Source organism: Prevotella pallens (genome assembly GCF_900454935.1).
Lineage (GTDB): Bacteria > Bacteroidota > Bacteroidia > Bacteroidales > Bacteroidaceae > Prevotella > Prevotella pallens.
Genome location: NZ_UGTP01000001.1, coordinates 1,499,457 through 1,557,127 on the forward strand (window position 1 = coordinate 1,499,457; position 57,671 = coordinate 1,557,127).

44 protein-coding genes (2 of these 44 cut by a window edge) are annotated in these 57,671 nt (G+C 39.1%); 16 read left to right on the forward strand and 28 right to left on the reverse strand.

Annotated features, from left to right (window positions below):
- The 7 genes from DX009_RS06380 to lepA form a co-directional block, all read right to left on the reverse strand.
- Window positions 1-102, reverse strand: partial view of a thiamine-phosphate kinase gene (locus DX009_RS06380; RefSeq protein ID WP_115083411.1) — the start only. Its footprint begins 996 nt before the window's first position; the window shows 102 of its 1,098 coding nt (coding positions 1-102); its start codon is at window positions 100-102; its stop codon lies off the left edge, out of view.
- Between the two features lie 21 nt (window positions 103-123).
- Window positions 124-933 carry a purine-nucleoside phosphorylase gene (locus tag DX009_RS06385; protein WP_115083412.1) on the reverse strand — a complete coding sequence of 270 codons (810 nt, stop codon included), beginning with the start codon at window positions 931-933 and terminating at the stop codon, window positions 124-126.
- Window positions 815-2,005, reverse strand: a complete 1,191-nt coding sequence (gene lpxK / locus DX009_RS06390) for a tetraacyldisaccharide 4'-kinase (protein WP_115083413.1) — start codon at window positions 2,003-2,005, stop codon at window positions 815-817. Before lpxK ends, DX009_RS06385 begins: the two co-directional genes overlap by 119 nt.
- A gap of 45 nt (window positions 2,006-2,050) precedes the next feature.
- On the reverse strand, window positions 2,051-3,820 hold the full coding sequence (sppA, locus tag DX009_RS06395; RefSeq protein WP_115083414.1) for a signal peptide peptidase SppA: 1,770 nt from the start codon (window positions 3,818-3,820) through the stop codon (window positions 2,051-2,053).
- Between the two features lie 533 nt (window positions 3,821-4,353).
- A complete protein-coding gene (locus DX009_RS06400; protein ID WP_115083415.1) occupies window positions 4,354-5,667 on the reverse strand; it encodes a DUF3078 domain-containing protein in 1,314 nt (437 codons plus the stop codon).
- A 32-nt stretch (window positions 5,668-5,699) separates the two neighbouring features.
- Window positions 5,700-6,293, reverse strand: coding sequence for a Crp/Fnr family transcriptional regulator (locus tag DX009_RS06405; RefSeq protein ID WP_006044673.1), 594 nt, complete (start codon window positions 6,291-6,293; stop codon window positions 5,700-5,702).
- Window positions 6,294-6,314: 21 nt separating this feature from the next.
- Window positions 6,315-8,096, reverse strand: a complete 1,782-nt coding sequence (lepA, locus tag DX009_RS06410; RefSeq protein ID WP_040595569.1) for a translation elongation factor 4 — start codon at window positions 8,094-8,096, stop codon at window positions 6,315-6,317.
- Between the two features lie 124 nt (window positions 8,097-8,220).
- Here lepA and DX009_RS06415 point away from each other — a divergent pair, with 124 nt between their 5' ends.
- Window positions 8,221-8,619 (forward strand): hypothetical protein, encoded by a 399-nt coding sequence (locus tag DX009_RS06415; protein WP_115083416.1) that lies wholly within the window; start codon window positions 8,221-8,223, stop codon window positions 8,617-8,619.
- 77 nt (window positions 8,620-8,696) lie between these two features.
- On the opposite strand, the gene DX009_RS06420 is transcribed toward DX009_RS06415, so the two are convergent.
- The 8 genes from DX009_RS06420 to DX009_RS06460 form a co-directional block, all read right to left on the reverse strand.
- Window positions 8,697-9,161, reverse strand: a complete 465-nt coding sequence (locus tag DX009_RS06420) for an HU family DNA-binding protein (RefSeq protein WP_006044422.1) — start codon at window positions 9,159-9,161, stop codon at window positions 8,697-8,699.
- A gap of 1,135 nt (window positions 9,162-10,296) precedes the next feature.
- Window positions 10,297-12,996: a hypothetical protein gene (locus tag DX009_RS06425; RefSeq protein WP_115083417.1), complete on the reverse strand. Its 2,700-nt coding sequence runs from the start codon at window positions 12,994-12,996 to the stop codon at window positions 10,297-10,299.
- A gap of 105 nt (window positions 12,997-13,101) precedes the next feature.
- Window positions 13,102-13,302 (reverse strand): hypothetical protein, encoded by a 201-nt coding sequence (locus tag DX009_RS06430; RefSeq protein ID WP_115083418.1) that lies wholly within the window; start codon window positions 13,300-13,302, stop codon window positions 13,102-13,104.
- Between the two features lie 842 nt (window positions 13,303-14,144).
- On the reverse strand, window positions 14,145-14,627 hold the full coding sequence (locus DX009_RS06440; protein WP_115083420.1) for an ExbD/TolR family protein: 483 nt from the start codon (window positions 14,625-14,627) through the stop codon (window positions 14,145-14,147).
- Complete coding sequence (locus tag DX009_RS06445; RefSeq protein WP_115083421.1) at window positions 14,624-15,163, reverse strand: ExbD/TolR family protein; 540 nt, start codon at window positions 15,161-15,163, stop codon at window positions 14,624-14,626. Before DX009_RS06445 ends, DX009_RS06440 begins: the two co-directional genes overlap by 4 nt.
- On the reverse strand, window positions 15,156-15,680 hold the full coding sequence (locus DX009_RS06450; protein WP_115083422.1) for a hypothetical protein: 525 nt from the start codon (window positions 15,678-15,680) through the stop codon (window positions 15,156-15,158). Before DX009_RS06450 ends, DX009_RS06445 begins: the two co-directional genes overlap by 8 nt.
- Before the next feature lie 3 nt (window positions 15,681-15,683).
- The gene (locus DX009_RS06455; RefSeq protein ID WP_115083423.1) at window positions 15,684-16,526 is read right to left on the reverse strand and encodes a MotA/TolQ/ExbB proton channel family protein; all 843 of its coding nucleotides are present in this window, start codon (window positions 16,524-16,526) and stop codon (window positions 15,684-15,686) included.
- A gap of 207 nt (window positions 16,527-16,733) precedes the next feature.
- Complete coding sequence (locus tag DX009_RS06460; protein ID WP_115083424.1) at window positions 16,734-17,606, reverse strand: ATPase; 873 nt, start codon at window positions 17,604-17,606, stop codon at window positions 16,734-16,736.
- A 485-nt stretch (window positions 17,607-18,091) separates the two neighbouring features.
- Here DX009_RS06460 and kdsA point away from each other — a divergent pair, with 485 nt between their 5' ends.
- From kdsA to cls, 3 genes are all read left to right on the forward strand, one after another.
- On the forward strand, window positions 18,092-18,850 hold the full coding sequence (gene kdsA, locus DX009_RS06465) for a 3-deoxy-8-phosphooctulonate synthase (RefSeq protein WP_115083425.1): 759 nt from the start codon (window positions 18,092-18,094) through the stop codon (window positions 18,848-18,850).
- Between the two features lie 21 nt (window positions 18,851-18,871).
- Window positions 18,872-19,822: a KpsF/GutQ family sugar-phosphate isomerase gene (locus DX009_RS06470; RefSeq protein WP_115083426.1), complete on the forward strand. Its 951-nt coding sequence runs from the start codon at window positions 18,872-18,874 to the stop codon at window positions 19,820-19,822.
- A gap of 80 nt (window positions 19,823-19,902) precedes the next feature.
- Entirely contained in the window at window positions 19,903-21,222 is a 1,320-nt protein-coding gene (gene cls, locus DX009_RS06475) for a cardiolipin synthase (protein ID WP_115083826.1), read from the forward strand.
- A 10-nt stretch (window positions 21,223-21,232) separates the two neighbouring features.
- On the opposite strand, the gene DX009_RS06480 is transcribed toward cls, so the two are convergent.
- From DX009_RS06480 to DX009_RS06495, 4 genes are all read right to left on the reverse strand, one after another.
- Window positions 21,233-21,844 carry a helix-turn-helix transcriptional regulator gene (locus tag DX009_RS06480; protein WP_115083427.1) on the reverse strand — a complete coding sequence of 204 codons (612 nt, stop codon included), beginning with the start codon at window positions 21,842-21,844 and terminating at the stop codon, window positions 21,233-21,235.
- A gap of 65 nt (window positions 21,845-21,909) precedes the next feature.
- Window positions 21,910-22,866: a helix-turn-helix transcriptional regulator gene (locus DX009_RS06485; RefSeq protein ID WP_006044656.1), complete on the reverse strand. Its 957-nt coding sequence runs from the start codon at window positions 22,864-22,866 to the stop codon at window positions 21,910-21,912.
- A 478-nt stretch (window positions 22,867-23,344) separates the two neighbouring features.
- Window positions 23,345-24,190, reverse strand: coding sequence for a hypothetical protein (locus DX009_RS06490; RefSeq protein ID WP_115083428.1), 846 nt, complete (start codon window positions 24,188-24,190; stop codon window positions 23,345-23,347).
- A 70-nt stretch (window positions 24,191-24,260) separates the two neighbouring features.
- Entirely contained in the window at window positions 24,261-25,217 is a 957-nt protein-coding gene (locus DX009_RS06495; protein ID WP_115083429.1) for an aldose epimerase family protein, read from the reverse strand.
- Between the two features lie 1,082 nt (window positions 25,218-26,299).
- Here DX009_RS06495 and ftcD point away from each other — a divergent pair.
- From ftcD to DX009_RS06535, 8 genes are all read left to right on the forward strand, one after another.
- Entirely contained in the window at window positions 26,300-28,003 is a 1,704-nt protein-coding gene (ftcD, locus tag DX009_RS06500) for a glutamate formimidoyltransferase (RefSeq protein ID WP_025000819.1), read from the forward strand.
- A gap of 13 nt (window positions 28,004-28,016) precedes the next feature.
- Window positions 28,017-30,014, forward strand: coding sequence for a urocanate hydratase (locus tag DX009_RS06505; RefSeq protein ID WP_115083430.1), 1,998 nt, complete (start codon window positions 28,017-28,019; stop codon window positions 30,012-30,014).
- Between the two features lie 82 nt (window positions 30,015-30,096).
- Window positions 30,097-31,572: a histidine ammonia-lyase gene (gene hutH, locus DX009_RS06510; RefSeq protein WP_115083431.1), complete on the forward strand. Its 1,476-nt coding sequence runs from the start codon at window positions 30,097-30,099 to the stop codon at window positions 31,570-31,572.
- Window positions 31,569-32,813, forward strand: coding sequence for an imidazolonepropionase (gene hutI, locus DX009_RS06515; RefSeq protein ID WP_115083432.1), 1,245 nt, complete (start codon window positions 31,569-31,571; stop codon window positions 32,811-32,813). The genes hutH and hutI overlap by 4 nt, the downstream gene beginning before the upstream one ends.
- An 809-nt stretch (window positions 32,814-33,622) precedes the next feature.
- Window positions 33,623-34,063: a DUF1648 domain-containing protein gene (locus tag DX009_RS06520; protein WP_115083433.1), complete on the forward strand. Its 441-nt coding sequence runs from the start codon at window positions 33,623-33,625 to the stop codon at window positions 34,061-34,063.
- A gap of 109 nt (window positions 34,064-34,172) precedes the next feature.
- On the forward strand, window positions 34,173-35,039 hold the full coding sequence (locus DX009_RS06525) for a tetratricopeptide repeat protein (protein ID WP_115083434.1): 867 nt from the start codon (window positions 34,173-34,175) through the stop codon (window positions 35,037-35,039).
- Window positions 35,040-35,071: 32 nt separating this feature from the next.
- On the forward strand, window positions 35,072-36,136 hold the full coding sequence (locus DX009_RS06530) for a bifunctional 3-deoxy-7-phosphoheptulonate synthase/chorismate mutase type II (protein WP_115083435.1): 1,065 nt from the start codon (window positions 35,072-35,074) through the stop codon (window positions 36,134-36,136).
- A gap of 17 nt (window positions 36,137-36,153) precedes the next feature.
- On the forward strand, window positions 36,154-37,128 hold the full coding sequence (locus tag DX009_RS06535) for an endonuclease/exonuclease/phosphatase family protein (protein ID WP_115083436.1): 975 nt from the start codon (window positions 36,154-36,156) through the stop codon (window positions 37,126-37,128).
- Window positions 37,129-37,301: 173 nt separating this feature from the next.
- On the opposite strand, the gene clpB is transcribed toward DX009_RS06535, so the two are convergent.
- Window positions 37,302-39,890 carry an ATP-dependent chaperone ClpB gene (clpB, locus tag DX009_RS06540; protein WP_115083827.1) on the reverse strand — a complete coding sequence of 863 codons (2,589 nt, stop codon included), beginning with the start codon at window positions 39,888-39,890 and terminating at the stop codon, window positions 37,302-37,304.
- Between the two features lie 205 nt (window positions 39,891-40,095).
- Here clpB and DX009_RS06545 point away from each other — a divergent pair, with 205 nt between their 5' ends.
- Both DX009_RS06545 and DX009_RS06550 read left to right on the forward strand, forming a co-directional pair.
- Window positions 40,096-40,803 carry a carboxypeptidase-like regulatory domain-containing protein gene (locus DX009_RS06545; RefSeq protein WP_115083437.1) on the forward strand — a complete coding sequence of 236 codons (708 nt, stop codon included), beginning with the start codon at window positions 40,096-40,098 and terminating at the stop codon, window positions 40,801-40,803.
- Complete coding sequence (locus DX009_RS06550) at window positions 40,791-41,447, forward strand: radical SAM protein (RefSeq protein ID WP_115083438.1); 657 nt, start codon at window positions 40,791-40,793, stop codon at window positions 41,445-41,447. The genes DX009_RS06545 and DX009_RS06550 overlap by 13 nt, the downstream gene beginning before the upstream one ends.
- Before the next feature lie 746 nt (window positions 41,448-42,193).
- Here the strand turns inward: DX009_RS06550 and DX009_RS06555 are convergent.
- Window positions 42,194-42,637 carry a hypothetical protein gene (locus DX009_RS06555; RefSeq protein ID WP_115083828.1) on the reverse strand — a complete coding sequence of 148 codons (444 nt, stop codon included), beginning with the start codon at window positions 42,635-42,637 and terminating at the stop codon, window positions 42,194-42,196.
- 340 nt (window positions 42,638-42,977) lie between these two features.
- On the opposite strand from DX009_RS06555, the gene DX009_RS06560 reads away from it, so the two are divergent.
- Both DX009_RS06560 and DX009_RS06565 read left to right on the forward strand, forming a co-directional pair.
- Entirely contained in the window at window positions 42,978-48,617 is a 5,640-nt protein-coding gene (locus DX009_RS06560) for an alpha-2-macroglobulin family protein (protein ID WP_115083439.1), read from the forward strand.
- The gene (locus DX009_RS06565) at window positions 48,604-49,539 is read left to right on the forward strand and encodes a 4-hydroxy-3-methylbut-2-enyl diphosphate reductase (protein WP_115083440.1); all 936 of its coding nucleotides are present in this window, start codon (window positions 48,604-48,606) and stop codon (window positions 49,537-49,539) included. Before DX009_RS06560 ends, DX009_RS06565 begins: the two co-directional genes overlap by 14 nt.
- 590 nt (window positions 49,540-50,129) lie before the next feature.
- On the opposite strand, the gene DX009_RS06570 is transcribed toward DX009_RS06565, so the two are convergent.
- The 7 genes from DX009_RS06570 to DX009_RS06600 form a co-directional block, all read right to left on the reverse strand.
- A complete protein-coding gene (locus tag DX009_RS06570) occupies window positions 50,130-51,437 on the reverse strand; it encodes an IS5 family transposase (protein WP_115082696.1) in 1,308 nt (435 codons plus the stop codon).
- 332 nt (window positions 51,438-51,769) lie between these two features.
- On the reverse strand, window positions 51,770-52,117 hold the full coding sequence (locus DX009_RS06575) for a DUF2023 family protein (RefSeq protein WP_006044635.1): 348 nt from the start codon (window positions 52,115-52,117) through the stop codon (window positions 51,770-51,772).
- Between the two features lie 47 nt (window positions 52,118-52,164).
- Window positions 52,165-52,653 (reverse strand): flavodoxin FldA, encoded by a 489-nt coding sequence (gene fldA, locus DX009_RS06580; protein ID WP_115083441.1) that lies wholly within the window; start codon window positions 52,651-52,653, stop codon window positions 52,165-52,167.
- Window positions 52,654-52,991: 338 nt separating this feature from the next.
- The gene (gene nadC / locus DX009_RS06585) at window positions 52,992-53,867 is read right to left on the reverse strand and encodes a carboxylating nicotinate-nucleotide diphosphorylase (RefSeq protein WP_115083442.1); all 876 of its coding nucleotides are present in this window, start codon (window positions 53,865-53,867) and stop codon (window positions 52,992-52,994) included.
- 47 nt (window positions 53,868-53,914) lie between these two features.
- Window positions 53,915-54,907 carry a quinolinate synthase NadA gene (gene nadA / locus DX009_RS06590; protein ID WP_115083443.1) on the reverse strand — a complete coding sequence of 331 codons (993 nt, stop codon included), beginning with the start codon at window positions 54,905-54,907 and terminating at the stop codon, window positions 53,915-53,917.
- 31 nt (window positions 54,908-54,938) lie between these two features.
- Window positions 54,939-56,537: an L-aspartate oxidase gene (nadB, locus tag DX009_RS06595; protein ID WP_115083444.1), complete on the reverse strand. Its 1,599-nt coding sequence runs from the start codon at window positions 56,535-56,537 to the stop codon at window positions 54,939-54,941.
- Window positions 56,538-56,843: 306 nt separating this feature from the next.
- Window positions 56,844-57,671 carry the 3' end of a S8 family serine peptidase gene (locus DX009_RS06600; protein ID WP_115083445.1) on the reverse strand. Its footprint extends 1,272 nt past the window's final position, so 828 of the gene's 2,100 nt are visible here — the last part of the coding sequence; its start codon lies off the right edge, out of view; the stop codon is at window positions 56,844-56,846.

Sequence of the window (57,671 nt, forward strand, 5' to 3'; positions counted from 1 at the left end):
TGCATCGTCGCCTACCCCTTTAATAGTAGATGGGTTAGTTGGTTTTATATCTTTCGTTAGCCGCTCTATTAGTTTAAATTCGCCTAATTCCTTTATTTCCATATCAATATAGGTTCCTATTATTTAGGCTTGTCTTATTATCTCACGCATAATCTCAGTCATTAAAGGCTGTGCTTTATTAGCTGCCTCTTGAACCTCTTCATGGCTTACTTCTACGGGAGTATCAAATCCACCTAAGTCGGTAATAACACTTATACCAAACACCTTTATATTTGAATGTCGTGCGACTATAACTTCTGGAACAGTACTCATACCAACAGCATCGCCACCCAATATTCTATACATTTTATATTCTGCAGGGGTTTCAAATGTAGGTCCTTGTACACCAACATAAACTCCTGACCTTATTTTAATATTCTTTTCCTTTGCTATTTCTTTAGCTTTGTTTATTAGTTTATGGTCGTATGCTTCGTGCATATCTGGGAAACGAGGTCCAGTGGGGAAATTAGGCCCATGTAAAGGATGTTCAGGAAAGAAATTAATATGATCAGTTATAATCATTAAATCTCCTATCTTGAATTCTGGATTCATACCACCAGAAGCATTAGAAACAAACAACGTTTCAATTCCTAGTTCATACATTACACGTATAGGAAAGGTTACTTCTTGCATATTATATCCTTCGTAATAATGGAAGCGACCTTTCATTGCCAGTATATCTTTGCCACCAAGTTTACCAAAAATTAAGCAACCTGCATGTCCTTCTACAGTAGAAACAGGGAAATTAGGTATATCTTGATAAGAGAACTCGTAGCTATCTGTTATCTCTGAAGCTAATTGTCCGAGACCTGTTCCGAGAATGATTGCGGTTTTCGGACTTGTCTGCATTCTTTCTTTTAGCCAAGATACTGTTTCTTGAATTTTTTTGTACATAGGATAATATTTTTTCATTGAATTTATCTTCTTCGTTAAGCATAAACTTAACTTGTATTGGCAATGCGTATATGTTTTCTCTTACATCATTGTTTAATCCCTCTAAGTTCAAAAGTCGTGCCTTGTCTTTCTCCGTTGTGATAATTATTTTTGGAGGTTTCATCATAGCAAAAGTATCATTAATAACAGCAATGTCTTTGGTATTAAAGGAATGATGGTCAGGGAATATTAATGTTTTCATACGAGATGTATCTGCATATAAACCCATATCAACTTCTAATTGTCGTGGTAAAGCTATACCTGTAAGCAATAATATATTCTTCTTATTTATATCTGCCAATAGAATTTCCCGTTCTTTTGCTACATCTTTAAACACTGGTATAAGATTGCAATACTCGAATGTTGTAAAGAATAGTTCTTGGAAAGGATATAGATTCATTGTTTTACTTAACACTCGATAATCTATAGGGTTTAATTCTTTAGGACATTTTGTTACTATCACAATATCTGCACGATTCTTACCCGAAAGAGGTTCACGTAAACGTCCAGCAGGCAACAACTTATCATAAATAATAAGTCGATGATAGTCTATTAACAGAATATTTATTCCTGGTTTTACATATCGATGCTGAAAAGCATCGTCAAGCAACACTACATCGGTATCTTGGGTCTGCTTATCTTTTATTAGATGGTCTATACCATCACAACGTTTTTTATCTACAGCAACATAAATATTAGGGAATTTATGCTTCATCTGAAAAGGTTCATCTCCTATCATTTCGACAGGTGTATCAATGTTTGCAAGCACATAACCTTTACTCTTTCGCTTATAACCTCTAGATAGAACTGCAACTTGTGCTACATCTTTCAATAATCCTACAAGATATTCTACATGTGGAGTTTTCCCAGCACCACCAACAGTGATATTACCAACAGAAATAACTGGAACATCGAAGCTACGACTTTTCAACACACCGAGGTCAAAAAGTTCATTGCGAATCATTACTCCTAAGCCATAAAGCCAACTTAAAGGTAACAACACTCTGTGTATCTTGATAAAATCGCCTTCCATTCTATTTGCAATATATGTGTTAATGGTTCTATTCCATCTTATTTACTAGTTTATATTAATAATATAAGGTAGTCGCGCCTGAATTGCCGATTGCTGGTTGATTGTGCGCAAGATAGAGAATGGCTGGTAGAATATTCCTAACGATGTATATAATTGTTCGTTAAGATAGTTATCTTGCACACTTTCTCCAAATATTTGGTCAAACCAATTAACTGGTGATGGATAACTAACCTTATAATAGTTATCTATTTTTGCTAATTGTGCAGCCTTCTTCACAGCCTTATCTAATCCACCGAGCTCATCTACCAACTTTATCTTTAATGCATCTTCACCTGTATAAACGTGTCCTTGAGCTATTGCTTCTACTTGAGCCATTGTAAGATTTCTGCCTTGCGCAACTCTATTCTTAAAGGTTGTGTAACCACGGTCTATATACACTTGTAACATTCGCATTTCATCTGGAGTAAGAGGGCGCATTGTTGAACCAAAAGTTCCATTCTTATTAGTTTTCACTTCATCGAACTTAATACCTAACTTCTCTGATGCTAACCCACTAAAATCGGGGAACATTCCAAAGATACCTATTGAGCCTGTAATGGTTGTAGGTTCAGCAACTATCCAGTTTGCAGGAACCGACATATAATAACCTCCTGATGCAGCATAACCTCCCATACTAACAACAACTGGTTTTACCTTCTTTAGTTCCATTATTTGATGCCACATTTGTTCTGATGCAAAGGCTGAGCCTCCGCCTGAATTTACTCTGATAACAACTGCTTTTACATCATCGTCGTCCATTAATTCTTTAAGATCATTACAAACATCTTTTCCTACAATGGAATGCTGATTAAAAGATGTATTCGAAACTGGACTATCAACAATATCTCCATACGCATAGTACACTGCCACTTCGCTACCACCTTTAGCAGGTTCTACCGCTTTTAAATCCGTAAGTGATATTTGGTGAATTTCGTCATCTGAATTAATACCTAACCGCTTCTTTACTTCGTTTCTTACTTGGTCTGTATAAAGAAGCTTGTCTATTAGTTTCATCTTCAGATAGCTGGTGGGATTAGCAAATGTTATTACACTATCTGCATATTCGTTAAGTTTTGCTATAGGAATATTCCTACTCTCGCTAACTCCTTTTAAAAGATATTTCCATATTCCATTTAGATATGTTGAGGTTTGCTGTCTATCGGCATCGCTCATTTTTTCTTCTGTAAACATTTCTGTAGCACTCTTGTATGTACCAACCTTAGACACCTGCATTTTTACTCCAAACTTAGCTAACATATCTTTTAGATAGATACGTTGAGAGGATAAACCATGCCAATCTAACATTCCTTGTGGATTTAAATACACATCATTTGCAACCGAAGCTAAATAATAAGCGCTTTGTGTATAGCTATCGCCATAGGCTACAATCCATTTATGGCTCTTCTTAAAATCTATTAGGGCTTCTCTTATTTCTTGCAACGATGCATAAGAGTTTGGTGCAAAAGCTCCAGCTTCAATATAAATACCTTTTATGTTCTTATTGGTCTTTGCTTTCTCTATACCTGAAAGTACGTCCTCTAAGCTTACTCCGCTTGCAACGTTACCAATAAATTCTGCTATAACATTCTTATCTGAACGTTCGCTTAATGGCCCAGAAAGATTTATCACTAATACTGAATTATTCTCTATTTCGGTTGTACTTTCGCTCGACAGTACCATTCCAAAAATACACACGAAACCAAGAAGCAACGTTACTAACACAAAAAGGAATATGCCAACAAAAGTGGCGAAGACATTCTTAAAAAAGTCCTTCATAAAGGCAAATATTTTATACGTTTTGTTTTAAGTATTGTTGGTGTCAATTGCTAATATCCACCATTTTAATACGATTTGTATGCAAAGATAAACATAAATAGCCAACATTCCAAATTTCAATATAATTCTTTGCTCGTAATAGTCCTTCTACAGATAAATTAGTCAAAGCTTTGTGCTATAATATTCTTTTTTATCCATTTCATTCGTTAAGCGCTCTACATATTTTGTTTGGTTGTTGTGTTGCTTATATTCTTTGTTATTAATGTTTATGGTGTAGGAACAACTAGATATAATAGAAAGAAAATAGCTCACGAACTATCTGTTCAAAATATTAGATATCTGAAACGATTATGACAGATGTCTAAAACGTTTGCGACAGATATCTAAAACAAGCGTGATAGATATCTAATTTGTTCATAAATTGCTAATGGTTGGCTATCAGGATAAGTTCCCCTGTTAAAATACTGTGAAAATATAGTCAAAGCTATCTACTATAAACACAAGAGGTTTCTCGTAAAAAAGTTCTAATTAGATTAAAAGCTGTATTGGAAACCTATAGAAGCAAACTCTCTCATCTGTAAATAGCCATAACGACCATCGTGTGTTACACCATCATCAAATCGAGGATAAATAAACAATTGTGCACCTATAAATCTATTAAATTGCAATCTTATCGTATTTTCCCATTCCACTTCAGTGCGTTTGTAGGTTGTATACGAATATAGACGTGTCTTCCAAGAAAGAGCCTCCATCAGCTGCCACACAAACTCAACAGATAGTTCCGAACCAAAATCGTGGCGTGCATGCCTACCTTTTTCTATACCTAATCGGTCTGCCAAACTTTTTATACGTGTATACTTTGTATTATAAGCCAATGGAGCCAGATGCACATTTCCCTTTAGCTTATGTTCTAACCAATCGATGGTATAATCCATACCCAACGACACATTTATATTTAAAGGAGCTAAAAAGTCTGAATACAGCAAAGGATCATTGGAACGGTAAGAGTGCGTAAATTGTGTATTACCCACAAACTGTACCGAATAATACCATTTCTTAGAGGCTTGTAAACCAAATTTAGAAGTAAGGCGTATAAGGTCTTCGGTTGTTTTGAAACTATGCAAAGTGTCCGATTTAGTACTTTGAATACCAAACTTCAGCTCTAACCGATTATCCCATTTCACCTTCTGCTTATTATTGTAATTCGCTTCGAATATTGCAGAAGATAACACCGAATAGTTGCTTTCTCCTCCTTTATACCAATTACCCGAAACATAGTTCTGCAACAATTGCAGCGAATAATCGCCCTTATAAGTCCAAAAGTCTGGCTTTCTAATAAGTACTTCAACAGGTGAGAAAGTAGACTCTACTGGTGCTGGCGCAACCTTATCTACTATCTCAACTTCACGTTGTATAGGCGTTTCAACTTCTACAGTGGTTGTTTGTTTTCCTCTAAGCTCATTGGCTGTGGTGCTTACTAACGATGGTGAATATAAATAGATATCTAAAAGTTGTTTGTTATAAGCATCATTTTCTTTTAAAGAGAATGCATTGTCTACTATATTTCTATAATAGGTAACAGGTAGAAACAATTGAGCAGAACGAAAAACATTGCCTTTATAATTTGCTCCTTGCCTATTAGCTTGAGAAAATATCTTATTCTCGGTTAAAGTCAATGAATCCATATAAGCATTAAGCACAACATCTAAAGCTGTATGATTTACTTTCTTTATAGAAGCCGTACTACCACTAATTTGCTTAGTAGAGGAAACACTTGTATTCTCTTGTGCAGATACTGCCAAAGTGAAACACATAACAATTAAACAAGAGTAGATTTTATACGCCATCGTTTTTTACTATAATTCTTTAGAAGAATAAACTATTCTAACAATGTAGCTGCACGAACACGACTGAGAGTCTCTGGTGTCATTTGTAAATAGCTGGCAATATAAACTAATGGTGCACGCAATATAACTTGCGGACTTAGTTTACACATTTTCTTATATCGGTCTTGTGCTGTTTCAAAACGAACCAGGTCGGCGTGAACTTGTGAGATTATTAAACTTTCTTCTAATATCTTTCTATAAAGTATTTGTATATTCACGTTGTGTAATGCTACTTGTTCTAATCGTAGTTTTGGCAGTGCATATACTGTAGTTGGTTCTATTGCTTCCACTTGCAACTTTGTAGCTTCTTCGCGGAAAAGGCTTTCAATGCACATAAAGACGGTTCGGTCTTCGCCTAAATGCTCTGTTATCTGCTTTCCATTCTTAAAATAGAACTGACGAACAAGTCCATGTTCAATGTAATAGATGTTTTCGCACACCTCGCCTTCTTTCAATATCATTTCGCCTTTAGCGAACTTCATTGGCACAAGAATACTCTCGAGCGTATCGAGTTCCTCGTGTGTCATTGTGCTGTACTTTCGGGCTAGCTCGCGTGCAATATCTCTGGTTTCAAAGGTTTCTTTCATTTTTATACTCCTTTATTGGTTTTAATCTAACTTTAATACGGCTAAGAATGCTTTTTGGGGCACTTGCACATTGCCCACTTGCTTCATACGCTTCTTGCCTTTCTTTTGTTTTTCTAACAGTTTACGCTTACGGCTGACATCGCCACCGTAGCATTTTGCAGTAACATCTTTCCGAACCTGTTTCACCGTTTCGCGTGCAACTATTTTTCCACCGATAGCTGCTTGTATTGCTATGTCGAATTGTTGGCGTGGTATCAGCTCTTTTAACTTTTCGCACATTCGTCTACCAAATGTTACGGCATTGCTTTCGTGCGTAAGGGTAGATAGAGCATCTACAGGTTCACCATTCAAAAGTATATCGAGTTTTGCTAGTTTAGATGGACGGAACGAATCTATATGATAATCGAAAGATGCATATCCTTTGGAAATGCTCTTTAACTTATCGTAGAAATCGATAACTATTTCGCCTAATGGAATCATAAATATCAGTTCCAAGCGGTTACCACTAACGTAGTTCTGACTTACCAATTCGCCGCGCTTATCAAGACAAAGCGTCATTATTGGTCCGATATATTCGCTCGATGTTATAATAGAGGCTTTTATATAGGGTTCTTCTATATGGTCTATCATTGTTGGGTCTGGCAAACCTGATGGATTGTGCACTTCCTTGCTTTCGCCTAACTTGTCGTACACCATATAGCTTACGTTGGGCACAGTGGTTATAACGTCCATGTTGAACTCACGGTCCAATCGTTCTTGTATTATCTCCATGTGCAACAAACCTAAGAAACCGCAGCGAAATCCAAAGCCTAATGCTTGCGAGCTTTCTGGAGAAAATGTTAGCGAGGCATCGTTTAGTTGTAGTTTCTCGAGCGATGCGCGCAGGTTTTCGTAATCGTTAGGGTCTATAGGATAAACACCAGCAAACACCATTGGTTTTACTAACTGGAATCCTTCTATGGCTTTATCGCACGGACTGCTCACGTGTGTTACAGTATCGCCCACTTTTACTTCACGTGCATTTTTTATTCCCGATATAATGTATCCTACTTCGCCTGTTGTTAATTCGTTCTTAGGCTTCATTTCCATTTTCAGAACTCCCACCTCATCGGCGTCGTATTCCATTCCTGTCTGCACAAACTTCACCTTGTCGCCTTTACGAATAGTCCCATTCGTTACTTTGCATAAGGTTATAATGCCACGGAACGAATTAAAGATAGAATCGAAAATAAGTGCTTGCAAAGGTGCTTTTGTGTCGCCTTTGGGAGCTGGAATACGCTCTACTATGGCTCGCAATATTTCTGGCACGCCTTCGCCAGTTTTTCCACTCGCCCTAATAATGTCGCTACGTTCGCAACCTATAAGGTCTACTATTTCGTCTTCCACCTCTTCGGGCATTGCGTTGGGCATATCAATCTTGTTGATTACTGGTATAATCTCAAGATTATTGTCAATTGCCATATACAAATTTGATATGGTTTGTGCCTGAACACCTTGCGTAGAGTCTACTATAAGCAGTGCACCCTCGCATGCAGCAATACTTCTCGACACTTCGTAAGAAAAGTCTACGTGTCCCGGAGTATCTATAAGGTTTAAAACATATTTCTGTCCGTCTTGTTCATACTCCATCTGTATAGCATGGCTCTTAATGGTTATACCGCGTTCGCGCTCTAAATCCATATCGTCAAGCATCTGCCCTTCTGTTACTTTGATAGTTTTGGTGTATTCTAACAAACGGTCGGCAAGTGTAGACTTACCGTGGTCTATATGTGCTATAATGCAGAAATTTCTTATCTGATTCATTAAGATTGTTGTCTTTTGGTATGCAAATTTAAGAATAAAAGCGAGAAATACAAAAGAACCAATCATAAAATTGCTCAAAAACACCTACCTTTGCACACGTTAATACATATATCACAACAGAATTATGAAGTTTATTAAGATGCTTTTCATTGTTATTGGCTGCACTTCGCTTATGTGTTGCCAAGAGAGTTTAGAAGACAGAGCAGCGAAAGAATGTAAGGAATATACACAAAAGCACTGCCCCACTCCTATGGTTAATAACACACGAATGGACAGTATGACATACGAACCGCAAACTCGCACCATTCACTACTATTATTCTATCTACAACGAGGGCGATAACAAAGCTAATGTTGAGGCTAACAAACAATTACTGCAACAAATCCTGCTCAATGGTATTAAAACCGATACGGCATCGAAACTTTACAAAGAGGCTGGCTTTAATTTCCGTTTTACTTACCGCTCTGGTAAAAATCCTAAAACTATATTGTTAGACGAGACTTATAAAAAAGGTCAATACTAAGCCATAGCTAACAGTACTACTAACGCCCTTGTTCCTTTGCAAAACAAGGGCGCTACCGTTAATGCTAATATTGAGACTTACGGGTGTGGTTGTCCGCCACCGCCTTCGGGTTTCTTTGGGTCGGCTTCTTTTTCTTTGCCTTTCCATTCGTTCCACTCAATGTCTACGTCCGATAAACCTCGGGTAGACACCCTGCCCTTTCCTGCTCCACGATATCGGGTTTCGGGAATAAAGCGCACACGAACGCCACTAATTTGGTTCGCCGATACTTCTTTCTCCGTTGCCACACCGTTCTTGTTTGTAACAGCCGTAAAGTAGAACGAACCTACACCGTCCAGCTTCACCGAACGACCTTGTGCCATAAAATCGCCCATCACACCGCCCAATGCCGTCAGCACTGCACGCACATCGGCAGGACTTACCGTCGATTCTGCTGCCAGACGTTTTGCCACTTGGTCTGTTGTTGCCGGACTCGATACTAAAACGGCTTTAGGATACCATTTGCCGTTCACTTTCATTTTGGTCTTCTTATAAAATGCCATAATAAAAATTTGTTAAGCCGAAAGCCCCAATTGTTAATATCAACGAAATGTACTGCCGTGCCCCACGGGTCCTACTGCCGTGCCCCACGAGTCCTACACCCGTGCCTTACGGGTCCTACACCCGTCAGAATATAAAATTGTAGCCCTTCGGCTGAGTTATATAAATTGTTTGTTTATACTCGCATTCGAGATTTTCTCCAACACGAGTTTTATACCGTATGTTTGCGGACATCTCAAAGAATTGTGAGCGTATTTACATAATTCGTTACGGACGGGCGCGATGAATCGGACCCCTACGCCTACGGAATGTGCGCTGCGGATTGTTCACGTACACCAACATTTACCCACGTACACCAACGTTTACACCACGTGCACCCACTGTGATGCGTGATTGCATTTATACAATTCGGTGTGAACGGGCGCGATGAATCGGCCCCTACGCCTACGGAATGTACGCTGCAATTGTTTATGTACAATCAATGTTTATTCCACGTGTACACAATATTTGTCCCAACATCACGCTGCGGATTGTCCTCGTACACCAACGTTTACCCACGTGCACCCATTGTGATATGTGGTTGCATTTATACAATTCGGTGTGAACGGGCGCGATGAATCGGTCCCCTACGCCTACGGAATGTACTCTGCGACTGTTTATGCGCAACCAATGTTTATTCCACGAACACGTAATATTTACCCACGTACACCAACGTTTATACCACGTACACCCACTGTGATGCATGATTGCATTTATACAATTCGGTGCGGACGGGCGCGATAAATCGGTCCCCTACGCCTACGGAATGTGCGCTACAATTGTTTATGTACAATCTATGTTTACACCACGAACACGTAATATTTGTCCACGTACACCAAGTTTTACACCCACGTACACCCACTGTAGGGGCCGATTTATCGTGCCCGCATATCACGGAATACACGGTGTGGGTATTTATTTGTTTCATTAATTTTGTTTTTCATTTGTGCCATAGTATCTGTGCACTCATGATATTCTTATTTTAGAAGTGTGGCACCGACTCACGTCGCCGCCACACATTGAATTAAAATAGATTAACTGAAACTATTTATATTTCTAATACGGACATGCCGCCTGCAAATAAATCCAATGAATCAATTATTCTGAAACGGGACGTACCGCAAACGTATACGACCGACTGTCATTGTCTTGATACTTTATGGTGCTCCAGTAGAGGTGCAGGCTGCGACCATCGTATATGTTGTACGGGACTGCCGACCAATAGTAACCGGCGCCTTCAAAGAGCGTACAATAGATGTAGTGGCGACCACCCGAAGCAGGAAAGAAAATGGTAGCAGTCTTACTATTGTTGGTCCAGAAATTATGACCGTAAGCAGCATAATATTTCTGACTATCAGTAGTGTCGTCAGCGTTGGCAGGGCTATTATTCCCATTGCTGGCGAATCTAGTAAAGGCATTACTTGCAGGCATCTTGAAACCTATAGGGCAAGGATCGTAAACAGTCTTGACAACGGCATTGTCGTTCCAACCAGTAGTGATGTTATCGGCAGACCAAAGGTTGTAGTAAGAGTAACCAGCAGGAGGAGTATCATACCAAGAGCCACCGAATCTATAGAAGTTTTGTGGATTCTGAATGCTATTTGTTATAGACATATGATCCCCAGCATCCTTAGTGAATGAACCATTAGGAATTACGTCTGTACCTGGAAAAGCATCCTTACGCCCAAATTGGTAGAGTGTTGTATAACCTTTCCTTGTGTTACCTGGTTTCTGAACTATGGATATATCTGTGAACAACTTCATTCCATTGTTAGCAACAGAATGTTCGACACGGATCTTGACAGTACGAGGTTTTTGGTATATAGTGCCATTCCACTTAGTAGGCTTCCAACCGATAGTTTCAGTAGTGAAGTTATACTTTATACCTTGATAGTTTGTAACTTCAATCTTATCGAGCGCACTCTGTGGTGCAAACCATAAGTGCCAGGACCAAACGACTACACCACCTCTGGTAACAGCAACGACAGCGTTACCACTCTTGATGTCTGATGGTTTTACTTCAAAATCAAGATAAGCATTCCCTCCATCTTGCTTGATAGGAGAAGCTGATAAATGTACTAGATTTGCTTCATCAGCCCAAACAATCTTTGCACCATCTATGCCAGCATTGGCGCCGCCGTTGGTCTTTTCTATCCAAGGATTATCAATATTATTGCCAAGGTGATCTTTGAAATTAGTAAGAATATAAGTACCAGTATTGCTGGTTTTGTAAGAACTCGGGTTATCGCTACCATTCTTGATAGCATTACCATAAACAAGTGGTATGCGATAGTGACCAGGGGCAGAGATAACGTAACAGTTGGCAGTGTTCTCAACAGCAGCAGCACCTGTGCTGTTAGACAAATTGTAAGGGACAGAAGCAGAACCTAAAGGAGTGGCATTTTTTAATCCGTCGTTGCGAACCTTTAGCATGTCTATCATTTCTGCCTTTTTAAGAGTAGCCGTACCTGATTCTGCTGAGTAAGGAGCACCATCTCCGCTTTCCTTGCTAAGACTGGTTAGCCAATCTGGCTTGTTAGTTGTCCAAGTTGCACCGTTATCAACACTGTAGCCAATGACTTTCCAAGGCACTGCTTGGCGTGTGCCATTATTCTCTCGATAACTTGTGATGGTGTAGGGACCTGATGTCTCCTGGTCGTAAGCTAGTGCATTTGCCGGGTTAGTAGAAGTAAGCACGTAGTTCCAGTTGGAATTTGTCTGGCTAAGTTTATATGTGCGTGTTGTTCCTGCCTTCCATTCGCCTTTCAATACAACGTCGATTACAGTACCATCGGTGCAGTGAACATTCACCTTTACGTTCTTGCCCGTGAGCACCTGTGGTATCATGTAGAACGTGAAGTTGTCGCCCGTGTTGCCCATAATGGTTACGTTAGGGTTACGGCTCGTGCTCACGCTTACACCAGAAAGGGTCGCCGTACCACGAGTGTCGGCAGAGTGATCCCAGTCGGCACCTGTACCATTAAACTCGTTTGAGAGCTTGTACTTGCTCTTCATAATGGCATTGCGAATCTCAACCTTATCAATGGTTTTGTTCCATGAAAGGTTCTGACCCACAGCAAAGCGGATAGCGGTAAGTGCGTGGCGGAAGTCGAGGCTGGTTGTAGGCTGCTCAAACTGTGTTGCATAATGCACCTCGCCTGTACATGCCGTCATAAAGTCCTTCTGATCTCTGACGTTAGGCTCTACCGTGAAGTCAACACTGGGGGCATTGTCGGTAGAAGCCATATCGTTGATGGTAAGTTTTGAATAACTATCCTTAGAAGGATAAACAGCAAAGAAACGTGCCCAAGGCTGAGCAATAGACCAACGTATAGGGGTATAGAGTTCGCCGTTGCTCTTGGTTTTCGCAGCTTTGAACCACTCGGGTGTTGTCAATATGCTTGTTGCTGCAACACCACGGATACCAGTTGAAGAGAAGTCGCCACTGATAGCAGTTGCTATTTGGGCACGTGTGTGGGCGTCTGCCTTTACTGGGTTTACGCCTTCTACGGTGGTTTCAATTAAACACACGTCTATGTTGCGGTTGCTGTGTGCTGCGAGTTTGTGTCCGGCAAGGTCGGCAGTGGTAATGCCGTTGGCAATGGCTCCGCGTGTCATTTCCAGTCCACGATTTACGGCTTGTTCCTGCACGTCGTTTATGCTGAAACGCACAAGGGCGTCGCCGTCGTTTCCTTGATTGGGGTTTATATCATCGTCGGCACACGATGTTACCGATAGCGCAATTCCACCCACCAAGAGTGAAGAGAGCGCATAATGGAAAATACTTTTCTTCGTCATATTGTTTTCCTTTTTTAATCTTTTGTTAGTTACTTGTTTTGTTTGGTTTCTAGAGTTCCTAGGATTCCTAGGGCTCCCAGGAAAGCTAAAGCTACTTAGTTTTGCTTAACCCTCCAAGTCGTCGTCAGGGTTATTATCGTCTGGTGTATGTGGAACCACATTAATTGTTCCTGGCGTCTGGCTTCCTGAACCGCCACCACCTGGGCGTACTTGTGGACTTTGTACCAATAAGTGGCTTTCTTCGTCGATACTAAGTATCGATACATCGGGCTGTAAATAGTCCTTTCTTTTTTTGTTTTCTTTCATAATCTCATTCTTTTATGCAATTATTATATTTAAAAGGGTATGAGGCTATACAGTGGCATAAACCCCATAGATGTTTTTTATGTTTTTACGAGATAAAATTGTGCTTATTTCTCTCTTGAGTTGTAAACAGCAGGGCACAAAAAAAGAACAAAGGAAACTCCTGCGAGTCCTTTGTTTACTATGGTTTGCACGGCACGCTTCGCGCGCGCGTACGAAAAAGTGGAAAGTTTTGTTTACGCCTGCATTACTAGAGAGAGAGAGAGAGAGAGAGAGAGAGAGAGAGAGAGTATACAAATATTTGGAACTACCAAATATTTAGCAATCTTTTTTTCGTTTTTCTCCTCGTACTTTTGCAAGCCACATATAGATGCAACACTATTTACACCTTTATTATATAAGGTGTGAAACAACGTTATAATATGTAGATTTACTTGCATTCTTGTTAAATCTGGCTTAATTTGGTGGCAAAGGTAATAATAATATCTAAAAACTACAAACAATATGAGAAAAAATAATAAATATTGTGCATTCTCTCACCATAAATAGTTAGTATTGTTCTAAACACGTGGGTGCAATTACATAATTCGGTGCGGACGGGCGCGATGAATCGGACCCCTACGCCTACGGAATGTACGCTGCGATTGTTACGTACACCCAATGTGTATCCTCGTACACGTAATATTTACCCACGTACACCAATGTTTACACCCACGTACACCCATTGTAGGGAGCTGATTTATCGTGCCCCATATCACGGAACACACGCTGTGGATTGTCCACGCACACCAATGTTTATTTGCAAATGCCCTATATACTAAAGTGTGGCTCTCGTGCAATTTGCACTAATAAGATGTGGTGGTATTATGTTTCTTGAATGTGGCAGCAAAGTTTACTTTCAGCACATTGCTTTCGCGCAAACTCTGCTTAATATTGTTTATCATTCCCATTGGTGTGTTCTTGTCGGCACGCACGCTGGCACTCATTTGCTTTCTATCGACTGCCGACATAGTTTGTCGTTCTTTTGCAAGATAGCCTTTTATATCCTTCAAATCAACAATCTTGTCGTTCAGCTGCACACACATACTATCGCCTATAGCATTACCAGTAGCATTGGTGGGTGTACCTATATATATATAAGATATGGCAGACTTCTTTACCAGCTTTGTTAGCTCAGTTCCCTGCGGTACCTGATATTTCACTTTGACGGTGGTTTTACGCATGTGGGTAACAAGCATAAAGAAGAACAAGATGGTGAAAATAAGGTCGGGCAACGAAGCTGTGTTCAGTTCTGGAATATTGTGTTTACGACGTCGATAGATGCTCATTGGTTGCCTCCTTTCTGTGTTTTTGCATTCTCTGTAGTATAAACCTCTGATATGCGTTGCGGTATTTCGTCGGCAATCTGTTCCTGCTGTTCGGCAGAACAAAGTTGATAGAGTTTGCCATACAGCTGTTCGGCTCGCTTATTGCGCAAATCGTTATAGGCTGCAACTATTTCGTTCTGAAGTGAGAAGTAAGTATTATACGAAGCATGTGAATCTGCCTGAAGCTGAATAATGTGCTCTTTACCCTTAGGTGCAACAAAGTTGGCTACAGTTTTCCTTACAGTAGCCAATGCAATAGGCTTATTGTTTAGCAGCAACTTGTTGTTATCAAGTATCTGAAAGCGCAACACCAGTCGTTCGTCTACCATAGATTGGATTTCTTTCTGTTGCTTCTCTATCGGTGGAAGCGTGCGTTCCAATCCATTGTCTACCTCCATTGATGTAGTAACCAAGAATAGTATGAGCAACATAAACGATATGTCGGCTGTAGAAGAGGTGTTTAAGCCTGGAACTTTTCGTTTAGCACGTTTAAACATTGGCGTTTTTATTTTTCTTTCTATAATAGCGTGTCGCACCAAAAGCTGTTACAGCTATTGCAACAAGAAGCAACACTATTGATGATGTAACAAACATATCGGAAACCTTCAACCAGAATGTATCGGTATAGTTTGCGCCATTTATAAGCATAGGACGAGAAGAACCGAAGACAAACGACAACACAAGGCACAAAAGTGTTGTGCCAAACACGACTATGGATATTTTGTAAGTAGGAATACCATTCACCACACGTTGCTTAACAGACATTGTTCGTGCAGTACGAATTAACGACACGACCATTGTGAGAACTGCCAACCCGAAGAGAATCCACATAAATATAAGAAGCACATCGGTGAACAATGGAGCATTGAAAGAAGGGTCGCCAGCAAATGGAGTATAGAAGCCTACCGAGAAGAACAGCACGAACACAAGTGAAATAACGCCTATTAAGACGTACAGAATGCGTTGCGATATTCGCTCTTCTGCCCATTTAGAAAGTTTATTTCTCACGTTCATAGTCTATCGTTTCAGTTTATACACAACAATGGCATCTAACAACGATATGGCAGACTCTTCCATCTGAGCCGTAAGGTGTTCTATCTTAGAAAGTATGTAGTTGTAGAATATCTGTAGAACCAAAGCTACAATAATACCAAAGATGGTGGTTATAAGTGCCACTTTCATTCCCGAAGCTACAATGGTAGGACTAATATCGCCTGCAATTTGTATTTGGTCGAAAGCCATTACCATTCCAATCACCGTACCAAGGAAACCTAACGATGGTGCCATTGCTATAAAGAGTGTTACCCACGAACAACCTTTCTCTAAATTAGCACTCTGCACACTGCCGTATGAAGCTACGCTACGTTCTATATCCTCGATAGAACTATCTATACGCAACAATCCTTGATAGCAGATAGAAGCTACGGGACCACGCGTGTTTCGGCTAAGTTCTTTTGCTTGTTCTATATCGTTAGCAACAATCAGGTCGGTTAGTTTCCCCATAAAACGCTTGGCATCAATCTCCGAAAGACTTAGATAGATAATGCGCTCTATGCAAAAAGCTAAACCTAAAACCAAAGCCAAAGCCACAAGCGACATAAAGCCTGCATTACCATCAATAAACTTTTGCTTAAGCATTTGGTGAAACCCCATATTGTCTGCAGATGGCTTTTGTGTTTCAGTAGCCCCTGCATCTGCTTCAAGTTCATCGAGTGCATCGCTATTCTGTGCATCTTTGCTTACTGTGGTTGCTACATTTGTTTGCTGTTGAGTGGTGGTTTTGTTTTGTGCAACGCTACCCAACGGACAAGCTAACAGGGTGGTTGCGAAGATTGCAAAACAAGCAATTACTTTTTTCATATTGTTATTTGTTTCTAATGTTCTATACTATTAAATGTTGAATGAGCCTAATTGGTACATTTTCTCATAATCTTTAACCTACACTATGACTCTTATTATATTGGCGAGCCAAAAATACTAATTTTATGAATAATCACCAAACTATAGGCAGAATATATTTCAGAATGACGTATTAGCCTAACAAATGCGTTGAAAAACTTAGTACATTTATTGTTGTCTATTTTTATGATAAGCTAACATTCCGTGAATAGGCGACTGTTCTACCTTATTTACCACAAAGCCGTATTTTGCTGCTGCTACTTCGAATGCATTGCGAAAATAGTAGGCTATGCTACCTATAGCCGACACTTCTTTAACACCGTAACGAGCATATTTGCACACATTGTGCTTAAAAAAGTTGTCGAAATTATGCTGCACCAAGCTTGCTAATTCTGGCAAATCTAAATGTTTATAGACGAACTTTGAGGTAGAAGCGAGAAACCTATTGGCTAAAGGCTTACGATAAACCTTTTCTATTATTTCTGCATAGGTAATATTCTCTTCATTAAGATATAATTCCCGAATATGTGTAGGCAGGTCGCCTTTAAATATACCGTTTATAAAAAGCTTTCCTAATGCTGCTCCGCTACCCTCATCGCCTAAGATGTAACCTAATGGCGGAACATTCTCTACCATTTTTTCGCCATCGTAGAAACAGCTGTTCGACCCAGTTCCCAATATACAAGCTATGCCTGGCTTACTGCCACACAACGCCCGAGCAGCACCAAGCAAATCGCCAGCCACCTCAATATTGGCTTCTGCAAAGATACCAGACAAGCAACCTTGCATTTTGGGCAATACGCTTTCGGTACAACCCGCACCATAGAATGCAACATACTTAATTAGGTTTGCAGCCTCAACATTATCTAAAATAGATGCTAATAGAGGCAATACCTCGTTTTTCAATATAAGTTCTATTTCGATATCCGATTGATGAAAAGGATTTATTCCCTGCGTTGAAACCACTCTACTGTTACCATTGTTACCAGTATATACAATCCAATCCGTCTTTGTGCTACCGCTATCTGCTATCAATATCATACGTTCCGTTTTGGTTGCAAAAGTACAAAAAACTTCACTATTAAGCACTCCTACAGTATTATAAAGTCTTAATTAATATCTACTGAAGCTATGCTTTTTTGAGCAAGAATATAAACTGTTATATAGGAAACAAACAAGAATATTATAAGTATTGCCTACTGTTTAGATAGTAAGCAAAGAGAACATCTCAAATGTTTAGAGAAATTGGTTAAATATAGTAACGCTTGTTTTAGATATCTATCACGATCGTTACAGATATCTATCGCATTCGTCTCAGATATCTGTAAGTTGCAAATTAGATATCACAAAAAACAACACGCTTTATGAGGCTGTATAACAATACCTAAAACATATTTTCGTTAGTATACACTAATAAGTTAGGCAGATGGTTTGCATATTCACCTTATTATATATACCTTTGCATCAGTAAATGGCTTAACAAGCCCTCTTTCCATACATTCTTTACATTACATATTGCGTCTTAAATGAGTAATAAAAATATTTACATTGCAGGACCGTGCGTCATAGAGAGCCAAGAACTCTTAAACACCGTAGCCGAGGAACTAGTACGCCTGAACAAAAAATATGGTATCGACATAATATTCAAAGCCAGTTTCGATAAGGCAAATCGCACCAGCCTAAAATCTTTCCGCGGTCCAGGTATAACGAAAGGACTTGCAATGTTGCAAGAAATAAAAAATAAATACGGTTTACGACTACTCACCGACATCCATGAAAGCAATCAAGCAGAAGCTGTTGGCAAAGTAGTAGACGTCATTCAGATACCTGCTTTTTTATGTAGACAAACCGACTTACTTGTTGCAGCCGCTAAAACAGGAAAAATTGTGAATATTAAGAAAGCACAATTCCTAAGCGGAAGAGATATGAAATATCCAGTAGAGAAATGCGTAGACAGCGGAGCAAAAGAAGTATGGCTTACAGAACGTGGCAATAGCTTTGGCTACAACAATTTGGTTGTAGACTTTCGGAATATTCCAGATATGCAAGAATTTAGCGAAACAGTTATTATGGATTGTACACACAGCGTTCAACGTCCAAGTGCAGGCAACGGAAAAACTGTGGGCGATCGTAAATTTGTGCCTTCAATGGCATTAGCAGCCAAAGCTTTTGGAGCAAATGGATACTTCTTCGAAGTGCACCCCATTCCAGACCAAGGACTAAGCGATGCTGCAAATATGTTGGAATTAACGAAATTAGATGACCTAATCGGACAACTACAATAGAGCAAGGAAAAAATAATCAAGATGAAAAACGTTAGAGATTACGCTATACAGTGCATAAAAGACGAAGCAAATGCAACCCTCGCACTGATAAAACAATTAGATGAAAACTTTGACAAAGCAGTAGATTTAATGTATCATTGCAAAGGAAAAGTGATTGTTACAGGAGTAGGGAAAAGCGGAAATATTGGTGCTAAAATAGCAGCAACATTATCATCAACAGGAACTCCCGCTTTCTTTGCAAATCCATTAGACGTTTTCCATGGTGATTTAGGAGCTATGACAAAGGACGATGTTGTTTTAGCACTATCTAATTCAGGTCAGACAGACGAACTTCTACGCTTCATTCCAATGGTATTGCACATGAATATTCCTATTATTGGTATGAGCGCTAACCCAAATTCATTATTGGCAAAATATGCAACGACACACATAAAGGTATGGGTCGAGAAGGAGGCATGCCCACTAAATCTTGCTCCGACAAGCTCCACTACAGCCGCTTTGGTTATGGGCGATGCGCTTGCAATTGCCCTAATGGAAGTCAGAAAATTTCGTCCGAAAGATTTTGCACAGTTCCACCCAGGCGGAGAATTAGGCAAACGCTTGCTTACAACAGCTCAAGACGTTATGCGTTCAGAGGATTTACCCATCATTCCAAAAGAAATGCACTTAGGAGAAGCCATCATTCACGTTAGCAACGGTAAGTTAGGCTTAGGCGTTTCTGTGGAGAATAATAAGGTTATCGGACTAATTACCGATGGCGATATACGTCGTGCGATGGAGAAATGGCAAGCAAAATTCTTTGATCAAACAGTAGAAGACATAATGACAAGAACACCAAAGATGGTTCTCCCGAATACAAAAATAACCGAAATACAAAGCATTATGCACAAATATAAAATACACACAGTATTGGTTTGCGATAAGGAACGAAAACTATTAGGTGTTGTTGATCATTACAGTTGTATGCTTTAACTATCGTAGTAGTTAAACAAAGAAGAACACAATACATTGTAATAAATATAACTGATAAGAGAAAATACAATAACGAATACGTGAAGAAAATAGAGAGAACCCCACTTCTAGTTACTATCTTACTATTATGGTTTACCTTTGTCGAACAACCCATAATAGCAGTTTCTACTATACAGACACAACCTTCTCAAAGAATAAGTTCCGACTCTTCAATAGTCCAACAACTTAAAACGAAAGGAATACAATTCAGTAACAACAATTCAGTAACACTGTTGACAACTGGACAAGAGAAGTTCGACGACCTATTTAAAGCCATAGATCAGGCACGTTCAAGCATACATTTAGAGTATTTCAACTTCAGAAACGACTCTATAAATAAAGAACTTATTAACCATTTAGCAAGAAAAGCAAAAGAAGGAGTAGAAATTAGAGCTATATTCGATGGATTTGGTAATGCCAGTAATAACCGACCAATGCGTAAAAAGCATTTAAGAGAAATCAGGGAAAAAGGCATTGAGATATATGAATTCAAACCAATAGCCTTTCCATGGATACACGATATATTTAACAGAGATCATCGCAAGATTGCTGTTATTGATGGAAAAATTGGTTATACAGGTGGAATGAATGTAGCTGACTATTATATAAAAGGTACAAAAGTAGTTGGAGAATGGCACGATATGCACTGTAGAATAGAAGGAGATGCCGTAAACACATTGCAGAAGATATTTCTACAAATGTGGCAAAAAGTGTCTGGTCAGAATATTCATGGAGCCAAGTATTATCGTGGAATAAGCAACGCAGAATATATAAAAGGTTTAAAAGTAGACACTTGTAAATCGGCAGGCCATCAAATGGTAGGCATACTCAACCGTGAGCCACACATAACGAAAGATATAATTCGTTTCTTTTACGAAAAAGCAATCAACGATGCAAAAGACAGCATAAAAATTATTAATCCATATTTTACACTCAGTCCGAAGTTAAGAGCAGCTTTAAAGAATGCTGCTAAACGTGGAGTAAAAGTAGAAATAATGCTAAGTGTCAAAAGCGATATACCACTAACACCTGATTGTGGCTACTACAACGCACATAAACTTATGAAAGATGGTTGTACCATTTGGCTGTTCGAACCGGGATTTCATCATACAAAAATTATACTCGTAGACGGGAAGTTCTGTACAATAGGTTCGGCAAATCTAAATGCTAGAAGTTTAAGATGGGATAGAGAGGTTAATGCTGTAATCGTAGATAAAGAAGTTACAAAAGAATTAGATACTATTTTTGAAAGTCAAAAGAAGAGATGCTTTAAACTAACAGAAAAGAAATGGAATGAATGGAGAACTCCTTGGCAAAAGCTAAAAGGGAAGTTAGGCTTTCTACTATCACCATTCTTATAGTCTTGAGTGCCTAAATTTTATTTATATCTACATATCCATGCATAACAGCATAGATTGTTAATGCAGAAACACTCTTCATACCAAGTTTCTCCATAATATTTTTTCGATGTGTAATAACTGTGGTCAAACTAATATTGAGTTTGAGTGCTATCTCCTTATTAATATACCCTTGCACTACCAAAGAAAGAACTTCTATCTCTCTATTACTTAATATCTTGTTCTTTAAAGCTTGTGGTAATTCTGGTAAGTTCTTACCTCCAGCATGTCCATATTGCTCTACCATAAGCAGATTACGCACTAGCTCTTCTTCATCTACACTTACACATATACAGTGAAAACCGGACAACTGAGAATTAGAGTCTTTTGAAACAGTTAATAGAATTGTTTTCTGCCTACGCTCAGTAAAGAATATTCTGTTCTCCAAGACAATAGTTTGTGCAACAAAATAATGAAAGAACGAATCTGGATTAGCTGTATAGAAATCATCAAAAGAAGAAAAAGTTTCTACTTCCATTATAGGAAGTACGTTTTGTAGAATATTCTTCAATCCTAATACAGCTAGTGTATTAGGATCAATAACAGCAATACGTGGACGTCCACCCATCATTCTTTTCATATCCATAAGAGAACTGTTTTATTTTTAATTATGGCGAGTTAATGTTACTTGTGATATAAAAACAACATTTACTACAGATTTACAGTACCTATATCTACCAAATTATTTACAATGGCATATATAGTGAGACCTGCTGGAGAATGTATCTGCAATTTACGCGCAATATTCCTACGATGCGTAATCACAGTATTTGTTGAAATACACAAATGATTGGCTATCTCTTTGTTTGTCATTCCTTGAACTACACAAATAATCACATCTTTCTCACGATCGCTTAGGGTCTCGCCCATATCTGGTTGTTTGCTAAGCATACTAGATATTTTCACAGAAACATCATTCTGTTTACTCTTCATCTCCAGATGACGAATAGCAGGTATAAATATTTCATCTTCAACATTTGCATGTTGGTCGAGCCAATCCTCACAACGGTAGATATCATATAATGTTGCTGTAAGCTGACTGTTACGATGTGCATCAGATGGAAGATATTTAATTATGATATTCTTAAGTTCATGCAATTTTACATCTGTTTGCTTATGATGTTTAGAGAAGGTCTCTATATCGTAATTACTATTTGTTTGACCCGCTAATAATGAATCAACATAAGGGAAAACCGTTTTTTCTTCGTATTGCATGTGATTACGAATGTCGTGCGAATACTCATCATACAATTTTAGAATAAGTCGGGCTAAATTGTCATTCTCGTCTAACGAATCCACAAGCTTTTTACGAATGAATGGTAATTGGAAGTCTAAATAATAAGTATGAAAAGCCTTCAAATATTTCACTAAAGTAGGTATTGACAATCTATCGGCATCATCATAATCTTTATAACCATTCATTGTAAAATTCACGATAGACAGAAAAGTATAGGTATCAACATTCTGACTATCGCAGACTTCACGAACTGTTTTATCTCCAAAGCCCAAATTAATACCAAAACTGCCTAAGGCTTGAAGCAGGTCGTAGTTATCGCTGATAAGAGATATCATCTTATCATCAGCTTCATACATTTTATGATTCTTCATTTAGGTCGTTTTTTATTCATTATCTTTTTGTATAAGATAAACTTGCTTTTGAAAGAAACGACAGATGTTCGTTGTCTTCTTATTGCAATATCTTTGCAAAGTAAGAACATTTCTGTGAGTTACACAATAGCTAAAAGTAGGTATTTCAAAATACCAAAAATTTAGTATTGCAGCAAACAAATAATGGTTGTATCTTTGCAAACAAATGGGTGCAGGGATAATTGCAACTCCCGTACAGTAAGAAATGTAACGAGTAACAAGATACAAACTTCGTTTTCTTTACTTTCTTGCTGCGAGACAGCAATTAGGAATCTGCACTCTTTTTATTTTGCAAAAGTACTAATAATTAAACAAATAGAATAAGAAATTTAAAGAAATCAGCTATTTACCTATACGAAAAGCAATCATTGAACTCTTTTTTGTCTACTTCTTTAATATTATCACTACTTATTTTTTAATAGAAAAGAGAGTTTTTATCTCATCTTACTGGATAGCTGTATCGGTTAAAATCGTACAATCCTTTATTCTGATTAGGCAAACGGTCGTATTCTACACTTATAGATAGTGAGTTTTGTTTATGTTTACCCCATTGGTAAGAAACGCCACCACCTATTCTATCCATAAACTTATACATAGGCATTCCATAAGCACTACTCATATAAGGGAGGAATCCACTACCCCAATACATAGGCGAGAGTCCCATTGCATACCCATCAATGGCATAATTTCCAATTGCCCATGGAGCGAAGTTGCCAGAATTAAATGCTTTCTGAACAAAGAAATATGCACTCCAATGATCATTAAACCGATAATTAAACAACGCATTAACACCTGCTGTTGTATAATTAGAGCCACTATAGGTTACATTATTTATATAACCACCTATTGCCAATGTTGCCTTTGGCGATAAATCGGTTACATACATTAACGACACATCTTGTGTAAATCCTGCACTATGAGAATATCCACGTCCTAAGTTTGCAAATACAGATGCACTAAGATTTACATTCAAGCCTTTGTGCAAACGCCATAAATCAAATCCTTCACCATAATTCCAATAAGGATAGTAAACATCATTATTGTTTATAGTTCCACTATATTCATCGAAAGATTGTAAGTTTTGGGGCGTCTGGTGCTGATTGCGTTCTTCTGCTAACTGACGTGCGTATTCTTTCTCTACCTCTGTTGCTTTCCTAGCTCCTTGCAAATGTGGAGATACTATAGGTGCAACAACTATCGTATCTATATTACTTTTAGAAATATCTTGCGCATATATTTCTAAACCAATGAATAATGCTATCGTTATGACAAATATCTTCTTCATACGTTGCAAAATTACTTTTTTGGCATTTAATTACCAAGAAAATTAAAAGTATTTAATCTTTTCTACCTATCTATTTAACAATATGCTCTCTTCTCATTATCAATGGAGGGTCTGTAGAAAAAGCAAATACGGTTGTAGAATGGAACTCTTTTTCTGGCGATATTGCCGTATTTATTTCTTTTTTATTGCCATCATAACCTTCACGAATGGGTTGAAACGAGATGCCTGTACTTAGTTTCCCATAAGAGTTTATGTGTAAAGATGGTTCACATATATGAACTGTCATAACTCTCCCACTCTGTTCGTCAAAAAGAATTGCAGCTGGATTTTGTGTTTTAGATGGATGTCGTAATTGAAATGTGTGGTTATAGCCATTCTGGAAATTATTTATGCGCTCTCCCAACTCACGTGGCTGATTGAAGTCTAATGAGGTATAACGCATTTTCTTTTGCTTATGGGCTAATTTCTGGTTCGCATTCAAAGCATTCGTTTTATATGAATCTATCCACAAATATTGCTTTAAGATAGAACGGTTAGTATCGCCAGACAAATTGAAAACAATACCATTAGTAACTTGACAGTGTGTTGAAATTGTAGAACTTACATTATAATCAATATCAAGAGCATTCTGGTCGGATAGCGTATAGGTTACAGATACTTTTAATTTGCCTTTATGTTCACCATTAATAATATCGGTAATACAACAAAATGTAGCTGTCTGACTTTCAACACTCACTACTTCCCAAACTTTATCTGCTGATACAAGGGGAGCATTTTCAGCATTATTTATGAGCGTAGCGCCAAGTGTTATGTCGTCTTTATAGTTAGATATGTGTGCATAGCCTTTTATCACTGGTTCCAATCTACCATTCCAATTGCGTACTTCGAGTTTTATAACACGTGCACCATAGTTGCTTACTACGGCATTCATACCAGTGTTATTTCGTAATTCAAAAGTCTTTACTTCTTGGGCTAACAGCGCAAGAAAGAAAAAACAAGCTAGTAGCGTAGAAATTAGACGTTTCATATTTCTTAATTTTAGGTGTATCTACTTATGTAGTTCTATCTTATACGATTGTTGCAAAAGTAGTCTTTTTTTTCGAAAGAGAGATTATTTAGAAGAGAATTCTTTTATTTCACCTTATTTTATATTCACTCAAGTTTAATTGTCTGAATTATCTCGCATCATTCTTTAAGCTATTTTTGTTAGCATCAATATCGAAAACATTTTACTATTAAATATAGGTGTTGTAGAGGAGAGTGAATAATTGATAATACCTACGCTTTAAAAGTGCATTTTATTGATAATAGAAAATCTTTGCAAGTATCCTATGTCGTGCTATTGATGGCAACAACACAACGAAGAAAGCCTGTGGATACCTTAATTATTGGCTCACATTTAACAAAACATCTCCGCCCATCTTATTTCTCTCCGTCTTTACATATTTTGTGGTACGCCAACCTTGTAATCTGCAGCTATAAATTGTGTATAGAAGAAGTTGATAATACGAGTCTACAATAATTCTCTCATAACATACCATCGTTTCTTATATATATGCGCAGCTTTTTATATATGTAATGAACATTGTTTCTAACGCTAAACAGCGTTTTACTTACACGTAAATAAAGTTCTACTTACACGTAAGTAAAGTTTTACTTACATGTAAATAAAGTTTTACTTACACGTAAATAATACTGTATAATCAGTATATCGTTGATACAAAGTACATCAGAGAATGTTCCCAATGCATTGTGTTCGCCAGATAATTAATAAGACAACAAAGAATAAAACATAATGGGCTGCAAGCTGGAAACGAAAAAAACTTTCTTTCGTCCTTCATTCTCTACACCTTAAAGAACACTTAAACCCAAACCAGTTATTAGATTCTAAACATATTTTGTTTTATTATAGAGCAGCCTGCAAAATGACCTATACGCCTCAAAGGAATATATCATTTTCTATAATAAAACGCTATTTTCAATCAATCGTTGATGTAAAACTGCATTTTTTGAATAGTTTAAGCCTAAATATTTTGTAGATTCCAACCTTATTCTTAATTTTACACCGTAAAGAAATTACGCCTAAAAAATTTAATATACAAAATAAAAATGGTACAAGAAAAACAGATCATTGAATGTGTTCCTAACATTAGTGAGGGACGTAACAAAGCTATTATTAAACAAGTAACTGACGAAATTGAACGCGTTAAAGGTGTAAAACTACTCGACGTGGATCCAGGCGAAGCTACAAACCGCACAGTAATAACTTTTGTTGGGTCTCCTGACGCAGTATTAGAAGCCGCATTTCAATGTGTAAAGAAGGCTGCTCAGCTCATCGATATGCGCCAACATCACGGTGCTCACCCACGTATGGGTGCAACCGATGTTTGCCCATTAATTCCAGTTGCAGGTATCACACTCGAAGAATGTGCAAAGTTAGCACACAAGTTGGCAGAACGAATTGCTAACGAGCTTAAAGTACCTTGCTACTGCTACGAAGCTGCTGCAAGAACTCCAGAACGCCGTAATCTCGCTATTTGCCGTAAGGGTGAATACGAAGGTTTAGCAGAAAGAATGACGGTTGAAGCTGAAGCACCCGATTTTGGAGCTCGTGCGTGGGACGAAGGCGTTGCACGTACAGGCTGTACAGCTGTGGGAGCTCGCGACTTCCTTATTGCTACAAACTTCAACCTAAATACCACTTCTACTCGCCGCGCTAATGCAATTGCATTCGACGTACGCGAAAAGGGACGCCCACAACGTGAAGGTGGTTCACCTGTTGGTAAACCAATGAAAGATGAGAATGGAAAAACCATTATGATTCCAGGTACGTTGAAAGGCACAAAGGCAATCGGTTGGTTCATCGACGAATATGGCATTGCACAAGTTTCAATGAATATTACCGACATAAACGTTACTCCATTACACGTTGCATTCGACGAAGTTTGCCGTTGCGCACAAAACCGTGGTATTCGTGTAACTGGTACAGAAATAGTTGGTTTGATACCAAAACGTACATTAATAGAAGCTGGTAAATACTTCCTGAAAAAACAAAATCGGTCTACAGGTATTCCTGAAGAAGATATTCTGCAGATTGCAATTAAGTCTATGGGATTGGACGATTTGAAAGAATTTAACCCACGCGAAAAGGTTATCGAATATCTCTTGGAAGACGAGAACAAAACTGCAAAACTTATAGACCTTACAGTGAAAGGCTTCGCTGACGAAACATCACGCGAATCACCTGCTCCAGGTGGTGGCACCATCTCTGCTTATATGGGAGCCTTAGGAGCTGCATTGGGCACAATGGTTGCCAACCTCTCAAGCCATAAGGCTGGTTGGGACGACCGTTGGGAAGAATTCAGCAACTGGGCAGACAAAGGTCAGAAAATTCAAGCAGAATTAATGGTGCTCGTAGACGAAGATACCGAAGCTTTCAACCGCATTATGGAGGCATTTGGTCTTCCTAAAAAAACAGACGAAGAGAAAGCTGCTCGTTCTGCTGCAATCCAAGCTGCAACTTTGTTCGCAACACAAGTACCTTTGCACACAATGCAAGCATCATTCAAAGTATTTGAACTCTGCAAAGCTATGGCAGAAGAAGGCAATCCAAACAGTGTTTCTGATGCAGGTGTAGGTGTACTCGCAGCTCGTGCAGCCGTATTAGGTGCAGGTTTAAACGTTAAGATCAATGCATCGGGATTGAAAGACCGTGAAGCTGCTGATAAGCTCGTAGGCGAGGCTAATGAGCTGATTAAGAAGGCTAATGAGCTTGAAACTGAAATAATGAAGATTGTAGAAGACAAATTATAAAAGATATAATAAAATGACTAAAGAACAATTTATAGCAGATATTCGTGCTGGCATACCTGAGACACTTCCAGAGCCTCAAATATACGACACATCTATTAACCACGCTCCAAAGCGCAAGGATATTCTTACAGCAGAGGAAAAGAAGCTTGCACTTCGCAATGCATTGCGCTATTTCCCAAAGAAATTCCACGCAACTCTGGCACCAGAATTTGCCAATGAGTTAGAAACATACGGACGTATCTATATGTATCGTTTCCGCCCTACATACGAAATGTACGCTCGGCCTATTGACGAATATCCACACAAATCGCAACAGGCAGCTGCTATTATGATGATGATTCAGAACAACCTCGACAAGGCTGTAGCTCAACATCCTCACGAATTGATTACATACGGTGGTAATGGTGCTGTATTCCAAAACTGGGCACAATATCGTTTAGTTATGAAATACTTAAGCGAAATGACCGATGAGCAAACACTCGTTATGTATTCTGGTCACCCACTCGGTCTTTTCCCATCACACAAGAATGCGCCACGTGTAGTTGTTACCAATGGTATGGTAATTCCTAATTACTCTAAACCAGACGATTGGGAACGCGACAACGCACTAGGCGTAAGTCAGTATGGTCAGATGACAGCTGGTTCATATATGTATATTGGTCCACAGGGCATTGTTCACGGAACAACAATTACAGTATTGAATGCTGCACGCAAAGTTGGTGGCGACAATATGAAGTTGTTTGTTACAGCTGGTCTTGGCGGTATGTCAGGTGCACAGCCTAAAGCCGGTAATATTGCAGGCGTTGTTAGCGTAACAGCAGAAATCAATCCATTGGCTGCTCGCAAACGCCATGAGCAAGGTTGGGTAGATGAATTGCATGAAAACCTCGACGAGCTTATTCCTGCAATTTGCAAGGCTGTTGAAGAAAAACGTGTGGTTTCAATGGCATACGTAGGCAACGTGGTAGACCTTTGGGAACGTTTGGCAGAAGAAAATATCCACGTAGACCTTGGTTCTGACCAGACTTCGCTCCATAACCCTTGGGCTGGTGGCTACTATCCAGTAGGTGTTTCGTTAGAAGAAAGCAAGCGTATGATGGCTGAAGAACCTGAATTGTTCAAGAAAAAAGTACAAGAGTCTTTGCGCCGTCAAGTTGCTGCAATCAACAAACTTACTGCCAACGGTATGTACTTCTTCGATTACGGCAATGCCTTCCTATTGGAATCAAGCCGTGCAGGCGCTGATATTATGGGCGAGAACGGTAAATTCCGTTATCCTTCATACGTTCAAGACATCATGGGACCTATGTTCTTCGACTATGGTTTCGGTCCTTTCCGTTGGGTTTGCTCATCTGGCGATCCTAAAGACTTGGAGACAACCGACCGTATCGCAACAGAAGTTCTCGAAGAAATACGCAAGACTGCAACTCCCGACATTATCGGACAATTGGACGACAATATCCACTGGATTAAGGAAGCAGGCAAGAACAAGCTCGTTGTAGGTTCTCAGGCTCGTATTCTTTACGCTGACTCGGAAGGCCGCACAAAGATTGCCTTAGCATTCAACGAAGCTATTAAACGTGGTGAAATTAGCCGTCCTGTAGTTTTGGGTCGCGACCATCATGACGTATCAGGTACTGACTCTCCATTCCGCGAAACAAGCAACATCTACGACGGTTCACAGTTCTGCGCTGATATGGCTGTTCAGAACGTTATTGGTGATTCTTTCCGTGGCGCAACATGGGTTTCAATCCACAACGGTGGCGGCGTAGGCTGGGGCGAAGTTATCAATGGTGGCTTCGGTATGGTTATCGATGGTAGTGAAGATTCAGACCACCACATTCGTCAAATGCTCCTTTGGGACGTGAACAATGGTATTTCTCGTCGCAGCTGGGCACGCAACAAGGGTTCAATCGACGCTATCAAGCGCGAAATGGAACGTACACCGGGTTTGACCGTAACACTTCCAAACTTTGTTGATGACGATATTATCAACGAAGCATATAAGTAAAAACAAACGTATTCACAGATAAGGCATATCCTTATCTGTGAATATTCATTTTAAAGAAACAAGTTAACTTTTAAATACAATTATGACACATAAGATAAGTGCAGAACACCTCTCTATTGAAAGAATTGGTGAAATCATTGAAAACAACATTAAACTCGAACTTTCTGATGACGCACGCAACCGTATTGTTCGTTGCCGTGAATACTTAGACAAGAAAATTGAAACATCAGATAAACCTATCTATGGCGTTACAACCGGCTTTGGTTCGTTGTGCAAAATCTCTATCGACAAGCAACAACTCTCTGACCTTCAGAAGAACCTTATGATGTCGCACGCCTGTGGTGTTGGCGACCGCGTTCCCAACGAAATCGTAAAGATTATGTTGCTGCTCAAGATTCAGTCGCTAAGCTACGGCTTCTCAGCTTGCCAATTGGTAACTGTAGAGCGTTTGATTGATTTCTTCAACAACGATATTTACCCTGTTGTTTATATGCAAGGCTCACTCGGTGCATCGGGCGACCTCGTTCCATTGGCTCACCTATGCTTGCCACTCTTGGGTATCGGCAGTGTAGAAATGAACGGTGAAGTTATTTCTGGCGAGGAAATGCTGAAGAAGATGAATTGGCAGCCTATCCAGCTCGTTTCAAAAGAAGGTTTGGCATTGCTCAACGGTACACAGAACATGAACTCATTTGCTGTTTGGTGCTTGCTCCAAGCACAGCGATTGAGCGATTGGGCAGACAAGATTGGTACAATGTCGCTCGAAGCTTACGATGGTCGTATTGAACCATTCACTCATGCGGTACACGCTGTTCGTCCTCACCAAGGACAAATTGAAACAGCTGCTCGTATTCGTGAGTTGCTCGAAGGCAGTGAACTCATTAAACAACCAAAAGTAAACGTACAAGATCCTTACTCTTTCCGTTGTATGCCACAGGTTCACGGTGCATCAAAAGACACCATACGCTACGTGAAATCTGTAATCGACATTGAAGTAAATGCAGCTACCGACAACCCAACCGTTTGTCCAGACGAAGACCTCGTTATCTCTGCGGGCAACTTCCACGGCGAACCTATCGCACAACCAATGGACTTCCTTGCCATTGCACTTTGCGAACTCAGCAACATTTCAGAGCGTCGTATCTACAAACTCGTATCTGGCACACGCGACCTTCCAAGTTTCTTGGTAGCTAAACCAGGCGTGAACAGCGGTTTCATGATTCCACAATACACTGCTGCTTCTATCGTTAGCCAGAGCAAGATGTACTGTACACCTGCTTCTGCCGATAGCATTCCTTCTTCACAAGGACAGGAAGACCACGTCAGCATGGGTGCGAACGCAGCTACAAAACTCTATCAAGTAGTGCTGAACACTGAACGTGTACTTGCTATTGAGCTTTTTAATGCAGCACAGGCACTCGAATTCCGTCGCCCATTGAAGTCTTCTCCTGCCATCGAAGCTATCTTCGAGGCTTATCGTAAGGATGTGCCATTCGTTGAAAACGACCAATTTATGGCACCACACATTGCTAAGTCAGTAGATTTCCTCCGCAAATGAAACTCTTAGTAACAAATATCGGCATACTGGCAGGCATCGGACACGAAGGTAAACGATGCCTGCGAGGGGCTGAAATGTCCCAACTAAACACCATTGAAAATGCTTACCTTTATGTAGAAAACGGTCGCATCGTTTCTTACGGACCACGCATTGACACGCCGCAAGTAGGACGCAGCACATTGGTTGTAGATGCTGAAGGCGGAACCGTTATGCCTTCGTTCTGCGATTCTCACACTCATGTTGTTTATGCTGGCAGCCGAGAAGGCGAATTTGTTGATAAAATCCGTGGCTTAAGCTATGCAGAAATTGCAAAGCGTGGTGGCGGTATCCTCAATTCTGCCGACCGCCTGCACGAACTTTCAGAAGACGAACTCTACGAACAGGCGATGAAGCGAGTAGACGAGGTTATTCGAAAAGGTACGGGTGCGATGGAAATAAAGAGTGGCTACGGCTTGAATCTTAAAGACGAGCTGAAGATGCTGCGTGTTATTCGTCGCATAAAGGAGACTGCTCCTGTCAAGGTCGTTGCCAACTTCCTCGGTGCGCACGCTGTTGGTCGTGAATATGCTGGTCGCCAAGCCGAATATGTAGACCACATCATCAACGATATGTTGCCTGCCGTGGCAGAAGAAGGGCTTGCCGACTTCATTGACGTATTCTGCGACGAAGGTTTCTTCACTCCAGACGAAACGCGACGCTTGCTCCAAGCGGGTGCAAAATATGGTCTTCGTGGTAAAATTCACGGCGAAGAACTTGCTGTTTCAGGCGGTGTAGAAGTAGGTGTTGAATGCAACGCCCTCTCCGTAGACCACCTTGAAGCGATGGACGACCACGATATAGAACTGCTAAAAGACGCTGAAACTATGCCAACCGCTTTACCCGGAACATCGTTCTTCCTGAATATGCCATTCGCACCGGGCAGAAAGATGATTGATGCAGGACTCCCAATGGCAATTGCTTCCGACTACAACCCAGGTTCTACACCATCAGGCGATATGAAATTTGCTGTGTCATTAGCCTGCATCAAAATGCGTTTAATGCCAGCTGAAGCACTCAATGCTGCAACCATCAACTCAGCTTATGCTATGGGACTGAGCGAAGAGTACGGCTCTATCACCGTGGGTAAGGTAGCCAACTTCTACATTACCGACCCAATTCCATCAATCGACTTTATCCCTTACGCATACACCACACCTATTATTCGCCAAGTATTCCTTAATGGCGAAGAATATGCGTTATAAACTAATAAGAATCCCACTACTCACAAATTGAGTCAGTGGGATTTTCTTTTCTCTACTTTCCTACTTAAGAAAATAGAAAAACACAGATTTATAAAGCAACCTTAATTTTCATTTTCTATCTCACAACTATATGCTTTTATATTGAGCGTTAAATGTTATAAAAAGTGAATTTACTTTCTTAAAGTGTTAATTCTTAGAGCGTAAAAATGGGCAGGAAGGCCACTTTTTAAAATAAGTTTATTCTCTCTCTCAAAAAAGGCAACTATTTACGTGCAATATATAAAGTACAGATATTCAGCAAGTAACACGATAGTCATATTGTTAGTGTGCAACTTATAACACATTAAACAATCGCAAAAAGAGCATAAAACTTACAAATTTGAATAAAAGTAATAGAAGATTTAGGCAAAAGTGATTGAGCAAACTGCAAAAAGCTGGCGAACTTTTTATAAAAAGCTCGCCAGCTTTTTATAAAAAGGTATTGAGCAATCAATAAAAAGTAGTTGAGCTTTATATAAAAAGGTACTGAACAACGTAGAAATAGCTGGCGAGCTATTCTATTTATCCTCAATATCAAATGTTAACAGAATCGCGAATATTATATTTTTTTTACAATCAGAAAAGTAGACTCATACTGAACTTTCGCCCAATAATTATTCAGCTATCTTCCCACAAAATAAAACTTTCAGCATTATTATTCCATCGCTACAACTAAATTTCGTATCTTTGCAATACCCTATTTTAAGGGTAAAGACAATATTACTGCTGATAATAATCTTAGAAAAATATCTTTATAAAACCATAAACTTATGATATTGAATATTATTATAAAAAAGGTTCTTCCTATTTTAACTTTAGGCATTGGCTTTTCTTTTGCCATTATTGTTGGTTTTAGTAATGTAGAAATCATTCCGTTGCACATAAACATACACGGCGAAGTGGACAACTATGGCTCCAAATGGGAACTATTTATACTCCCTGCTATCGCTTTGCTCATCTATCTGTTGATGTGGTGGTTGGAGAGAAATCCTCAACTCTACAACTTTCCAAGCTCGAAGAAACACAGTCGGAAAGAGCAAGAGAAAATCGGAGTAGAACTCATCAGTTGGCTGAAAGTAATTACTGTTCTAATGTTTGTTCTAATAGAAATTTTGTTGATTGTAAAGCCCAACCTTGTACTTTGGACAACTTTATCCTTCACTGTTCTGTTGCTTTATGTCTGCATTAAATACACATTGAAAGTGCTGTAAACAGGTTGATATGTCGAAAAAAATATGTAAGTTTGCATATTATAAATAACGAACAACTTAAAGACGATGGTTAGTTCCTTCGTTGAACATAAATAAAAATAAAACACGTATGAACTTTTTTCAGAAGCTGTTTGGTGGCAAAGAAGAAACCAAAGAAGAAATAAAAGTACAAAACGAAGCAAAAAATTTCGATGTATTGAAATACGATGGCGTTAGAGCCATGAAAACTGGTGAAGTAGAATATGCAATAAGATGTTTCAAACATGCATTGGAGATAAAAGACGACTTGGAAATTCACGACCACCTTTCTATTGTTTATACATCGAAAGGTATGTTCTCGGAAGCTTACGAAGAACTGCAAACATTAAGTAAGGCGCAACCCGACAATGTCCAAATATTTATTCGCATGGCAAACATAGCCTTCATGATGGAAAACTATGGCGCAATGGCTACAGCGTGTGAAAAAGCTATTCTCTTAGATTCGGAAAATGCAACAGCTCACTACCTATATGCCGAAGCATGCAAAGGACAAGGCGACGACGTAAACACAATTGCGATGGCAACAAAAGCCATCTCTATAGATAACAAGCAAGGCAACGCCTATTTGCTACGCGGAGAAACCTATCTACGCACTCAGCAGCTTAGCGAAGCTGAAGCAGATGCTGATTGGTTGTTGGAACACACAGAAGATAACGAAGATGTACTACTATTAAAAGCAAGAATAGAACGAGCTGCCAATCGCAACAATGACGCAATAGAGTATTTCACAAAAGCCATTGATGCCAACCCATTTTCGTACACTGCATTTAAAGAACGCAGCGAAATGTATTCCTTAATAGGAAACGAGGTAAAAGCAAAAGAAGATGCTGAAAGAGCAGAAGAGCTGATGCCAACAGATGGTAAAGAAAATGCAGAAGAAAACATTGAGAAACAACTCAATGACAAGTATAAACAAATGAATCCCTATGGTTTTTAGTTCAAAAACATAACGGATAACATATTATTATAATGGAATTAGAACTACAACCGTTAGAACTTCCACATAAAGAAAACCAACCCATCATAATAGCAGGTCCTTGCTCTGCAGAAACCGAAGAGCAGGTAATGGATACTGCTCAACAACTTTCAGCTAATGGCTGCAAGATATTCCGAGCAGGTGTTTGGAAGCCACGCACCAAACCTGGGTGCTTTGAAGGCAACGGCGAAAAAGCTCTGCCTTGGCTAAAACGAGTGAAAGACGAAACAGGTATGCTTATCGCCACCGAAGTGGCAACACCAGAACACGTGGAGCTAGCTCTGAAATACGATATGGACATACTGTGGATTGGTGCACGAACAACAACCAATCCGTTTGCCATACAAGCCTTATCCGACCTACTATGCGTTGTAAAGAACATTCCAGTCTTGGTGAAAAACCCTGTAAATCCTGACCTTGAACTATGGATTGGTGCACTGCAACGTTTGAATCAGGCAGGTATAAAACGATTGGGCGTTATCCATCGTGGCTTTTCGAGTTACGAAAAGAAGATATACCGCAACTTACCTATGTGGCAAATTCCCATAGAGTTGCACCGCCGCATACCCGACTTGCCGATTATTTGCGACCCCAGCCACATTGGCGGACGTCGCGAACTCATAGCCCCACTTTGCCAACAAGGTCTTGATTTAGGAGCCGACGGACTTATAATAGAAACCCATTGTAATCCAACCAAAGCATGGAGCGATGCAGAACAACAAGTAACACCCGAACAATTAAACCTTATTCTTTCGCAACTCATCGTACGCGATAAACACACAACAAGCGAAGAACTGCATCAACTACGCTCACAAATAGACGAAATGGATAGTTCGTTGATAAACTTACTTGCCGAACGTTTTAAGCTTTGTCGCGAGATTGGCAAATTTAAGAAGGAGCACAATATGACGGTTTTACAATCGGAACGCTACAACGAAATGTTAGAAAAGTGTAAGCAACAGGCTAACGCATGCGGAATAGATGCTAAATTTGCATCTCGCATTCTCGAAATTATACACGAAGAAAGCGTGCGCCAACAGCTCACTATTCTCAACTAATAACTTACTAACCAACCATGAAACACATATATTTGCTTTTCCTTAGCCTTCTTCCTTGCACAATAATGGCGCAAGAACGTTTACGTATAGTAGAATGGAACGTAGAAAACTTATTTGACACGGAACACGATTCAGAGAAAAACGATTTGGAGTTTACTCCCAATTCGCCTCGCCATTGGACACGCACAAAGTATTGGGAGAAATTAAATAAAGTGGGCCAAGGCATCATTTCATGTGGAGAGGATTCAGCAATGACATATCTGCCTGACTTAATAGGTTTATGCGAAGTAGAAAACGACAGTACAATGATTTTCCTTACACAACGTTCACTATTACGTAAAGCACGCTACCAATACATTATGACTGCTTCCGACGATAGACGTGGCATAGATGTCGCCCTACTCTATTCGCCTTTCACCTTCCGAATAATAAAGGCCGACACCATTCGTATCCCACCATTAAAGAATATGAAACCTACTCGCGACATACTTCACGTAATGGGAGAACTCGTAAATGGCGATACATTGCACGTCATTCTTGTACACGCACCAAGCCGTTCAGGTGGTACTATTTATTCAGAACCTTTCAGAATACACGTTGCCACACAACTTTGTAATACTATTGACTCCATTAAATCAAGTGAAAGAAACGCCAAGATAATAGCAATGGGCGACTTCAATGACTATGCCGACGATAAATCGTTACAGAAGATATATGAACATGAAATGGAAAACATATCACGTTATGCAATAGGAAAGAACGGAGCAAAAGGAACTTATCGCTACCGAGGTGAATGGGGTAGCTTAGACCAAATACTTGTAAGTACGAATTTAGTGTCCAAAGTAAAGCAATGCAGAATAAATGATGCTCCTTTTCTACTTGAAGAAGATAAAAAATATGGAGGAGTAAAGCCGCACCGTTTCTATAATGGAATGCGATACAATGGTGGTTTTAGCGACCATCTTCCATTGGTTCTCGACCTATTATTCTAATTATATATAGTTCTTCAGATACCTAATAATACTTAAATCGAAACATTGTAAACAAAGAACTTCATAAATCATCTGTCGAATAAATATTTCTTATACATTATAATACAAAGAAGCCCTGCCAAAATTCCCAGTGGAATTATGGCAGGACTTTTAGTATTATTTATCGTTCCCTTTTAGTTGTGGAATACCAAACCTTCCCCAAAATCATCTATGATGACAGGCTTTTCCCGACTTACGGTTTCTGCAAGTATAGCCTTACTGAGGTCGTTCAGCACATAGCGTTGTATTGCTCTCTTAACAGGACGAGCACCAAACTCAGGGTCGTAACCCACTTTGGTAAGATATTCTACTGCGCTATCGGTCCATTTCAATGTAAATCCCTGCGGTGCGAGCATTGCTTCTACACGCTTAAGTTGCAAGGTTACTATTTGTGCTATCTCGCTTTGCGTGAGTGGGAGGAACATTATAGTCTCATCGATACGGTTCAGGAACTCTGGACGAATAGTCTGTTTCAACATATCCATCACAGTGTTGCGTACATTGTCTATCACCTCCTGACGGTTATTATCCGTAAGTTTGGCAAATTCTTGTTGGATATATTGCGACCCAAGGTTCGATGTCATAATGATGATGGTATTCTTAAAGTTTACCATACGCCCTTTGTTATCAGTTAGTCGCCCATCGTCAAGCACTTGCAGCAGGATGTTGAACACGTCGGGGTGTGCCTTTTCAATCTCATCGAATAGCACCACTGAATAGGGTTTGCGTCGAACAGCTTCAGTAAGTTGTCCACCTTCATCGTAACCTACATACCCCGGAGGCGCTCCGATGAGGCGCGATACGCTGAACTTCTCCTGATACTCGCTCATATCTATACGCGTCATCATCGTCTCGTCATTGAACAAGTATTCTGCTAATGCCTTTGCCAATTCGGTCTTACCAGTACCTGTTGTACCAAGGAAGATGAAAGATGCAATAGGCTTCTTTGGGTCTTGCAAGCCTGCACGAGAACGGCGAACAGCATTGGCAACGGCACTGATAGCCTCGTCTTGTCCGATGACACGCTTGTGCAGCTCTTCCTCGAGGTGTAGCAGCTTGTCGCGTTCGCTTTGCAGCATTCTTGTAACGGGAATACCCGTCCATCTACTTACTACTTCTGCAATATCTTCGGTAGTAACCTCTTCCCGAATCATCGCTTCACCGCCTTGCGTTGTCTGCAACTGTTTCTGAATATTTTTAATATCGTCTTCTAACGTTTTGAGACGTGAATAACGAATTTCAGCCACACGTTCGTAGTTGCCTTCGCGCTCTGCCTTGTCGGCTTCGAACTTCAAATGCTCAATCTCTTCCTTGTCTTGCTGTATTTTGTTCACCAAGTTTTTCTCACCTTCCCACTTTGCTTTGAAACTCGTTTCCTGATCTTTCAGTTCTGCGATCTCCTTGTCCAACTGTGCAATCTTGTCGGTATCGTTTTCGCGCTTGATGGCTTCGCGTTCTATTTCCAGCTGTTTGAGCCGGCGTGTAATCTCGTCTAACTCTTCAGGAACTGAGTCGCGCTCCATACGAAGCTTTGCTGCAGCTTCGTCCATCAGGTCTATAGCCTTGTCGGGCAGAAATCTGTCAGAGATGTAACGTTCGGATAGTTTGACGGCAGCAATGCAGGCATCGTCCTGAATACGCACTTTATGGTGGTTCTCGTAGCGTTCTTTCAATCCACGAAGTATTGAGATAGCATCTATTTCGCTCGGTTCGTCTACCATTACTGTTTGGAAACGACGTTCGAGAGCCTTATCTTTCTCGAAATACTTTTGATATTCATTGAGCGTTGTTGCACCTATAGCACGTAGTTCGCCTCGTGCAAGAGCTGGCTTCAGAATATTGGCAGCGTCCATTGCTCCCTCTCCACCACCTGCTCCAACAAGCGTATGAATTTCATCAATGAAGAGTATAATGTTTCCTTCAGCGTTAGTAACTTCTTTAACAACACCTTTCAGTCGTTCCTCGAACTCGCCTTTGTACTTCGCACCAGCTACCAATGCACCCATATCCAATGAATAGAGTTGCTTGTCTTTCAGGTTTTCTGGCACGTCGCCACGTACAATACGTTCTGCCAAACCTTCTACAATAGCAGTCTTACCTGTACCTGGTTCGCCTATTAGTATAGGATTGTTCTTCGTTCTTCGTGAAAGAATTTGCAACACGCGGCGTATTTCTTCGTCGCGACCAATTACAGGGTCGAGCTTTCCTGACCGAGCGTATTCAACCAGATTACGTGCATACTTTGATAAAGCCTGATAGTTCTCGTCGCCACTTTGGTTTTGTACCTTCGAACCTTGTCTTAAGTCTTTTATTGCTGCTTTCATAATCTCCTCTGTACAGCCTGCATCTTTTAAAATGCGACTTGCTGAAGAGTTAACTTTTAGCAAAGCAAGCAACAAAGGCTCTATGCTAACGAACTCGTCGCCCATTTTTTGCGACTCATCCATTGTTGTTTGTATCACTTTATTTGCATCGGGAGATAGATATGGTTCGCCTCCTGACACTTTGGGCAAATGAGAAATTTCGCTTTGCACTGCACTTTCTACTATTTGTAGATTAATGCCTGACTTGTGGAAAATGTAGTTCACTACATCTTTTCCTTTCTCCATTATACCAGCAAGTATATGCAATGGCTCAATTACTTGTTGCCCATTACGGCTCGCCAAGTTTATTGCTGCTTGGATAGCCTCTTGTGCTTTAATTGTAAATTTATCTAATGTCATAGTCTGTTTTTTTATTTTTATGTTCTGTTTCTTATATATCAAACTCTATTCCTATATGTTTTAAACTGTCAAAATGGCTAAATTAACGACGTTTTGTCGGTTTATATGTATTTCTGCTTTGTTTTTTAAAAAATTATTTGTAATTTCGCAACATAGACTCTTCGGTATCAGAAGAGAGAAAATAAACTTAAATTACATTCAACTTATGAATAAAGGTAAATCAACTTGCAAGGTTTTAAAGGATATTCGGCAGAAAATAGCCAACGAGAACGGTATTAGTTACGCTCCGAAAGAGTGTCATTATAAAGGTGAATGCAAAGGTACATGCCCCGCATGCGAGGCTGAAGTGCGCTATTTAGAGGAAGAACTTAAACGAAAGAGACGCAATGGTTTTGCCATAAAGTTGGGTGGAATTGCAGCAGGCTTGTGCGCAATGGTTATTCCTGCGCAAGTTGGAGCGCAGAATATAAATAAGGACAGCGTTAAAAACCCTATTCCGCAAGTTAATGCTTTAGACAGTATTGCTGTAAAAGACCTTTCTGAAGGAGCAGAAGATGCGATTGTGGTGCGTGCCCGTTTGATATTTGATGATAATAAAGAACCTATACCAGGGGCATCAGTAATTCTTCAGGGCACAACCAAAGGGACAATAAGCGACATAGATGGTTATTTTGCAGTGAAAGTGCCTCGAGAAACAAATTTGAAAATATCGTATATTGGGTATGAAGAAAAGATTGTTAAGGCTAAAGACTTATTAGAAAATAATAATAGAACCATTGTTTTAAAAGACGATGAGAGATCTATACAAGGTGAAATGGTCCTTGTAGGTGGTATAACATCGGGTCCACGAGACGATGTTTACAACCGAACGACATCTAAATACAAGTCGCACAAGAAGAAATGCAAGAAGTAAAGGCACCCATAATCGGCATCGATCGCCACCGTTTAACCACCGATGGTGAAGGCGTAACTACTCTTGTGGCTTTTCATGGCTGTCCGTTGCATTGCAAGTATTGTCTGAATCCACAATGCTTGTCGCCCGATGGTGTATTAAGAACCATTACACCGAGCGAACTTTATAGCGAAGTAGAGATAGACGACCTTTATTTCGTGGCAACTGGTGGAGGCATTTGCTTTGGTGGTGGCGAGCCTTTATTGCACAGCAAATTCATAGAAGAGTTTGTAAAAATAATGAATCCCGAGTGGTGCATCATATTGGAAACATCGTTGAACGTGCCTTTGAAGCAGCTGGAAATGGTTGCACCGCTTATAAAAGAGTTTATTGTTGATGTAAAAGATATGAACGAACAAACGTATGAAACCTATACTACACAAAGTAATAGATTAGTTACGAGCAACTTAAAATGGCTTGTTGAAAATGGATATACAGATAGAACACTTATTCGTCTACCATTTATACCTTATTATAATACGGAGATTGCACAAAACGAAAGCAAACAACGAGTAGAAGATATGGGCTTCCATCGTTTTGATAAGTTTAGGTATAGTGTGAAACATATGTGTAGTGAACAGGACAATAATGATATTGAGATGTGAAGTCGTGTATTATTATAAAAGTTAGATAATGCCATACAAAGACACAAAAAAAGACTTCCAGTTTAGAAGAATATTATCATATAGAATTAATTATTTCATTTTAGCATAGCAAAGTACCAGTTTTATACTCAAAAGCATATACGTTTACTGCATAAAAGTCTCAGTATAAAAGAGGGTGATTGCAACCTCTTCTACTCCTATATAATGAAACCCTAATAACTATTGTTAGCCAGTAACTTATACTAACATTTTAATGAAAACACAGCAGAGTAAAGGTATTCATAATTCTCATCTGAATAAGCATCTTCCAAGTATTACGATATATTTTCATAAGGGGGGTAATTTTTTATGATATCTAATTTACAACTGACAGATATCTGAGACGAATGAGACAGATATCTGAGACGAACGTGACAGATATCTAAAAAAAGAGTAACTAAAATACGAGAGGGGCTATTTAATTTGTAAGTAAACAATAGTTACTACTCAACCTTCTCATCTATTTACTACTGAGTCCATATTCTGTTTTATTGCTGAACAAGTTGATAGACTTTATAATGCTGACGTAACAATACTGTTGACTATAACGACAACCAAGATGTGAGCATGAGAATAAAAGATGACAGGAACCAATATTCTTAACCAATGCATAAAGGTGTTATAACCAAACAAACATCTTTATTTTAAATACGAAGTAGATAGAGACACTTCGAAGAATGCAAACTAAAAGCTCATTTCTTGTTTTCTCATTTTATTCTAATACACACCTCACCACTATACCCATCTTTTGCATTGTGTAACGAAACACCATATACAGGAACTTTCTTACGAACAGACAGTGTATGGTAGAGTTCGGTTTGATTGTCTATATATCCACGTTGAACATTCTGATTGTCGTAAATATAGATGCGACCAATAGGCTCAGATGCATTCATAGCATAACCTAAGAATATTCCCAAATCTTCTTTCTGTACAGCATTAGCAAAATCTAATTGGTAATGTAAGTATCCTACACTACAAAGAAGCTCGCCATTACTATAGAGTTTCTTCACTTCATTAATCTCTAAAGGCTTGTATGGTAATGAAGTTATGTACTTCTCTGACTTTCTTTTCAGTATTTTTGTTCTATTAGCCAATAATATTACACACAGCACTGTAACTAAAATTAGAAGAATGTTTGTATATACCATATATTTATTATAATTTATTTCTTTTTTATCGTTGCGAAAATGCAACAACATAAGCAAGATACTTTATATGTGCAAAGATATAAAAAACAATTAAAAATGTATTTCTACACTACTAAAAATATCTTTTGTTCGCATTATCCAAGATAAAATTGTACCTTTGCGCTATTATAAGAAATGGATCTTTGCATATATGAACATATAAAATTATGAGTCGAAACGCAAAGAAGATTACAAAAGAGTGAGAATAAAAGATGTTGTAGATATATGATTTATAAGTCGTTTATCATTCAAAACAACAGTTTGCACCTGTTTTTCAATTATTTCTAAAAAGAAAGATGTTATGAGAAAACTATTAACTGTACTTACATTATTATTTATGGTGTCATTCAATCTGTTTGCACAGAGCTACGGCGAATTGTGGAAACAAGTAGACGTAGCACGGGGTAAAGATTTGCCCAAAACACAATTAGCTGTTTTAAAGAAGATTGTTAGCAAGGCGCAAAAAGAGAAATCGTACGGTAACTTGTTAGCAGCTGAGTTGCTAACCTCAAGTTTGCAGACACAAATATCGCCCGATTCGGTTGATACGGAAAAGGCTCGCCTGAAGGAACTCTGTGATAAAACAGAGAAAACAGATAAGGTATTGCACGCCGTTTACTGCTGTGCGTTGGGCAAACTCTTCGATAGAGACGATGCCGAAGATAATTCGAGCACCACTTACTTCGATAAAGCAATGGAAAATCCTGCCTTATTGGCAGACGTACAATATAGTAAATATGCCCCATTGATAAAAGGTGGAAAGAACGATGCCATATTTAAGAACGACCTTCTACACGTTATTGCGTTCGAATCTAGACAATATAATAAGGCAGATAAATATTATACGTCTGTCGGCAACCGCGAAGCAGCGTGTTACAGTGCTTATCTGAATGTGGAAGACGCTAACGACAAGGCAGCCTTAGACTCGCTTATAGCGCGTTACGGCGATTTACCTGTATGTGGGAGTGTGGCTGTAGCGAAGTATAGGTATTTGGTTAATGCTGAAGATATTAGTGCAAAACAGCGAATCGAATATATAGACGATGCCGTGAAACGTTGGGGAACATGGGAAGAATTAAACTATCTGCGCAACGAACATGAACGCCTCACTGCGCCAATGTTTAAGATGTGGACTGAAAATAATGTAGGTATACCTCATAAAGAACAGACTATAGAAAACATTAAAGTAAGGAATATCAACGACTTGACGTTGAAAATAACACGCACAACACTGACGGGCGATAACAAATTAGCCCCTAGCTATCGCCCAGATTTAGCAAAGATAAAAGCAAAACTACAGCCTGCTACCACGAAAATTGTTAAGCGTAATTATCCATCGTATGCTCCTTACGAGGAAATCGAGGACTCACTACAACTTCCAAGCTTAGAGGAGGGCGTCTATTTGTTGGAACTGACTTCATCAAACAAGCGATTGGCTCCACAATATGAGCTGTATTATGTTACCAACCTATATCTAATTGCAGAAAAACAGCCAAATTCTAAGGTACGATATGTCGTGGTTAATTCAACAACAGGACAACCTGTGCCGAATGCAAAGATAAAACTAACAATAGAAGGTCCCTACGGCAAGCCAGCCACTGTAAAATTTGTTGAGACCAATGCACATGGAGAAGCTTACTACAGTTATTCCAATGGTGTTCCAGACGAGGTGTATGTGTCTACAAATACCGACAAAGCATGCCCTAGCTCTAGTCTTAGAACAAACTATGAATATGAGGTTACAACTCCGTATGAAGAGATTTACGACCTATTTACCGATAGAGAAATTTATCGTCCTGGACAAACTGTGCATGCTTCGGTCGTTGCTTATAGTCAAGATAATAAGACTTTGAAGAGTAAAGCGCTTGCAAACGAAAGTGTAAGTCTAATATTAAGAGACGCAAACGATGAAGATATAACTTGGAAAGAGGTTGTTACAGATGAGTTTGGTACTGCTTCTGCTGATTTCGAACTACCTAAAAACTTACTTACAGGCGACTTCGGTATCTATGCAAATAGTGATAGAAGTGGCTTTGTGAACTTTAAAGTAGAAGAATATAAGCGTCCTACATTCACGGTAGAGGTAGACGAATATAAAGAAAAATACGCTATTGGCGATACCATAAAACTAAAAGGACATGCAAAAACTTATTCGGGTATGCCTGTTCAAGGTGCAAATGTTCTGTATACAGTCTATCGTCGTGCCGCATTATGGTGTTGGTATGATACAGAAAACGAGGATTTGGTTTACGAAGGTAAAGCCGTAACCGACGAAAAGGGCGACTTCGAAATCACATTACCCTTTATATTCCCTGACGAAAAGAATAGTAAGAAGACAAGAAAGCGCAGCAATTGGCAGTCAGCAAGGTTTTACAGCTTCGATGTAGATGCTGATGTTACCGACCTTGCAGGCGAGACCCGCTCTGCAAGTACATCGCTACCATTAGGTACAAAGCCCGCAATGCTAACAAGCGATATGCCCGACAAAGTGTTGAAAGATAGTTTACGCCAGATTAAGTTCTCTTATCTGAATGCTGCAGGTACGGCTATTGACGGAAACGTGCGCTATGCTATAGCATCTTATAAGAGTAAAACTCCATCGTTTAGCAAGTATACAACAGTAGAAGCTAATAAGGTTGTAGATCTGAAACCATTACAGTCAGGTCATTATATGTTACAAGCTATTTGTGAAAAAGATACATTAGAGCAAGAATTTGTTGTATTCTCAATGGACGACAAGTGTCCTGTTATAGAGACACACGATTGGTTCTATATAAATGAAAATAAGTTCTCAAATAATGGAAAGCCTGTTTATGTGCAATTTGGTGCTACAGATGCCGATCAACACATTGTTTATTCTATCTTCTCAGGTGATAAAGTGATTGATAGTGGGACTATTGATCAAAGCAATAGCCTTACTACTTGGAAACTAACATATAAGGAAGAGTATGGCGATGGCATTGTTTTGAATCTTGCATGGGTAAAGAATGGCAAGCTATACACGCATAATGAAAACATTGGACGTCCTATGCCAGACAGACATCTAAATGTGAAGTGGACTACCTTCCGTAATCTATTGTTGCCTGGACAGAAAGAAGAATGGACGCTTAATGTATGCTATCCCGACGGAAAGCCAGCAAAGGCGCAGCTTATGGCAACACTTTACGACAAGAGTCTTGACCAAATTGCAGAGCACTTGTGGGACTTTTCTTCTTCATACACTAATAATCTTCCAGCCTATATAGAGTGGAGCAGCTTCAATTTCCCAATCTTAGACTTCTATGAAGTAGCAAACTACAAGTCGTTAACTGAATCTTCACTATCTCTTGCAAGATTCGATGCACGCTTTGTAAATGGTTTAAGTTTTAATCAACTATTCATTCGAGGAACCCGTTTTGCAGCAGAAACAAAGGAATTTGCAAAGATGGAATCTATGAAACTAAATGAAACGCTACAAGGTAATGCTCCAGGAGTAAAGGCTGAAAGAAGCACTGTTAAGTTCACTGCTCCCGTTATAAAAGAGGATAGCGATGTTCGTGAGGAGGCTGATGTAGACTATGCTGTTGCCGACTCTACCTCTGTCCCTGGAAAAAGAGGTTCTAATAATGTCCAATTGCGTGAAAATCTTAATGAGACAGCATTCTTTTATCCACGTCTGAACACTGATACCAACGGAAATGTAAGCATTAAATTCACGTTGCCAGGAAGTCTTACTACCTGGCGCTTCATCGGTCTCGCACACGATAAGGACATAAATTATGGTATGCTAACCGATGAAGTGGTAGCTAAAAAGACTGTAATGGTGCAGCCCAATATGCCTCGTTTTGTTCGTATGGGCGACGAAGCGATGCTCTCAACACGTATTTTTAATTCGTCAGATAAAGCTGTCAATGGCAAGGCTACTATGGAAATACTTGATGCTGAAACTGAGAAGATTCTCTACACCGAAAGCAAAGACTACGCTTTAGAGGCGAACGGAACAACAACGGCAACGTTCTCATTAGCAAGTTTGCTGTCGGAAGAAGGTGCTAACAAACTCTCTGTTGCCAACGATGGTATACTTATTGTGCGCATCATAGCCAGTGGCGATGATTATTCTGACGGAGAACAGCAATATTTGGCAGTACTTCCAAATCGCGAATACATAGTAAACACTTATCCGTTTACGCAAAACAAGGCAGGAGAGAAGAGTATTGACCTTACAAAACTGTTCCCAACAAACACCACAGATCAACGATTGACGATTGAATATACCAATAATCCAAATTGGTTGATGATACAAGCCTTGCCATTTGTTGCAGATGCGACTGAGCATAACGCTATTAGCTTGGTATCAGCTTACTATGCCAACAGCTTAGCAAGTAAAGTTTTAAAGACATCACCTAAGATACGACAAACTATTGAAAGCTGGAGAAGCGAACAAGGAAGTGAAACCTCATTGATGTCAGCGTTAGAAAAGAACCAAGACTTGAAAGAGTTTGCTCTTAAAGAAACACCTTGGGTAATGGAAGCAAAGAACGAAAGAGAGCAGAAACAAATGCTTGTGCGTTTCTTCGACGAGAATCAGATAAAGTATAACTTGTCGTCTACTATTGAAGCACTAACTGAATTACAAAACCCAGATGGTTCTTTCTCTTGGTGGGAGAATATGCCAGGTAGCTTCTATATGACGATTGAAGTGGTGAAAACCCTGACCCGCTTGAACGTGTTGATGGGCGAAAAAGATGAGAAAACCGAAGATATGCTACGTTTTGCATTTGCTTTCTTAGACAAAGAAGTGGCTGGACGTGTTGCAGAGATGAAGCGTCTGCAACGCAAAGGATATAAGAACATCTTCCCATCTGATGCGCTTTGCGACTATTTGTACAGCAATGCATTGGCAAAACGCAAGACAACAGCAGATATAACCTATCTTATCGACCTGTTAGCAAAGAAACCTGTAGATTTAACGATATATGGCAAGGCTAATACGGCGGTTATCTTGCAGCAGTACCAACAGACACTAAAGGCTAAGGAATACTTGCAAAGCATCAAGGAATATACTGTTTACAAGGAAGAAATGGGCAGATATTTCGATACAAAGAAAGCTTATTACAGTTGGTTCGATTATAAGATACCAACGCAAGTTGCGGCAATAGAAGCGTTCAAGACAATAGCTCCAGACAACAAGCAGATTATTGAAGACTTACAACGTTGGCTTTTACAGTCGAAACGTACACAAGCGTGGGATACGCCAGTGAATTCTGTAGACGCTATTTGGGCATTTATGAATAACGGTCAGTGGACAATGGACAATGGCGAAGCAAGCATTTTAAAACTCGATGGAAAGGTTATGGAACTTCCAAAAGTTACTGCAGGTTTGGGATATGTGAAGGTAACACAGCCTGTGGCAGTTAATTCGCATAATGCAAATGACGGAGTAGAAGTTGCAAACACGCTCACCGTAGAGAAAACAAGCAGCGGAACAAGTTGGGGGGCAGTGTATGCACAGTTCTTCCAGCCTGTTACAGAGATAAAGGCAAGCAATGCAGGACTAACCATAAAGCGCGAATTGTTTGTACGAAAAAGCAACAACAATACAAAAGATGTCGTTCAGGCAAAGGTTGGCGACAAACTTGTGATACGTATTACAATTGTGGCAGACCGTGATTACGATTTTGTTCAGGTATCCGACAAACGTCCTGCGTGCCTTGAACCCGTAGCACAAACCAGTGGATACCAAGAAGGCAGCTACTACATAGCACCAAAAGATTACTGCACAAACTATTATTTCGATATGATGGCAAAGGGAACTCACATCGTGGAAACAGAGTATTTTGTAGACCGTGAGGGTATTTATCAATCGGGAACATGTACAGCACAATGTGCTTATGCCCCTGAATATACAGGCAGAGAAGGGGCTATTAAAATAAAAGTGAATAATAACAATGCTTCAAATTGAGATAGATGAAGGCAGTGGCTTCTGCTTCGGAGTTACAACTGCCATAAAAAAAGCTGAAGAAGAACTGAAAAAAGGGAGACAATTGTATTGTCTTGGCGATATAGTACACAACAGTATGGAAGTGGAAAGGCTTACTAATCGTGGTTTAACTACCATTAACCACGACCAATTGCGCGAACTTCACAATGCAACAGTATTGCTACGAGCTCATGGTGAGCCCCCCGAAACTTACGAATTGGCGCGAAAGAACAACATAGAAATTATAGATGCAACTTGTCCCGTCGTGTTAGCACTTCAACAACGCATAAAAAATCAATATGAAAAAGATGGCAATAATGTTACAAACAAGCTAAAGAGGGTTGATTTAGAAGTGGAACTGAAAAATGAAGAAAAGGCTAATACATCGCAGATAGTCATATTTGGTAAGCCTGGACATGCCGAAGTATTAGGCTTGGTAGGTCAAACTCATAGTCATGCCATAGTAATAGAGAAGTTCGAAGATGTACAACAACTCGACTTTAATCACAATATCTACCTCTATTCACAGACTACAAAGAGTTTAGACGAGTTTCATCGCATTATAAAATATATACAGCAACACATATCTAAGGATGCTAAATTTCGTAGCTTCGATACTATCTGTAGACAAGTTGCCAACCGAATGCCAAACATTTCACAGTTTGCAGCAAAGCACGACCTTGTTCTCTTCGTTGCTGGGCGTAAAAGTTCTAACGGCAAAGTGTTGTTCCACGAATGTCTAAGCGTGAATCCCAACTCGCATCAGGTAGAAAGTGCTGACGAGATAGACATGGAATGGTTTAAAAATGTACACACTGTTGGAATCTGTGGAGCTACTAGCACTCCGAAATGGCTAATGGAAGAATGCCGCGATGAGATACTCCGGCAAACAAACGAAAGCTAAGTTTGCAGCCTGCTACATACTTCACAGTTTGTTCATACGCACCTAGAAAATACTTATATTCCACTCGTGATATAACATAACCATTATCACGAGTGGTTTTAGTTTGTATCTCATAAATAGTATGCAAAAGGAATATTCGCAGTAGAAAACTTATCGCAATACTCTACTTTATAACTAAAACATAACAAAATGTATACAAATATTTTCCACAACCATTTCAATAGTTCAACCATCTATTTGTTAATAGTCAATACTTTACATTGTAAAAGCAAAATATAAGAACAAACTGTAAGCAATACCAATAATTTGCTTATAAATCAAATAGAATGATTCTGATTTTAGTTACCACATTCTCAGACGTCTATCACGCTCGTTTCAGATATCTATCACATTCGTCTCAGATATCTATCAGATGTAAATTAGATATCATAACAAATTACACCTCTTATGGATTTATGTTATAATACCTGATAGATAGTTATTAAGATGAGGAATATAAATGCTTTTATTCTACATTGTTTTTATTTGATTATTATTATAAGAATTTGAAAAACAATGCACTATTCATAATTTTGTTATATAGTCATCCCTTAAAAACTATATTTCAGCATAAAGCCTGTACTGACAAGCTCTATGCTGATTCTTTTTATAAGGTACAAAAGAACTCTCATAGCTCTTTTGAAGTTATATGCTGCCGCAGCTAATAATACATTGATAGCATCTCCTTTCACACCTTTATAAAAGTTGCGAGATAATCGGTGGTCTGCTTTAAGATGTCCTATTGTTGGTTCTATACCTGCTCGTTTACAAAATAGTTTGTGTTTCTTTTTCTTTTGGTAGTAGCTGTCTTTAGCTTTAGGAACGTCTGGAATGAGTATCTTTGTCTTCCCAATCTGCTTTATACCTCTATACCCTCTATCTCCTGCTAACTTATCAACCTGCTTTCCTGTCATCCTTTGGGTTTGTTCCAATGTCTTTTCAATAGTATGTCCATCATATTCATTCCTAAAAGAACATGCACCAAGAATAAGTCCTGACCATGAGCGAAGAATAGATACTTTATTGCCAAACTCATATTGCTTATGCTCCTTACCTTTGCTGATACAAACTACATCTGGTTCGTGCAGAGAATATACTTTGTTCTTTGACTTCCTATTCTGAGAAAGAACTTTGTAATATAGCTCAAACATATTCTCATACCCTTTCTTTCCCCCAAGATTACGCTCTAGCTCTCTTACCAATCTTCCTGCTATGGTTCTTAGTTGTCTATCTGCCTTAAGAGCTTTCTTACGATTCTTGGGATGATTACGAAAACGTTGGGAACGGTAAATGCCTTTCAACGTACGCGTATAACTCTGTCGTAGAGGAAGACTCTTGTCATGAACTATCTTCAGAACGTTTTTGATTATCTTTTTATGCAACTTCGCATCTGTAGGATAGGTTATATTCTTCTCCTGTACAGTAGAATCAATGAAAGCAGTATCAAAATGATCTTCGTCATCATGGTCGGTATTAACGCGGATACTTTCTGCTAATATTAACTCCATACCTTCCTCGCCTATACGATTTCTGAAGTGAACTAACTCGGAAGCGTCACAGGGTTGTTTTGGCATAAATTCAAGTCCACCACAGAAATATTGGTAGTAAGCATTCTCGCTCCATTGAAAAACAACCATTTCATCCGACACATTACGCAAATGTTTTAAAATTAAAAGACCACACATCAGGCGAATTGGATGAGCCGGGCGACCGTTAGTGCTGCAATACAAAGGAGAAAAAGCATTTTCAAAACTCTCCCAATTAATCTTATTACTAAGTTGGAAAAGGGGATGTTGATGACTAAGCATATCCTCTAAGGAAGAGAACATAGAGAGCTGTTTGGATGTACGTTTAAGCATAAATATCTGCAAGAATTATAGTGTAAAGGTACAAAAACTTGCAGATATTTGCAAATAATTTATAGCATAATATACTATGAATCAGAGGATTTTTAGGTTTATAAGGGTAGACTATATAGAGATGAGAGCCATTGCAACTACTTCTTTTTTCCCAAGCTCATATTTATGAATGCATGATATAAGAACAAACTGTGAGAAATAAAAACAAAAAGAAAAGGCTGACTTCACAGTCGGCCTTAATCCTATACAAAAACATTATGAAATAATTTTATTTCGCGAACAAGATTTTTTATTTAGTAATATAGTATGGTCTCCACCATTACTATTTTTTTTTATTGTATCTGGTTGCATATACGGCATTTTCTTTCGCAATAGCGTTCGCACTGCACCCTGATATCGTATCCTAACATAGCCCCGAGAATAAAATCCTCTTCTGGCGAAAGTTGGTTAAGGGGCTTTGTTATTATTAAACGTATTGCATCTAAACACTCTTTACGTCCAAAGAATAGGTTTAAACAATTGTTTCCTACAGGTTGAATAATATAAGGTATTTGCTGGCTGTGGAGGCGTGCAACAACAAAATCTTGATATTTCTTGTTGAAAGTATATAATACCATTTGTCGTACTCCTTTTTTGAACTCATAAATATGGTTCAATAAAACCTTCATATCATTAGCCATATCTTCTATTATGCCTATGAATGTTTAGATACAATGCATATTTACTTTTATAGAGAACCTTTAATGCTGTCTAACCACGCATCAATTCTACCTTCAGTTTTATCGTCTTCATTGACATCATCAAGAGGAAGCCCAATGAACTTACCATCAACAACAGCATCGCTATCATCGAATGTATAACCGTCAGTAGAAAAACTTCCTATTATGTTTGCACCTTCAGCTGCATCGTAGATTTCTTTCATAGCAGCGCAGAATGTATCAGAATAAGACTCACTATCGCCGCAACCGAAAATAGCAACAGTCTTACCAGAGAGGTCAGCTTCTTTCAAAACATTTACACCGTCGTACCAATCGTCTTGTAATTCGCCTGCTCCCCAAGTAGAAGTACCAAGGATAAGGTTATCGTGATTGGCAATAGTGTCAGCTGAAAAATCTGTAACGTTGATAGCTTCTACACCTAATTTTTCTGCAATGATGTTTGCAATATTCTCACATGTACCGGTTGATGAACCGAAAACTACTATTGTACTCTTCATATTCGTATTGATATTTTGTTACATTTGTTTTGTTTACGTGTGCAAAGATAAACAGTTTCTTTATACTGTGCAATACCTAAAAGTAGGGGTTATGGCAAAATACCTACTTTTAAGTAGTGCGATTTCTGTTTTATTACAATATTACTCCAAATAAAGGGAAATGTTGTGATAAATTATCTCAACTGAACTAATATTAGTAAGAATGTAGTAAGAAAAGGTTTGCATAGAGTCGTAATGGAATAAAAAAGATGGTAGTCTGAAGTGTTATTAATACTTTTGACTACCATCTTTTATCATAAAAGAATATAATCTATATCTTCTTGAATACCTATTATAGGTTATTTCATAACGAGTTTATCACTTCCAGCAGCTTTAAAACTCATATCTAATCCTTTTACACTATGTGTTAATGCACCAAAAGAAATAAAATCGACTCCTGCTTTTGCGTATGGTATCATTGTTTCATAGGTTATTCCACCGCTTGATTCAGTTTCGCAACGTCCAGCAACAATGTCTACAGCTATTCGGGTATCCTCTGGCGAGAAGTTATCGAACATTATTCTATCACACCCTTCGGTCAAAGCTTCGTCTAATTCCTTGAAGTTACGCACTTCACATTCAATCTTTAAGTTTTTCCCATTTGCCTTACAGTAGGCTTTTGCACGAGAAATTGCATTATGAACCCCACCACAAAAGTCGATATGATTATCTTTTAGGAGTATCATATCGAAGAGTCCAATGCGATGATTAGTACCTCCACCAATCCGGACAGCCTCTTTTTCGAGCATACGCATACCAGGAGTAGTCTTTCTAGTATCCAATACACGTGTATTTGTACCTGCCTCAATAAGTGCTTGTTGGTATTTATGGGTCATTGTAGCAATACCACTCATGCGCTGAAGTATATTGAGCATTAAGCGTTCAGTTTGTAATAAACTCTGTTCACGCCCTTTCACACTCATAACAATATCACCAGGCTTTACGTGCGCACCATCTTCGATATATGTTTCTACTATTAACTCTGGATCGAAACGATGAAACACCTGCTTTGCAATATCTATCCCAGCAAATATTCCTTCTTCTTTTATTAACAATTTGCTCTCACCAATAGCATCGGTAGGTATACAACAAAGGGTTGTATGGTCGCCGTCTCCAATGTCTTCACTAAATGCGAGATCAATTAATTTATCGTTTAACTCTTCTACTTTTAGCATATTGTGTTATATATATTATATAAGGTGTAAAGATTAATTATAGAGACTTAAAGTCCAAGTTGCTTTGATATTTCTAACATTTTATTTATAGGTCGGATAGCCTTTTCTGCTATATCAGGGTCTACTTCTATTGTAGGCCATTCGTGTTTAATACAGTTGTAGAGTTTTGTGAGGGTAATTAATTTCATATAAGTACACTCATTACAATTATATGGTTCTTCAGTAGATGGCGCAGGGAAGAGTGTTTTCTGTGGTGCAGACTTCTGCATTTCGTAGAGAATACCAGGCTCTGTAACAACTATAAATTCTTTTGCGTCGTTATTTATGCAGTATTTTAGTAAGGCAGATGTGCTACCAATTTTGTCAGCCAGTGCTGCTACTTCGCTTGTACACTCTGGGTGTACTAATACTTTAGCATTTGGGTGTTGTTGTTTGAGTTGTTTTATCCCTTCTACAGAAAAGCGTTCGTGCACCTCGCAAGCACCGTCCCAAAGCAACATGTTACGTCCTGTTACACGGTTAATGTACCCTCCAAGATTTTTATCTGGACCGAAAATAATTTTTGTGTCTTTAGGAAATGACTCAACAATCTGACAAGCATTACTACTAGTTACTACAACATCGGTTAATGATTTGGTTGCAGCCGTAGTATTTACATAATTTATTACAATATGATCGGGGTGAGATTTGACGAATGCTTCAAATGTATCAGTAGGACAACTCTCTGCTAACGAACAAGAAGCATTGAGGTCTGGCACTAGTATTTTCTTATTAGGGCAAAGTATTTTATTAGTTTCACCCATAAAATGCACACCACACATCACAATTATATCAGCATCAGTTGCAGCTGCCTTCTGTGCTAATGCAAGACTATCGCCTACAAAATCTGCTAATTCTTGTACTTCGGGTACAGTGTAATAATGTGCCATTATCACGGCATTCTTCTCTTTACACATTCGTTTTATCTCTGTCCTTATATCTGTATTGACAGTTATAGGTTCATCAATAAAGCCTTGTTCTATCCATTTTTTATCAATCATACCATTCTATGTTTATTGTATTTTAATCGAGTTAGTCTTCCTTTTGCAAATCGTTGGCGTGCTCTGGATAATCTATTGTATAATGTAGACCACGACTCTCTTTCCGCGCTATGGCCTGACGAGTTATTAAATAGCCAACGTTTATCATATTTCGTAATTCACAAATATCTTTTGTAGCTTTCACTTGCTTAAATAGTTCCTCTGTTTCTTCATAAAGAAGATCGAGCCTGTTCCATGCTCGTTTCAAGCGTAAGTTACTGCGTACAATACCAACATAGTTGCTCATAACTTCTCCAACCTCTCTGATACTCTGCGTTATTAATACTCGCTCTTCATTAGAGAGTGTGCCTGCATCGTCCCATTCAGGTATATCCGTATTGAATTGATAGCCTTCGATGACATTTAGAGTATGTTTAGCTGCTGATTTCGCATAAACTGCAGCTTCTATAAGCGAATTACTTGCCAAACGATTACCCCCATGCAGACCAGTGCAAGCACATTCACCAACTGCATAAAGTCGTTTTATAGAACTCTCACCATTTAAGTCTACCTTAATTCCACCACACATATAGTGGGCACTTGGGCACACAGGTATATACTCTTTGGTTATGTCTATGCCTAAGCTTAGGCATTTCTCATAGATGTGTGGAAAATGTCTTTTAGTTTCGTTTGCATCTTTGTACGTTACGTCAAGACAAACATAGTCTATCCCATGCAGTTTCATTTCACGATCAATAGCCCTTGCTACTATATCGCGAGGAGCGAGCGAGAGTCGCCTATCATATTTCTGCATAAATTCCTCTCCATTAGGAAGGCGGAGTATACCACCATAGCCTCGCATAGCCTCGGTTATTAAGAAAGCTGGTCTAGTTTCTTTTGGATTGTAAAGAACTGTGGGGTGAAACTGTACAAACTCCATATCGGTAACGGCTCCTTTGGCTCTATAAACCATTGCTATGCCATCGCCAGTAGCAATACTCGGATTAGATGTAGTGGCATATACAGCTCCACAACCACCAGTAGCCATAAGTGTAACTTTACTTAAATAGGTATCTATTTTCTGTGTGTCAGGATTTAATATGTAGGCACCATAACATTCTATATTTGGTGTACGACGTGTTACTTCTATTCCAAGATGATGCTGCGTTATAATCTCTACGGCATAATGGTTTTCGAGCACTGTTATGTTCTTATTATTACGCACCGCTTCCATAAGTCCACGTTGTATTTCGGCACCCGTATCATCTGCATGGTGAAGTATGCGAAACTCGCTGTGTCCACCCTCGCGATGTAAGTCGTATGCTCCTTTACTATTTTTATCGAAATTAACTCCCCAATTCACAAGATCAGTAATTGCTTCTGGTGCATTACGTACCACGTGTTCTACTGCACAATGGTCGGATATAAAGTCGCCTGCTACCATTGTATCGGCTATGTGCTTTTCGAAATTATCTACCAATAGATTTGTTACTGAGGCAATACCTCCTTGTGCCTTTGTTGTGTTTGCTTCGTTGAGCTTTGTTTTGCACACTAAAGTTACTTTGTATTTACCACTATTGGCTACACGGAGAGCATAGCTCATACCAGCTATACCACCACCTATTACAAGAATATCTGACTTATGTATCATAATAAATTTACTGTTCTTCAGAATGAATGCAAAAGTAATAATATTTTCTTTAATGTGCCAACATAATCCTTTTTTCCTTACAATTATGTTGCAAGGGTATGATATTGCGTTTTTATACGCACTATATTTTCTTTCAAAATTATCTTATAAGAGAAATTAATGTGGTTATTAAGTATTAATGATCAGTAATTTCTAATAAGACATTCTTCTTCCTTAAAAAGAAGTATATCTGTGTTTGAGATAGATGTCTTTTATCTTATCCTAACAAATCGCACTAGTAAAAGGATACAAAATATGCTATGTTACTTAATGCTTTACAAATTTCTGATGATTGCGAACGTATATGCCACGTGGCAAATTGCTTTCGGAAGTACCTGCATAACGTCCGTCAATATAATAAATACGCTTATTGTCTGTACACGTTTGAGAGTTTTCGTATTGCACAATACCAGCTTTAGCCATTCGCAAAACCTCTTTCAAACCTGCATATATATTTATCTCACCATATCCGTACCAATTGTTTGGATAGCTTAACGATGTGTCGTATTGGGTACAAGTCTTACGAAAAACTTCCAAACAATCTTGCGGTGTAAGACGAGGGTATGCCTGAAGCCACAAAGCTATGGCTCCTGCCACAACCGGAGACGACATTGATGTGCCCCCATTAGCATTCCAAGCGTAAGTTCTTCCATTATATTGAAAATGTCTTACATCTGATGCGAGAGGTGCTCCTGCATTCTTTGGGTTCATGATAAAATAACTACTATAAGCTGAAATAATATTCTGTCCTGGTGCCATAACATCGGGTTTAATTCTCCCATCTATGGTTGGTCCTACACCAGAGAACGATGTCCGTCGCCCATCAGTACCTTTGTCGTATTCTTTCCACTCGCCTAAATAATTAAGAAAGCCTCGCCTATATGCCGTTGCTCCTACCGAAATAACACTTGGTGCACTCGATGGAGAGTTAATACTATAACTATTATCGCCCATCTTTAGCATAGGATTTTGATCGCGCGGAGGTAAGAATCCTCTTATACGGTATAAGTCTATTGTAGCTTCGCTGCTTGCAAGTTCTATTGAAACTGGAATATCGTATCCTAAGTTTGGATTACTCTCAAGACGAATATCGTA

What these genes read in the sequence shown, in the direction of transcription:
- sppA (WP_115083414.1), bottom strand. Translation starts at nt 3,820, where the DNA reads ATGAAGGACTTTTTTAAGAATGTCTTCGCCACTTTTGTTGGCATATTC.
- DX009_RS06415 (WP_115083416.1), top strand. Translation starts at nt 8,221, where the DNA reads ATGAAGTTTATTAAGATGCTTTTCATTGTTATTGGCTGCACTTCGCTT.
- DX009_RS06445 (WP_115083421.1), bottom strand. Translation starts at nt 15,163, where the DNA reads ATGTTTAAACGTGCTAAACGAAAAGTTCCAGGCTTAAACACCTCTTCT.
- DX009_RS06505 (WP_115083430.1), top strand. Translation starts at nt 28,017, where the DNA reads ATGACTAAAGAACAATTTATAGCAGATATTCGTGCTGGCATACCTGAG.
- DX009_RS06485 (WP_006044656.1), bottom strand. Translation starts at nt 22,866, where the DNA reads ATGAAGAATCATAAAATGTATGAAGCTGATGATAAGATGATATCTCTT.
- DX009_RS06385 (WP_115083412.1), bottom strand. Translation starts at nt 933, where the DNA reads ATGTACAAAAAAATTCAAGAAACAGTATCTTGGCTAAAAGAAAGAATG.
- DX009_RS06555 (WP_115083828.1), bottom strand. Translation starts at nt 42,637, where the DNA reads ATGGTATATACAAACATTCTTCTAATTTTAGTTACAGTGCTGTGTGTA.
- DX009_RS06400 (WP_115083415.1), bottom strand. Translation starts at nt 5,667, where the DNA reads ATGGCGTATAAAATCTACTCTTGTTTAATTGTTATGTGTTTCACTTTG.
- nadC (WP_115083442.1), bottom strand. Translation starts at nt 53,867, where the DNA reads ATGCTAAAAGTAGAAGAGTTAAACGATAAATTAATTGATCTCGCATTT.
- DX009_RS06490 (WP_115083428.1), bottom strand. Translation starts at nt 24,190, where the DNA reads ATGAAGAAGATATTTGTCATAACGATAGCATTATTCATTGGTTTAGAA.
- DX009_RS06530 (WP_115083435.1), top strand. Translation starts at nt 35,072, where the DNA reads ATGGAATTAGAACTACAACCGTTAGAACTTCCACATAAAGAAAACCAA.
- nadA (WP_115083443.1), bottom strand. Translation starts at nt 54,907, where the DNA reads ATGATTGATAAAAAATGGATAGAACAAGGCTTTATTGATGAACCTATA.
- fldA (WP_115083441.1), bottom strand. Translation starts at nt 52,653, where the DNA reads ATGAAGAGTACAATAGTAGTTTTCGGTTCATCAACCGGTACATGTGAG.
- DX009_RS06440 (WP_115083420.1), bottom strand. Translation starts at nt 14,627, where the DNA reads ATGAGCATCTATCGACGTCGTAAACACAATATTCCAGAACTGAACACA.
- DX009_RS06575 (WP_006044635.1), bottom strand. Translation starts at nt 52,117, where the DNA reads ATGGCTAATGATATGAAGGTTTTATTGAACCATATTTATGAGTTCAAA.
- DX009_RS06495 (WP_115083429.1), bottom strand. Translation starts at nt 25,217, where the DNA reads ATGAAACGTCTAATTTCTACGCTACTAGCTTGTTTTTTCTTTCTTGCG.
- DX009_RS06450 (WP_115083422.1), bottom strand. Translation starts at nt 15,680, where the DNA reads ATGAACGTGAGAAATAAACTTTCTAAATGGGCAGAAGAGCGAATATCG.
- DX009_RS06550 (WP_115083438.1), top strand. Translation starts at nt 40,791, where the DNA reads ATGCAAGAAGTAAAGGCACCCATAATCGGCATCGATCGCCACCGTTTA.
- hutH (WP_115083431.1), top strand. Translation starts at nt 30,097, where the DNA reads ATGACACATAAGATAAGTGCAGAACACCTCTCTATTGAAAGAATTGGT.
- DX009_RS06430 (WP_115083418.1), bottom strand. Translation starts at nt 13,302, where the DNA reads ATGAAAGAAAACAAAAAAAGAAAGGACTATTTACAGCCCGATGTATCG.
- DX009_RS06545 (WP_115083437.1), top strand. Translation starts at nt 40,096, where the DNA reads ATGAATAAAGGTAAATCAACTTGCAAGGTTTTAAAGGATATTCGGCAG.
- clpB (WP_115083827.1), bottom strand. Translation starts at nt 39,890, where the DNA reads ATGACATTAGATAAATTTACAATTAAAGCACAAGAGGCTATCCAAGCA.
- DX009_RS06570 (WP_115082696.1), bottom strand. Translation starts at nt 51,437, where the DNA reads ATGCTTAAACGTACATCCAAACAGCTCTCTATGTTCTCTTCCTTAGAG.
- lepA (WP_040595569.1), bottom strand. Translation starts at nt 8,096, where the DNA reads ATGAATCAGATAAGAAATTTCTGCATTATAGCACATATAGACCACGGT.
- DX009_RS06520 (WP_115083433.1), top strand. Translation starts at nt 33,623, where the DNA reads ATGATATTGAATATTATTATAAAAAAGGTTCTTCCTATTTTAACTTTA.
- lpxK (WP_115083413.1), bottom strand. Translation starts at nt 2,005, where the DNA reads ATGGAAGGCGATTTTATCAAGATACACAGAGTGTTGTTACCTTTAAGT.
- DX009_RS06470 (WP_115083426.1), top strand. Translation starts at nt 18,872, where the DNA reads ATGAAAAACGTTAGAGATTACGCTATACAGTGCATAAAAGACGAAGCA.
- DX009_RS06565 (WP_115083440.1), top strand. Translation starts at nt 48,604, where the DNA reads ATGCTTCAAATTGAGATAGATGAAGGCAGTGGCTTCTGCTTCGGAGTT.
- DX009_RS06420 (WP_006044422.1), bottom strand. Translation starts at nt 9,161, where the DNA reads ATGGCATTTTATAAGAAGACCAAAATGAAAGTGAACGGCAAATGGTAT.
- DX009_RS06525 (WP_115083434.1), top strand. Translation starts at nt 34,173, where the DNA reads ATGAACTTTTTTCAGAAGCTGTTTGGTGGCAAAGAAGAAACCAAAGAA.
- kdsA (WP_115083425.1), top strand. Translation starts at nt 18,092, where the DNA reads ATGAGTAATAAAAATATTTACATTGCAGGACCGTGCGTCATAGAGAGC.
- DX009_RS06535 (WP_115083436.1), top strand. Translation starts at nt 36,154, where the DNA reads ATGAAACACATATATTTGCTTTTCCTTAGCCTTCTTCCTTGCACAATA.
- nadB (WP_115083444.1), bottom strand. Translation starts at nt 56,537, where the DNA reads ATGATACATAAGTCAGATATTCTTGTAATAGGTGGTGGTATAGCTGGT.
- DX009_RS06560 (WP_115083439.1), top strand. Translation starts at nt 42,978, where the DNA reads ATGAGAAAACTATTAACTGTACTTACATTATTATTTATGGTGTCATTC.
- hutI (WP_115083432.1), top strand. Translation starts at nt 31,569, where the DNA reads ATGAAACTCTTAGTAACAAATATCGGCATACTGGCAGGCATCGGACAC.
- DX009_RS06425 (WP_115083417.1), bottom strand. Translation starts at nt 12,996, where the DNA reads ATGACGAAGAAAAGTATTTTCCATTATGCGCTCTCTTCACTCTTGGTG.
- DX009_RS06405 (WP_006044673.1), bottom strand. Translation starts at nt 6,293, where the DNA reads ATGAAAGAAACCTTTGAAACCAGAGATATTGCACGCGAGCTAGCCCGA.
- DX009_RS06455 (WP_115083423.1), bottom strand. Translation starts at nt 16,526, where the DNA reads ATGAAAAAAGTAATTGCTTGTTTTGCAATCTTCGCAACCACCCTGTTA.
- ftcD (WP_025000819.1), top strand. Translation starts at nt 26,300, where the DNA reads ATGGTACAAGAAAAACAGATCATTGAATGTGTTCCTAACATTAGTGAG.
- DX009_RS06460 (WP_115083424.1), bottom strand. Translation starts at nt 17,606, where the DNA reads ATGATATTGATAGCAGATAGCGGTAGCACAAAGACGGATTGGATTGTA.
- DX009_RS06480 (WP_115083427.1), bottom strand. Translation starts at nt 21,844, where the DNA reads ATGGATATGAAAAGAATGATGGGTGGACGTCCACGTATTGCTGTTATT.